Annotated in this window: 36 protein-coding genes; 25 read left to right on the forward strand and 11 right to left on the reverse strand. The window is 45.7% G+C overall.

Features of this window, described 5'->3' with window-relative positions:
- Nucleotides 1-649: 649 nt before the first annotated feature.
- From QT979_RS20020 to QT979_RS20035, 4 genes are read left to right on the forward strand one after another with little or no spacing between them, the layout of a single operon-like run.
- Nucleotides 650-919, forward strand: coding sequence for a hypothetical protein (locus tag QT979_RS20020; RefSeq protein WP_190663726.1), 270 nt, complete (start codon nucleotides 650-652; stop codon nucleotides 917-919).
- Between the two features lie 23 nt (nucleotides 920-942).
- Nucleotides 943-1,614 carry an ABC transporter ATP-binding protein gene (locus QT979_RS20025; RefSeq protein ID WP_333171476.1) on the forward strand — a complete coding sequence of 224 codons (672 nt, stop codon included), beginning with the start codon at nucleotides 943-945 and terminating at the stop codon, nucleotides 1,612-1,614.
- A 59-nt stretch (nucleotides 1,615-1,673) separates the two neighbouring features.
- A complete protein-coding gene (locus QT979_RS20030; RefSeq protein ID WP_333125018.1) occupies nucleotides 1,674-1,928 on the forward strand; it encodes a hypothetical protein in 255 nt (84 codons plus the stop codon).
- On the forward strand, nucleotides 1,925-2,236 hold the full coding sequence (locus tag QT979_RS20035) for a type II toxin-antitoxin system RelE/ParE family toxin (RefSeq protein WP_333311490.1): 312 nt from the start codon (nucleotides 1,925-1,927) through the stop codon (nucleotides 2,234-2,236). Before QT979_RS20030 ends, QT979_RS20035 begins: the two co-directional genes overlap by 4 nt.
- Nucleotides 2,237-2,316: 80 nt before the next feature.
- On the opposite strand, the gene QT979_RS20040 is transcribed toward QT979_RS20035, so the two are convergent.
- On the reverse strand, nucleotides 2,317-3,105 hold the full coding sequence (locus QT979_RS20040) for a DUF4058 family protein (RefSeq protein ID WP_333311504.1): 789 nt from the start codon (nucleotides 3,103-3,105) through the stop codon (nucleotides 2,317-2,319).
- A gap of 157 nt (nucleotides 3,106-3,262) precedes the next feature.
- A complete protein-coding gene (locus QT979_RS20045) occupies nucleotides 3,263-3,505 on the reverse strand; it encodes a hypothetical protein (RefSeq protein ID WP_333213321.1) in 243 nt (80 codons plus the stop codon).
- Between the two features lie 133 nt (nucleotides 3,506-3,638).
- Between QT979_RS20045 and QT979_RS20050 the strand changes: the two genes are divergently transcribed.
- From QT979_RS20050 to QT979_RS20060, 3 genes are read left to right on the forward strand one after another with little or no spacing between them, the layout of a single operon-like run.
- Complete coding sequence (locus QT979_RS20050; protein ID WP_333174585.1) at nucleotides 3,639-3,851, forward strand: helix-turn-helix transcriptional regulator; 213 nt, start codon at nucleotides 3,639-3,641, stop codon at nucleotides 3,849-3,851.
- Between the two features lie 20 nt (nucleotides 3,852-3,871).
- The gene (locus tag QT979_RS20055) at nucleotides 3,872-4,084 is read left to right on the forward strand and encodes a helix-turn-helix transcriptional regulator (RefSeq protein ID WP_333213320.1); all 213 of its coding nucleotides are present in this window, start codon (nucleotides 3,872-3,874) and stop codon (nucleotides 4,082-4,084) included.
- Nucleotides 4,085-4,104: 20 nt separating this feature from the next.
- The gene (locus QT979_RS20060) at nucleotides 4,105-4,317 is read left to right on the forward strand and encodes a helix-turn-helix transcriptional regulator (RefSeq protein ID WP_333213319.1); all 213 of its coding nucleotides are present in this window, start codon (nucleotides 4,105-4,107) and stop codon (nucleotides 4,315-4,317) included.
- 184 nt (nucleotides 4,318-4,501) lie between these two features.
- On the opposite strand, the gene QT979_RS20065 is transcribed toward QT979_RS20060, so the two are convergent.
- Nucleotides 4,502-6,010, reverse strand: a complete 1,509-nt coding sequence (locus tag QT979_RS20065) for a UbiD family decarboxylase (protein ID WP_333213318.1) — start codon at nucleotides 6,008-6,010, stop codon at nucleotides 4,502-4,504.
- A gap of 334 nt (nucleotides 6,011-6,344) precedes the next feature.
- On the opposite strand from QT979_RS20065, the gene pstS reads away from it, so the two are divergent.
- The 8 genes from pstS (at nucleotide 6,345) to hppD (ending at nucleotide 15,803) form a co-directional block, all read left to right on the forward strand.
- Nucleotides 6,345-7,373 carry a phosphate ABC transporter substrate-binding protein PstS gene (gene pstS, locus QT979_RS20070; RefSeq protein WP_333213317.1) on the forward strand — a complete coding sequence of 343 codons (1,029 nt, stop codon included), beginning with the start codon at nucleotides 6,345-6,347 and terminating at the stop codon, nucleotides 7,371-7,373.
- A gap of 202 nt (nucleotides 7,374-7,575) precedes the next feature.
- Nucleotides 7,576-8,577 carry a phosphate ABC transporter permease subunit PstC gene (gene pstC / locus QT979_RS20075; protein WP_333311491.1) on the forward strand — a complete coding sequence of 334 codons (1,002 nt, stop codon included), beginning with the start codon at nucleotides 7,576-7,578 and terminating at the stop codon, nucleotides 8,575-8,577.
- Between the two features lie 82 nt (nucleotides 8,578-8,659).
- Nucleotides 8,660-9,640, forward strand: a complete 981-nt coding sequence (pstA, locus tag QT979_RS20080) for a phosphate ABC transporter permease PstA (RefSeq protein WP_333311492.1) — start codon at nucleotides 8,660-8,662, stop codon at nucleotides 9,638-9,640.
- A 56-nt stretch (nucleotides 9,641-9,696) separates the two neighbouring features.
- Nucleotides 9,697-10,548, forward strand: coding sequence for a phosphate ABC transporter ATP-binding protein PstB (gene pstB, locus QT979_RS20085; RefSeq protein WP_333213314.1), 852 nt, complete (start codon nucleotides 9,697-9,699; stop codon nucleotides 10,546-10,548).
- Between the two features lie 170 nt (nucleotides 10,549-10,718).
- The gene (locus QT979_RS20090) at nucleotides 10,719-11,990 is read left to right on the forward strand and encodes an APC family permease (RefSeq protein ID WP_333311493.1); all 1,272 of its coding nucleotides are present in this window, start codon (nucleotides 10,719-10,721) and stop codon (nucleotides 11,988-11,990) included.
- 42 nt (nucleotides 11,991-12,032) lie between these two features.
- Nucleotides 12,033-13,442: an NYN domain-containing protein gene (locus QT979_RS20095; protein WP_333213312.1), complete on the forward strand. Its 1,410-nt coding sequence runs from the start codon at nucleotides 12,033-12,035 to the stop codon at nucleotides 13,440-13,442.
- A 184-nt stretch (nucleotides 13,443-13,626) separates the two neighbouring features.
- Nucleotides 13,627-14,334 carry an SDR family oxidoreductase gene (locus QT979_RS20100; RefSeq protein ID WP_333213311.1) on the forward strand — a complete coding sequence of 236 codons (708 nt, stop codon included), beginning with the start codon at nucleotides 13,627-13,629 and terminating at the stop codon, nucleotides 14,332-14,334.
- Between the two features lie 407 nt (nucleotides 14,335-14,741).
- Entirely contained in the window at nucleotides 14,742-15,803 is a 1,062-nt protein-coding gene (gene hppD, locus QT979_RS20105; RefSeq protein ID WP_333311494.1) for a 4-hydroxyphenylpyruvate dioxygenase, read from the forward strand.
- Nucleotides 15,804-15,824: 21 nt separating this feature from the next.
- Here hppD and QT979_RS20110 read toward each other — a convergent pair whose 3' ends face one another.
- Together QT979_RS20110 and QT979_RS20115 are read right to left on the reverse strand one after the other, a co-directional pair.
- Complete coding sequence (locus QT979_RS20110; protein ID WP_333213309.1) at nucleotides 15,825-16,358, reverse strand: GNAT family N-acetyltransferase; 534 nt, start codon at nucleotides 16,356-16,358, stop codon at nucleotides 15,825-15,827.
- Entirely contained in the window at nucleotides 16,339-18,486 is a 2,148-nt protein-coding gene (locus QT979_RS20115; protein ID WP_333311495.1) for a diguanylate cyclase domain-containing protein, read from the reverse strand. Before QT979_RS20115 ends, QT979_RS20110 begins: the two co-directional genes overlap by 20 nt.
- A 478-nt stretch (nucleotides 18,487-18,964) precedes the next feature.
- Here QT979_RS20115 and QT979_RS20120 point away from each other — a divergent pair, with 478 nt between their 5' ends.
- The gene (locus QT979_RS20120; RefSeq protein WP_333311496.1) at nucleotides 18,965-19,648 is read left to right on the forward strand and encodes an HAD family hydrolase; all 684 of its coding nucleotides are present in this window, start codon (nucleotides 18,965-18,967) and stop codon (nucleotides 19,646-19,648) included.
- A gap of 213 nt (nucleotides 19,649-19,861) precedes the next feature.
- Here the strand turns inward: QT979_RS20120 and QT979_RS20125 are convergent, their stop codons facing one another.
- Entirely contained in the window at nucleotides 19,862-20,473 is a 612-nt protein-coding gene (locus QT979_RS20125; RefSeq protein WP_333085136.1) for a CPP1-like family protein, read from the reverse strand.
- Between the two features lie 243 nt (nucleotides 20,474-20,716).
- On the reverse strand, nucleotides 20,717-21,595 hold the full coding sequence (gene pgeF / locus QT979_RS20130; protein WP_333311497.1) for a peptidoglycan editing factor PgeF: 879 nt from the start codon (nucleotides 21,593-21,595) through the stop codon (nucleotides 20,717-20,719).
- 570 nt (nucleotides 21,596-22,165) lie between these two features.
- Between pgeF and QT979_RS20135 the strand changes: the two genes are divergently transcribed.
- The 3 genes from QT979_RS20135 to QT979_RS20145 all read left to right on the forward strand — a co-directional run bounded on the left by QT979_RS20135 (nucleotide 22,166) and on the right by QT979_RS20145 (nucleotide 27,421).
- The gene (locus QT979_RS20135) at nucleotides 22,166-23,926 is read left to right on the forward strand and encodes a peptidoglycan DD-metalloendopeptidase family protein (RefSeq protein WP_333311498.1); all 1,761 of its coding nucleotides are present in this window, start codon (nucleotides 22,166-22,168) and stop codon (nucleotides 23,924-23,926) included.
- Nucleotides 23,927-24,000: 74 nt separating this feature from the next.
- On the forward strand, nucleotides 24,001-26,373 hold the full coding sequence (locus QT979_RS20140) for a hypothetical protein (protein ID WP_333213304.1): 2,373 nt from the start codon (nucleotides 24,001-24,003) through the stop codon (nucleotides 26,371-26,373).
- Between the two features lie 157 nt (nucleotides 26,374-26,530).
- Entirely contained in the window at nucleotides 26,531-27,421 is an 891-nt protein-coding gene (locus tag QT979_RS20145) for a glycosyltransferase (protein WP_333311499.1), read from the forward strand.
- Nucleotides 27,422-27,726: 305 nt separating this feature from the next.
- On the opposite strand, the gene QT979_RS20150 is transcribed toward QT979_RS20145, so the two are convergent.
- Both QT979_RS20150 and QT979_RS20155 read right to left on the reverse strand, forming a co-directional pair.
- Nucleotides 27,727-28,755, reverse strand: a complete 1,029-nt coding sequence (locus tag QT979_RS20150; protein WP_333231997.1) for a PleD family two-component system response regulator — start codon at nucleotides 28,753-28,755, stop codon at nucleotides 27,727-27,729.
- On the reverse strand, nucleotides 28,748-37,861 hold the full coding sequence (locus QT979_RS20155; RefSeq protein WP_333311500.1) for a PAS domain S-box protein: 9,114 nt from the start codon (nucleotides 37,859-37,861) through the stop codon (nucleotides 28,748-28,750). Before QT979_RS20155 ends, QT979_RS20150 begins: the two co-directional genes overlap by 8 nt.
- A gap of 682 nt (nucleotides 37,862-38,543) precedes the next feature.
- Here QT979_RS20155 and QT979_RS20160 point away from each other — a divergent pair.
- The gene (locus QT979_RS20160; RefSeq protein WP_333213300.1) at nucleotides 38,544-38,717 is read left to right on the forward strand and encodes a hypothetical protein; all 174 of its coding nucleotides are present in this window, start codon (nucleotides 38,544-38,546) and stop codon (nucleotides 38,715-38,717) included.
- A gap of 512 nt (nucleotides 38,718-39,229) precedes the next feature.
- Here the strand turns inward: QT979_RS20160 and ribE are convergent.
- A complete protein-coding gene (gene ribE, locus QT979_RS20165) occupies nucleotides 39,230-39,943 on the reverse strand; it encodes a riboflavin synthase (protein WP_333150934.1) in 714 nt (237 codons plus the stop codon).
- 368 nt (nucleotides 39,944-40,311) lie between these two features.
- Between ribE and QT979_RS20170 the strand changes: the two genes are divergently transcribed.
- The 4 genes from QT979_RS20170 (at nucleotide 40,312) to QT979_RS20185 (ending at nucleotide 46,517) form a co-directional block, all read left to right on the forward strand.
- Nucleotides 40,312-40,818, forward strand: coding sequence for a bifunctional nuclease family protein (locus QT979_RS20170; protein WP_006635481.1), 507 nt, complete (start codon nucleotides 40,312-40,314; stop codon nucleotides 40,816-40,818).
- A gap of 5 nt (nucleotides 40,819-40,823) precedes the next feature.
- Nucleotides 40,824-41,954, forward strand: a complete 1,131-nt coding sequence (locus tag QT979_RS20175) for an aldo/keto reductase (RefSeq protein WP_333311501.1) — start codon at nucleotides 40,824-40,826, stop codon at nucleotides 41,952-41,954.
- A gap of 668 nt (nucleotides 41,955-42,622) precedes the next feature.
- The gene (locus QT979_RS20180; protein WP_333311502.1) at nucleotides 42,623-45,847 is read left to right on the forward strand and encodes a PAS domain-containing protein; all 3,225 of its coding nucleotides are present in this window, start codon (nucleotides 42,623-42,625) and stop codon (nucleotides 45,845-45,847) included.
- A gap of 142 nt (nucleotides 45,848-45,989) precedes the next feature.
- Nucleotides 45,990-46,517 (forward strand): hypothetical protein, encoded by a 528-nt coding sequence (locus tag QT979_RS20185; RefSeq protein WP_333213297.1) that lies wholly within the window; start codon nucleotides 45,990-45,992, stop codon nucleotides 46,515-46,517.
- A gap of 38 nt (nucleotides 46,518-46,555) precedes the next feature.
- On the opposite strand, the gene QT979_RS20190 is transcribed toward QT979_RS20185, so the two are convergent.
- Entirely contained in the window at nucleotides 46,556-47,665 is a 1,110-nt protein-coding gene (locus tag QT979_RS20190) for an extracellular solute-binding protein (protein WP_333311503.1), read from the reverse strand.
- A gap of 782 nt (nucleotides 47,666-48,447) precedes the next feature.
- Between QT979_RS20190 and QT979_RS20195 the strand changes: the two genes are divergently transcribed.
- Complete coding sequence (locus QT979_RS20195; protein WP_333213295.1) at nucleotides 48,448-48,846, forward strand: hypothetical protein; 399 nt, start codon at nucleotides 48,448-48,450, stop codon at nucleotides 48,844-48,846.
- Nucleotides 48,847-49,241 lie beyond the last annotated feature (395 nt).

A 49,241-nucleotide genomic window follows, 5' to 3' on the forward strand; every position in this document is an offset into this window, starting at 1 on the left:
GATCGCGTTTGAGCCAGTCGTCGAGGACATCAAATATGCCTCTTTCGGTCTGGGCGCGTCCGACTGCGATTGTCATTTACGCAAATCTCCAAATGGATATAATTACAACGGATCTGTCTCTAGTCATGAGTCTTCCACCGTTGCCTCTGCTTAGCAGAAAACAAGTTGGATTATGAACAGACTTTACTTTTCTTTACCGTATTGACGATTATAGAGGTAATTCTTTACAAGAGCAAGTTTTTCTTAAAAAACTTTTGGGTCTTGACTTGTGACCGAAAGCATCCAGGATACAAGCCCCCGGATTCATTCCGAAAGCAGACTCAGGACCCAGAAAGAAAAAACCTGTATCGGATAAAGGAGCCCCCGAATTTATCCGTGGGGTCAATGGTTCAAATCTAAAATCTAAAATCTAAAATCTAAAATCGATTGACTTGTGCGAAGTCCCCGAATCCCTCGAAGTCTCCAAAGTCTTTGCCCTGCATTTGGGAAATTCTACTATATAGGAGCCTCTGCGCTTTGCGTCAGAAGCCCGGTGGCTTGGTAGATGTATCGCCCTCAACCTCTGATTTTTCTAAGAAACTGGGTTTCCGTGGGTAAGTCCTATATATATACTGAGGATAGAGCTCCAAACTTAGGTTTTTAAGACTATATGTTCAGCATTGACATCATTGTGAAAAATACGCCCGTCTCGCTGTCGGTGCAGCGGAAGTTGGAGGAAGACGCTGAGACTGTTTACCAGCAGGTACTGGCGGCGATTCGCAACTCCCAACCGCAAATTTTGGAACTCACCTGCGAGAAAAACCCTGAGAAAAAGGTGGCTGTACTCAGCAGCGAGATTTCTGGGGTGGTGGTTTCTCAGAAATCGGGGGCGTCATCTACAGGCAGATCCCCTGGCTTTGTCTCGATGACAGCAGAATGAGGGCTGGGGGTGTTGGTGCCGATATGAGCCAATCAGCCGTTGCTGTGCGGGATTTGGGTTTTTGCTGGCCGTCGGGCGATCGAGTGTTGCAAGGTTGCTCTCTGGATGTACCCAAGGGCGAGTTTTGGATGCTTTTGGGCACTAACGGCAGCGGCAAGTCTACGCTGTTGAGGCTGATGGCTGGGCTGCTGCACCCCCAGTCGGGGGAAATTGACCTGAGTGGGCGGGTGGGGTTTGTGTTCCAAAACCCCGATCACCAATTGGTTATGCCGACGGTGGGTGCGGATGTGGCTTTTGGTTTGGTGGAGGAAAAGCTTTCTAACGTTCAGGTGCGGGAGAGGGTGGCGGAGGCTTTGGAGGCTGTGAATTTGCTGGATTTGCAGCGGCGGCCGATTTATGCTTTGAGTGGGGGCCAGAAGCAGCGAATTGCTCTTGCTGGGGCGATCGCCCGTCACTGCGAAATTCTGCTGTTGGATGAACCGACGGCTTTGTTAGATCCGGATTCTCAGTTGGATTTGGTGGCGGCGGTGCAGCGGTTGGTGAAAAATCGCGGGATTACGGCTTTGTGGGTGACTCACCGTTTGGATGAGTTGAATTATTGTGATGGGGCTTTTTTGTTGGAAAAGGGCCAAGTTGTCGATCGGGGAGATCCGGCACGTTTGAAGCAGCGGTTGATGCAAAGCCAAGATGTTTAGCTGTTAAGTGGCGGACGTAAAATAGCTGTAGAAGTCAAAGAGTCGCTAGGAGCAAAAAAATGACCGTTGAAGAAGCCATCATCGATAAGGTGCGGGTGCTGCCACCTGAAAAGCAACAAGAGGTATTAGCGTTCATCGAGTTTTTGGATTCGGATGAGTGGGAGCATATCTATAAAGGGCGGTTTAAGGAACTCCAGCAAGAAGTTCAGATCGGAATTGATGCGGCGGATCGAGGAGATGTCATTGATGCTGACGTGATGTTTCAAAGGTTGCGGGACAAACTACGGCAGCAGCAAGCTCAGGTAGGTCAATGAGCCATGTTTGCAGGTTTACAGTTCCCGCCAGTCGAGATATCGAAGCGATCATTGACTATGTGGCTGATAACAGCAGCTTTGATGCTGCGGAACGGTTGCTCAATAGAATTAACGATCGGTGCAAGAGGTTGGCAAGCTTTCCCAGTATGGGACGGAAGCGGGATGAGCTGGCTCCCAAGGTGCGAAGTTTCCCGATCGATGATTACCTAATTTTCTATCGTGCTATTGAGGAAGGTATTGAAGTTTTGCGAGTCGTCAGCGGTTATCGGGATTTACGGGTTTTATTCTCACAATCTGATGAGGATTGACCGTGTAAGTGAGTAGCCATGAAGCATTGGAAGGTGAAGAGCTTCAAGATCAGGTAGCAGCGTGCCAGCTTGATACCAAATTAATCTCGCAATCCTCGATCGCGCAACCAAGCATCTGCCCAAAGTGTATCGGCTTCTGACAGCGGTGGTATGACTTCCCAGTTGCGATAATCTATCTTCAGGTCGTAACTTGCTATGTCGTAAATTTGAGTGAATAATTCCTGCAAATTGATGACAGGTTCAGTATCACCCGATCGCAGCGGCAGAGGAAAGGCAGGCAGCGGGTTCTGCACGTTAAAAGCGTACAAATCTGCTCTGGGACGGCGATTTCCCCGACACACGAGAACGCTATAGTGGCTTTCAATGTCATTGCCAATAACTGGCATTTTTTGACCGCGCCGCAATAAATCTATTTCAATTAAATGAGTGCGACTGGATAAAATTTCTTCTCGCTTTTCTTCGTACATTTGTCGTCCTTTTCCTGGGCGCTTATTGCTAGGCGAGAGGATTTCAATCAGGGTGATTAATTCTTGGTTTCCTCTTTCTCTAATTTCTAAATAGCCTTCCCGAACCTGGTAGGGCATGGGAATATTTACTGTCAAGGGTTGTGTGGGTGGCGCTGCAACGGCTACGTTTGATGTGATTAATTCGGTTGTAGTTCTGGGCTGAATTACGTTTACATCAGGAATGCCAATTGATAAATTGTCGTCAGCGGTTTCATAGATTCTCACTTCCAACGAGACTAAATACTTAGGACGCAGTTGGGGAGACAAAAATCTAAAAATTTCACTAATTAACAAGTGATGTAGGGCAGGCCAGAGTTCAGGATGCTCTAAATACGGGTCCATACCGGGAAAGGGAGATGGCATTGATGTGACTCCTTGACTCAAATCTATTTCTAGTTTAGTTGAATATTTGTGGAACAGGCATCTTGCCTGTTTCTTGGGCGGGCAATATGCCCACCCCACAACATATTTTAATGTTTGTGGAACCGGCATCTTATCTGTTGTTCGCACTGTTCAACGCTTAAACTTCGATCGACAATTGCATCGGAATTGACACGCTGTTTTCATCCAACACAGACACCGCATTTACGAACACAATTGTATGCGGGACTGCGGGCATTAAGTGGCGCAGTGCATTTAGGTAAGATTCGGCATCGGGGCGGCGGGCGAAACGGGCGACTGTTAACCGCTGACAGTTGGGGAGGTGGCGAATTAGATGCCAAGGTTGAAGTCGATCGCGATAAGTCGATTGTTTTGGTATCATAGGAAAATCCTTCCCACTTTTGTGGGTGGTTGAAGAAAGGCGATCGCTCTAGATTTCTCAGGTCACGGGGCGATCGCTGTTAACTGTATAAATAATCATTGAATTACGAGTAGTCGTAATTGTCAAGGGCGGAATGGGACGAATTAGACTGCGAGTTCGAGAACTCGCTCAAGAGAAGGGTTGGACTCTCAGGGAAGTCTCCAACAGAACGGGTATTCCATACACTACGATCGCCACCTATGCCAGTTCTCCAGGTATGGCAACTGTTGACTACACGGCTTTGGACAAGATGGCTCGTGCTTTTGAGATTGCGATCGAGGATTTAGTGGAAATTCTGGAACAGTAAACTGATTTATCAGCGGCAAGATGGGGCTAATTCGTTTGCGGGTTCGAGAACTAGCTGAGGAGAAGGGTTGGACGCTGAAAGAAGTCTCTGACAGAACGGGAATTCCCTACAGCACGGTTAAAAAATACGCCCAAGCTCCCAAAATGGCAACGGTAGACTATACGGCTTTGCAAAAACTTGCTGCTGTCTTCGATTTGATGATCGAAGATTTGGTTGAGGTTTTGGAACGGTAAACTGATTTGTCAGCGGGAAGATGGGTCTAATTCGATTGCGGGTTCGAGAACTAGCCGAAGAGAAGGGTTGGACATTAAAAGAAGTTTCTGAGCGATCGGGCATTCCTGACAGTACGGTTAGAAGCTATGCCCATTCTCCCAAGCTGGCAACTGTAGATTATACGGATTTGAACAAAATGGCTCGCGTGTTTGATATTGTGATCGAAGATTTAGTTGAGATTTTGGAACAGTAAAGAAAAAATAATGCTCGTGAAGACTCAAAGAGAGTTGATGGTCTAAGGACATAATAATGTTGTGTTTCTAGTATTTTACTCAAAAAAACCAGGACACAACATTGTTGTGTCCCTACTGTATTGTCAGCAATTGAGAAATTGTATTTTACTCAAAAAAGCCAGGAGACAACATTGTTTCGCTTCCCTACCTCATCTCATATCCAAACAAATTCGGATCGACTTCTCCCAAATTCAAATCTGCCAAACCATACTCAGCCCAACGCCTTTCGACCATCGCCGCCACATCCGGATCGGACTCCAAAACTTCCCCCCATTCGTGATCGGTTTCCGGCGGCATCTTCGTAGTAGCATCAATCCCCATTCTGCCTCCCAAACCAATCTTTTCACTGGCAAAATCTAACGTATCAAAGGGCGTATTCGGCAGAATAAATACATCCCGAACCGGATCGACTTTAGAACTAATTGCCCAAACTACTTGACGCGGGTCGCGAATGTTGATACTTTTATCGACAACAATCACAAACTTAGTGTAAGTAAACTGCGGTAATGCACTCCAAAATGCTAAAGCAGCCCTGCGCGCTTGACCGGGATATGCTTTATCAATCGAGATAATTGCGGCTTTATAACTCAGCGCTTCCATCGGTAAGAAGAAATCGACAATTTCCGATACTTGCTGCCGCAAAATAGGGGTATAAATACGGTTAAGCGCGATCGCCATCATTGCTTCTTCTTTCGGTGGCCGCCCGCTAAATGTCGTCAGATAAATCGGGTCTTTGCGGTGCGTCATGCAGTGGAACCGCACCAACGGCGAATCTTCCACACCGCCGTAATAACCCATGTGATCCCCGAAGGGCCCGTCGGGCAGAACTTCCCCCGGCGTAATCGTTCCTTCTAACACGATTTCCGAGTCCGCCGGTACTTCCAAATCTACGGTTTTGCACTTCGCCAATTGCACGCCGGAACCGCCGTAAAGTCCGGCAAATAACCATTCCGATAAATCTACAGGAATTGGCGTTGCTGCAGCGAGAATAATCAGGGGATCGACTCCAAGGGCGATCGCAACTTCCAACTTTTTACCAGCCTGCGCCGCTTTCCGCAAGTGTCGCGCCCCGCCCCGCACCGATAACCAGTGTACAGTCATCGTGTTTTTTGACTGCAACTGCAACCGATAAACCCCCACATTCGGCGTACCCGTTTCGCAATCTTTGGTAATTACCAAACCCAGGGTGATAATTTTGCCCGCATCTCCGGGATAAGGGCGAATCATCGGGATTTTGTTCAAATCCAGCCCTTCTCCCTCAAATACCACTTGCTGACAAGCTGGGAAAAAGTCGCGGCCGGGTTTGGCTTTCACTACGTCGAACAGGACTTTGCCGAATTCTATCGCTTGGGAAATCTTTTTCGGCGGTTTTGGCTGTTGCAGCATTCCCAGTTTTTTGCCGAGCTCTTCTAGTTCGATCGGCTTTTCCATGTTCATCGCCCAGCAAACGCGCTCTTCCGTGCCCAACAGGTTAATGGCGACGGGGAATTCGGCCCCTTTGACGTTTTCAAACAGCAATCCAGGGCCGCCTTTTTGCAGCATTTGGTTGGAAATTTCGGCAATTTCGAGGTCGGAATCGACTAAGGCGCTAATCCGGCGCAGTTGTCCCCGTTCTTCGAGTAGTTTTAGGAATCCCCGCAAGTCTCTAGCCATTGTTGTTAAAGAAATATTAAGTGCCCCTACTATTATGCGGCTATCGGGGGATGGAGTGCGGGGTGGGGGCGATCGGGCGATCGCTCAATAAATTTCTATTGTTATCGTTACTGTATGACTTGGTATTTCTCTGATTCATCAAAAATTGACTTTAGCTAATTTTTCTTTGCAATACTCTTAACCATAATTTAAACAAAGCTTATTCTATTGTTAGTTAATCTACTATTAACCAAAATTTAAAACAAGCTTATTCTATTAAAGCTCTTTCCTTGGGGGTTTCAGTCTATCCTATGGAGGAGATTTGCAAAGTCGGCTATTAAGGGAGAGGAGGAATATGAATTTTTTCACAGGACGTTGGCGACGTAGTTTTATAGTGACACTAGCAGCAGCAGCATTTTCGCTAAGTTTGATTAGTTCCGCTGTAGCTGCTGTTACCCTAAACGGTTCGGGAGCAACTTTCCCCAAACCTCTTTACGATCGCTACTTCTCTCAGATGAGAAGTGCAAATCAAATTACTGTAAACTACGAAGGAACTGGCAGCGGTGCTGGTATCAAAGCATTAATTGCAGGCACTGTTGATTTCGCAGGCAGTGATGCGCTGATGACTGCTGCACAAATCGCTGAGGTAAAGCGGGGTGTAATAGCTGTTCCCACGGCTGGCGGCGCTGTTGCAGTTGTTTACAACTTGCCCGGAGTGACGAATCTGAGGCTAAGTAATGATGCCATGAAAGGCATATTTGAAGGGAAGATTACTCGCTGGAATGATCCTAAAATAGCCGGAATTTCTGGACAAGCTAAAGGCTTGCCAAATACTGCGATTCGAGTAGCTGTACGGGCAGATAGCAGCGGTACTAGCTTTATTTTTGCTAATCACTTGCAGGCAACTGGTAGCACCATCAAAGCTGCCGCGCAACCGAAGTGGCCAGAAAACGCTGTCAGGGGTCAAGGGAACCCCGGCGTAGCTGCTTTGGTGAAAAATACAGCGGGTGCGATCGGCTACGTTCAAGATACTTTTGCTCGGCAAAACAATCTCCAAACAGCATTTATTCAAAATAAAGCTGGTCGGTTTGTAGATCCTAGCTTGGCCGAAGCAGAGAAAGCTTTCGCAGGGGAAACATTCCCCGCAGACTTCCGCTTAGTAGAAGGCAATCCTAACGACGGTTATCCCATTGTTGGTTTGACTTGGCTGTTAATCTACAAACAGTATCCTGCTGCGAAAGCAGAGGCTATTAAAAAGATGGTTAATTGGGTGATGACTACAGGTCAAGGTATCAACAAACAGCTAGAGTTTACTACAATTCCTTCAGCTACAGCTCAAAAGGTGGTTCAAGCAGTTAATCAGACTGTGATTGCCAGAGGTTAATTCCGGCGATCGCACGGGGTTATGAGTTGACGAGTTAAATGTATGACTCAAAATTCATAAATTATCAGGTTAATGTGCGCTAAATTTACTGTGTAAGGTACGCCCTGCGTACCTTACAAACCAGGTTCGCAGGGCGCACCCAGCCCATTATAATTCTTCGTCCTTTAAACAAATATTTCACTGTGTACGCACTAATTTCGGTATGACAAATATTTCAAAAAAACGGAATAAGTTGACTCGCAAACCGACAGTAATAAACACAGAAGTAGATTTGACAGATACTGCTGGTGAAGGTCTATGGATGGAGTCAGTATTTACACTATTTGTATGGGTTTTTGCCCTAGCGACAGCCGGCACGTTATTTTGGATGAGTGCGGTAATTTTTAAAGATGCTTTGCCTGCTATTAGCGAATTTGGACTCTCATTCTTGTGGAATCCCAAGTGGGATATCGGCGAGTTGCAGTTTGGGGCTTTGCCGTTTATTTACGGTACTGTAATTAGTTCTGCGATCGGCATAATCATCGCACTTCCTTTAGGGCTGTCAGTAGCTATAGTTACTAGCGAGAACTTCTTACCCGTTTGGGTGCGATCGCCCTTGGGATTCATGGTTGAATTAATCGCGGCTATTCCCAGCGTGATAGTTGGCCTGTGGGGAATCTTTGTTTTGATTCCCTTTTTGTTGCCATTGCAGCAGTCATTGTTCGATAATTTCAGTTGGTTTCCCCTGTTCAGCAGCGAACCTTTAGGCCCCGGAATGCTCCCGGCGGGAATACTGTTATCAATTATGATTTTGCCCACAGTAGCCGCCATCAGCCGCGATGTCTTGCTGTCGGTTCCAGTAGATTTGCGAAGTGCTTCCATGTCCCTCGGTGCCACCCGCTGGGAAACGATATTCAAGCTGTTATTACCAGCAGCTAGTTCGGGGATTATCGGCGCCACCATATTAGCCTTGGGACGCGCTTTAGGCGAAACAATGGCAGTCACAATGGTAATTGGCAACTCGATTCAAATTAACCCATCCCTGCTCGCTCCCAGCTACTCGATTCCTGCTGTTTTGGCAAGTCAATTTCGGGAAGCTGTCGAACCGCTGCACAGCGGCGCTTTGATGTATTTAGCCTTAATTTTATTTGTCATCACTCTGTTGGTAAATGCGATCGCAGTATTGTTGGTTCAGCTAATCGGCGCCAAAAAAGCTAAAACTTAACATCATCGAAAGCAATTTGATCGCAACCCGCGCCGCCAGATTGCCCCGCTGGTTCAATCTAAAATCTCAAATCTCAAATCGCATGACTAAAGCACAAAATTCCAACAGTATTCTGGATGCAGAAATCAACAACCCCCTGTCGCTAAGTCGAACTTTTTTCAGTTGGGGAATGACAGTTATCGCTTTCGCTCTGACAGCTCTCGCCCTGCTCCCATTGTTTGCTATTTTATACAAAATATTGGGGGAAGGACTGACACATTTGAGCTGGGAAGTGCTAGTGTCTCTACCAGCACCCGTCGGAGTTGAAGACCAGCCCAACGGCTTTGCAAATGCGATTCTCGGCACTGCTTTAATGGTAGGAATTGCGACATTGATCAGCGTAGCCATAGGCGTAATGACGGGAATATTTTTGTCGGAGTTTGGTATAGAAAACAAAGCGATAGCCAATAGTATTCGGTTTATCACCGTCATTCTCAGCAGCGTTCCCTCGATCGTAGTTGGCGTCTTTTCCTACGCCCTAATTGTCGTTACCACCAAAGCATTTTCATCCTTAGCAGGCGGTTTTGCCCTCGGCATCATCATGCTTCCAGTTGTTGCCCTGACAACAGAACAAGCATTAAAATTAGTGCCTACTTCTTACCGCCTCGCTTCTGCTGGTTTGGGAGGCGGACGCTTTCAAACTATGTTTCGCATTATCATACCCTCAGCACTTCCAACTATTACCACAGGTATTTTACTCGCTGCTTCCCGGGCCGCCGGCGAAACCGCACCGTTGATTGTAACGGCGTTGTCGAGTCAATTTTGGCCTCCTTTAGTTGATAAATTGGGCGAGATAATGCAGTCTCCCATAGGTGCAGAAACTATCTCAAAACTCAAAGAAATTCCCGAAACACTCCTGACTCCGACTCCTTCTATGTCAGTATTAATATATAGCTACGCCAGCTCTCCCTACAAAGAGCAGAACGAATTGGCGTGGACTGCTGCCTCTGTGCTTTTGGGCATGGTTTTGATTGCTAGCGTCGCATCCCGTACAGTAACTCGGAAACGCTTGCAAAACCGATAATTAAATAACTCAAGTGCATCTTTAAGTCCAATATTAACAATATAACGAGGCAAATAATGAAACCTAAAGCTAACTTGAAATCCGAAGACTATACACATCACTTCTTAGACGAGGCTACGCCGGAAATAGATCCCAATGCAATGCCAGCCCTGCGGGTTCAGGACTTAAGTTTTTATTACGGAACTCACAAAGTCTTAGAAAATTTATCGATGAATATCCCTCATCCGCAAATTACGGCTATTATTGGACCTTCAGGTTGCGGCAAATCTACCTTTCTCAAAGCTCTCAACCGGATTGGTGAATTGGAGGGAAAGGTTAAAATTAAAGGAAGAGTAGAGTTTTTTGGACAGGATATTTACAGCCCCAAAGTAAATATTAATAGTTTGCGACGCCAAATTGGGATGGTGTTTCAAAGACCGAATCCTTTTCCGCTGAGCATCTACGATAATATTGCTTACGGTGTGAGGATTTTTGGTCGCAAAAGCAAAGCAGAATTAGATGAAATTGTGGAATCTGCACTCAAAAGTGCGGCGCTTTGGAATGAAGTCAAAGACGATTTGAAGAAATGTGCTCAAGGGATTTCGGGGGGACAGCAGCAGCGACTTTGTATTGCTCGCGCTTTGGCTGTGAAGCCGAAAATTTTGCTGATGGATGAACCTTGTTCTGCTCTAGATCCGATTTCAACGATGAAGATTGAGGAGTTATTTCAGACTCTGCGGCAGCAGTTAACTGTTGTGATTGTGACGCACAATATGCAGCAGGCTGCTCGTGTTTCTGATTACACGGCATTTTTTAATACTGATGAAAGTCGCATCGGCCGCATGGTTGAATTTGGGCCGACAAGTAAGATTTTTACTTCTGCGGGCAATTCGAGTACGAGAGATTACATTCAAGGCCGTTTCGGTTAATACTTACATCTTGAACCTCTTTCAGAACAGGCAAGATGCCTGTTCCACAACAGACAAATATTTTTGTGGAGCAGGCATCTTGCCTGCTATAGTTATATCTTCAGAACAGGCAAGATGCCTGTTCCACAACAAACAAATATTTTTGTGCAGGCATCTTGCCTGCTATATTTATGTCTTCACCACTTCTGAAGCGAGAGTTGGGTATTTTCGGCGCAACTCTCATGGGCCTGGGATCAATCCTCGGTACCGGAGTATTTGTGAGTATCGGCATGGCTGCGGAAGTTGCTGGGCCAGGAGTGATTTTGGCTGTAGGTATTGCAGCTTTTGTTGCTGTTTGCAATGGCCTTAACAGCGCTCAATTAGCGGCAAATCATCCTGTTAGCGGCGGTACTTATGAATATGGCTACAAATATCTCAATCCTTGGCTGGGTTTCACTGCCGGCTGGATGTTTCTGGTGGCGAAAACGGCTTCTGCGGCTACTGCTGCTTTAGGTTTTGCGGGGTATTTTTTAAATGCAGTTGGTGTAGCCGATCGCACTTACCTGATCCTAACAGCTTTAGTCGCCCTCGCCGCCATCACTTTAATTGTATTGACAGGAATTAGGCGATCGAATATTGCAAATACTGCCATAGTCTCAGTTACACTCCTATCCTTAGCGGTGTTTGTTGCTGTCGGTTTGCCAGAGGTAAGGTGGGAAATGGCCACCGTACAGAATGATAGCTCGATCGGCTCCATCTTCCAGGCTACCGCCCTGATGTTTGTCGCTTATAGCGGTTACGCCCGCATCACCACAATGAGCGAGGAAGTGCGGGAACCGAGAGTAACTATTCCCAAAGCCATAATTTTTACTTTGGTGCTGACAATGCTGCTTTACGTGGGAGTAGCAGTAGTTGTCGCGGGCGCGGGGGGAGCCGATAAATTGTCTTTACAACCAGGGGGCACGACTGCACCCTTGGAAGTCATCGCCCGCAGTTTCCGAATGCCGGGAGTTTCTCAACTGCTAGCCGTCGGCGCAATTACCGCTATGTTGGGAGTTTTGCTGAACTTAATTTTAGGGCTGTCGCGCATCTGGCTGGCGATGGGGCGGCGCTTGGATATGCCGAGAGTCTTGGCGCGGCTGAATCCTTCGGGGACAACTCCCTACGTGGCTGTGGTGGTTGTCGAAGTTACGATCGCACTTTTAATCCTCGTCGGCGATGTCAAAACCACTTGGTCATTTAGCGCTTTTAGTGTTTTGATATACTACGCTATCACCAACCTCGCCGCGCTGCAACTTTCCCCCGCCGAAAGGCTTTATCCGCAGTGGTTGGCTTGGGTGGGTTTGGGGAATTGTCTGTTTCTGGCTTTCTGGGTGGAGAGGGAAATTTGGCTGACAGGATTGGCACTGATTGCCGTCGGTTTAATTTGGCGGGCGATCGTCCGACTCCCGGCGAGAAACTAGAAGTGTGATAAATTGAAACAGCATCCCGCATTGTAGAGGGCCATGCCCGATCGAACTTCCGAGCTTGCGACTCAAGAATCTCCCGCATTCAGCGTCATCAGTCGCTATATAGCTCAAACCCTAATTACCATTCAGGAACAGCATCCCGAATGGATAACTGAAAAATACAGGAAAACCCCCTGGGCCAAACCTGATTTTCAGTCAGTTTTGATTGGAAAATTGGCAAAAAGTTTCAGCGTAGCCAGCGATACTGATTCCCTGCTGCTGACTGCAAAAAAATACCTACAAATTCTGCTGATTCCAGAATTCGTTAATTCACCTCAATTCAGCAAATTATGTGCCAAAATTCAGCAGCTAGCCCAATCTCAAACAGCACCACCTAAATCACAAAACTCGGTTTCGTCAAAGCCTCCCACTCCCACCACAAATCAAACAAATTCGCTTCCTATCGGCATTGCTATCTTGCTTCTAGATGTCGAAAACTTGCAACTCACCATCGAAACCGAAAAATTCCTAGAGGGAATTTGCCACTATCCCATCCAAATCAAAGTTGCCTTTGCCAACTGGCGCAGCATGGGCAAAAAAGATGCCGAATTTCACCAGCGCGGCTATCAACTAATTCACGTTCCCCCCGGCAAAGACAGCGCCGACTTAAAAATGGCTACAGTCGGCGCATCGATTTTCGTACATTATCCCACAGCCAAAGAGATTTTTGTCTGTTCGTCCGATCGCGCCCTCACTCACCTCAGCAATACACTGCAAGCCCACGGACTAACCGTATTTCAAGTCCGCAAACAAATAGATAAAATCATAGTTTTAAACAGCAAAACCGGACAAGTTGAAACTCATTCCCTTGTAACCATACCGGAAATTACACCTCTCGAAGAATTAGTTATTCAGCTCAAAGAATTAATCAAAAAAGAGCAGAAACGCACCTCAACTCAGTGGATAAAACTTTCCACTGTTTCAGCTTTATTTAGAGAAAATTACGGCTTAGTCCTCAATCAAGTTGTTGCCCATCATTTGCTCGGTACTAAGACCAGGGATATCTTTCTGAAATATCCCACCGATTTTGTCCTCCACAAACCCTCAGAAGCTTCTCAAACTTATGTCACTCTTTTTGAAGTGAGATTATCGCCCCCACCGCCAATACTTAACCAAGAAAATCTGAATAACCACCAGCCAGCACCTGCGACTTTGACCGATATTAATTCTCTGGAAGACTTGGAAAGAGCTCTGGTCAAAATAGTTGGCGACTTAACCGACAACTCTCCTGAAAATTCTGTATTTCTCTCCAATGTAGGCAGCGAATTTCACCGACAATACGGCAAACAAATTACCCAAATAATTAAAGATTTTAATCTGGGTAGGAAATTTACTAAATTTTTGCAATCCTGCGCTTCTCTCCAGCTAAAAAAAGCCGAAAAAGGCTGGCAAGTTTCCCTCAATTAATTAAAAATTAAAATATATAGCCATCCTAAATAATTTGTGAATTTCTTACTCCCTCCCCTTGATAAGAGGAGGGTTGGGGTGGGATCAAAAATTTACGACTCCTGCAAGGATTGCTATATCAACATCCCCATTACTAGCAACTTGAGTTATCATACAATCTGGACGTAAAGAAATGTAAAGGGATATGCACGACAAAGTTGTGGTTGTGGTGGGTGCGACTGGCGGCATCGGTTCAGCAGTGGCCCGGAAACTTGCTGATGCGGGTGCGCGGCTAGTGCTCGCCGCCAGAGACAGCAGTAAATTAGACGCTTTAGCTAGCGAAATTTCGGCAACAGAGGTACTGTGCGTGCCCACAGATATCACCGATTTGCCACAAGTCGAGACTTTGATGCAGACAACTCTGGAACATTTCGGACAAATTGATGCCCTCATAAACGCCGCTGGTGCCGGAATTCTCAAGCAGTGGAACAAGTTAGAACCCGCTGATTTAGATGCAATGCTTGACTTAAACTTAAAAGGCAGTTTTTACACGTCTCAAGCAGCGGCGAATTTGATGAAAGAGCGCAAATCCGGCCACATTTGCAATGTCATCGGAATTTTGGGCAAGCATTCGATGGCGATGGGAACGGCTTACTGCGCTTCAAAGTTTGGGGTAGTTGGTTTCAGCAAGTGCATGGCAGATGAGCTGCGACGCTACGGCATTAAGTTTACGCTATTCTATTTTGGCGGGGTGGATTCTCCGTTTTGGGATAATGTGAGTTTGAAGGTAGACAGGTCAAAAATGCTGAGTACCGAAACTGCTGCCAATGCGATTATGTTTGCTCTTTCGGCTGACCCGCAAGCTGTGCCTATGGAGATTAATATTCAGCCGGAAAGTCATTTGTTCTTTTAGCTATTGAGGAATGATTTGAAGGCAGAACGCAGCGGAAGCTGAAGGCAAGAAAAATTATGATATTTTTAGGTTTGAGAACTTGTACAGCACTTAATTATGTAGGTGCACGGGCTGGCGCACCTTACCCCTATAATTCGCGCGTCAAACTATTTGTTTTTTGCGTAAGTCCTTTTGGCGAAGGCGTCGTGGCAAACCCAAGTTATCCCAGACACCGGGTGTCTTTTCTTTTAAGTGCTGACTTATTTCTGCCTTCAGAGGGAGCTAAGATATTCACTCTTTAGGTTATTATTAAGTGGGCGCTCAATAAAAAGTATGAAAAATATCCATTACTCAGTCTCTACCTTGCAATTTTGCCTTGAAAATCAGCAGATTTTCCATTTTTCAGTTTCCATTTTCAATTATTGATTATGGAGTTTGATCGCATTCAATTTTACGTTGAAAACGCTAAAGTATCCCGCGACTGGTTTGTCGGCAAGTTAGGCTTTCAATCAATAGCAGGTTATGTTAACAGCCACACTCACACTGAAGCTGTCAGCAGTGACAATGTATGTTTTGTTTTATCTTCGCCTCTGACACCCGCTAGTCCCGCTGCTAGTTGGTTGAAGTTTCATCCTCCAGGGATTGCCGATGTAGGTTTTCGGGTAAAAAATATTGAATTAGCGGTAGCTAGAGCGGCTGCTGAAGGCGCTAAAATCCTGGAACCGATTCAAGAAGACCTAAACGCAGGAGGCTATTTTAAGCGGGCAAAAATCGCAGGCTGGGGCGATTTAAGTCATACGCTCGTGGAGCGAATTGGCAGCCATTCACTGCTATCGGCTGCGGATAAGCTGCCGTTGTTTACCCGGATTGACCACGTAGTGTTAAATGTTGAATCTGGGGATTTGTCAAGTGCTGTTAGTTGGTATCAAAAAATATTAGGTTTTCAACCGCAGCAAAATTTTGATATTCAGACTGAGAAATCGGCTTTGCGGAGCCAAGTTATGGTGCACGCTGAAGGTGGGGTGCAATTCCCGATTAATGAACCGGCATCAGCTAATTCTCAAATTCAAGAGTTTTTGAGCGCAAATCGAGGGCCGGGAATTCAGCACATGGCTTTGCAAACTAATAATATTGTGGGTGTTGTTGCCGATTTGCGATCGTGCGGTTTGCCTTTTCTGCCAGTTCCTCCAACATACTACTCCGAATTACAGCAGCGGCAAGACTATTTGCCCGCAGATTGGCAAGCAATTGCAGCTTGTCAAGTTTTGGCAGATTGGCAAGATGATACTCCAGCAGCAATGCTGCTGCAAATATTTACCCAGCCAATTTTTGCAGAGCCGACTTTCTTTTTCGAGATTATTGAGCGCCGAGTTAGTTTAGTTAACGGCAAACAGGTGCAAGCTGGAGGTTTTGGTGCGGGGAATTTTAGAGCTTTATTTGAGGCAATTGAACGCGAACAAATGAAGAGGGGAAGTTTAATAGATGATTGACAAAAGCTTCCACTTTTTAGGTCATAAAGGCGTGTTAATCAGCACTGCGATATCTTTCCAACCATAGGCAATTTCTTTGAGTGCAACTCCTGCTCTAGTTGTTTCCTGTTCGTCTACTTTTTCACCTCCTAATAATTCATAAAACCTATAGGCTGAATTGTCTCCTAGTACCCAAACTAGCATGGAGTTCAAACTTAATTCTGCCAATTTTGTGGCAACTGTTCTCACGAGTTGCCGTCCAATTCCTTGACGCTGATATTCCTCCAAAATATAGATGGCAAATAATTCTCCTTTATATACATATTTGCCGGTGCGCTCGCAACCACCCGCAGCAAAACCCACAATTTCTCCTGATTCATTCTCAGCAACGCAGACAAAAACCCCAGTATTTTTGACGTTTGTCAGGGTTTCTTGCCAACGGCTTTCTGCTTTTTCATAGGACAGTTGCGCGAGGTAATCTGCTGGTACAATTTTTCGGTAAGCTGTTCGCCAAGTATCTAGATTCACCCGTGCGATTGCAGGTGCGTCAGCGATTTTAGCTTTTCTTACAATCATCAGAACATACTCCTTTCTGGCCCTGAAATTCTATTTTCAAGTCTAGGGCAACTATACGATCGCGTCCTTCTAGTTTAGCTCGATACAGCGCTCGATCGGCCTGTCCAATTAACTCCTCCACCGATAGACCAGCAGCAGGTACAGTAGTAGCGATCCCCATACTGAGAGTTATAAACTTACTTATCTTGGAAGCAGCATGAAAAATTTCCGCTGCTTTCAAATCGCTGCGAATTGCTTCAGCTACCCGCTTTGCTCCTTGCACATCAGTTCGCGACAAAATTACCGCAAATTCTTCGCCGCCGTAGCGGGCGGCTAAATCTCCTGCCCGCTGAGCGTTGCTAGCTAAAATCTCGGCTACTTGTTTTAAACATTCGTCGCCTCCTTGATGCCCGTAACGATCGTTGTAAAGTTTGAAAAAATCGATATCGCACAAAATTAAAGACAGCGACTCTTTTTCTCGCTCCATCAACTGCCATTCTAACTCCAATTTTTTGTCAAAACAGCGGCGGTTGGGAATTTGAGTCAATCCATCCACCGCAGCGAGGCGCTGCAATTCCATGTTAGCTGCTTGTAATTCTAATTTGGCTTGTTCTAAAGCTAAATTTTGTCGAGCTAATTCTTCACTTTGGCGTTTTTCTTGTTCGTACAAAAATCGGATTGAAGCTTCAGCTTCTTGCAATTCTTGCTCTGCATATTTGCGCTTGACAAATTCTCCTAATTGAGAACTTACCACAGCTATGATCTGAAGTAAATCTTGATCCGGTGGCAGTTCTTCCCGGCAAAAAAAAGTCATTACTCCTACAACTTGGCTCCTAGCGTGAATGGGGAAACCGAATCCCGATCGCAGTCCCGCTTCCTCTGCCAAGCGCGATCGCACGAAACTGGGATCGCCCACAAGATCAGTAATCCACTGCGTAGAACCGCTTCTGGAAACCGCTCCCGGCAAACCCTCACCCGCAGCCAAAGTAATCTGCTGATCATTTTCGGCAAACTCCCTAACTTCCTCCGCAGCCTGCCAAACTGCCACCCGCTGCCAACAAGGAGTTTCCTCGATCGGACAACAAAGTGGCAGGCACCAAAGCGGATCTGTTTCAGATTTTATTTCCTCACCCAATCTAGTTTCTTTCTCCGCCTCTGCCGGCATCCAAAGTTCGCCAAAATCCCACCCAAAACTTTGGCAAATAGCTTGCAAAATTTTCGGACTTGCGCTATCTAGAGAAGTTGATTCTGACAGGATATGAGTAACAGCATACTGTGCTTCTTGACACTTTTTTATGCGTTGTTGTTTGGTAATGTCTTTGCCGATATAAACAAAATCTTGTATAACCTCGCTATCTCCATCCTTGCTTCCTGTGCTTGTCTCAAAATTAGAGCATGAAAACGCAACAATCAGCTTTAAACCTATTTTCGTTTGGCAAGCTACTTTTACTTGAGGCCAATATTGGCTTTTAAGTGCAGGAGGTAGCTGGCTGACTTTGCGTAACAATTCCTCCTCTGCTGTAATCAGGGATATGGATTGGCCGATTAATTCCGATTCGGTATACCCAAATAATTGCTGTGCAGCTTGATTCACTTTTTTGATTTGGCCCGATGTTCCTGTTACGAACAAAACATCCCCTAGGGAATTAATAATTTTGTCAATATAATCGCCAGCCGCAGCTAACTTATCGCCTTTAATACTTGTTTTATTGGCAGCCTGAAAGATAGTTGGCTGACCTCCAAGGCTATCTGTCACATCTTCACATAAAATAATCAATCTGTCAGCATTGGCTTGTCCCTTATAACCAAAAATGTACAAATCTAGATACAAATAAGATCCGTCTTTGAGAACTCGGCTAATTGATTTTAACTGACAATCTTGCTGTCGTTCTTCAATAATATCTTCAAGGATTCCTTCAATGCCGATTAGTTCAGGAAAACTATCGCGCACGTCTTTTCCTTCGCCTACTTCCTCATGAATGTAGGCAAAATCTTGCACTTTCAAAGATATTTCTTTAATCTTAAGTTCCCGATCGACTGTGAGGTACTCAATCCTGCGTAAGGATAACAGCTTATAAAGAAGAATATTAATACTTCTGGGGCTGCTCTCTACAGTTAATGTGGGAAGCATCTCGTTATTGTAGAGCATGTCTCTCAAAGGTTAGCCGGTAAAGTTAGTTGTTGTTTGGCTGCGATTTCTCATAGGAATTTTTATCCTGGCAAATGTCATCACCTGTTACCGCTGGCTAATTTATGCAAACAGTACACTTTGGATTCTCCAAGCAGTTTTTTGCTTATTTTAAAAATGGGGCCAAATATTAATTGAACCAATTTTTTTTGAGAAAACGAAGTCAAAATCAGCCTCGATTGAGGTTGAGATTTATGAACAATATGTAGCGGTTTACACTATTTGTGCGGCACATTTTAATTTTAAATTCCCCGATATGGCTGACAACCGCTCAAGTTGAGGAACAGCACAGTTTAATTCAAATGTTTGCTTTAATTAGCACCATTCCTATAGACCTTACCTCCCCTGGGTATTTGTGTCAATTTTTGTAAAGAAAGTGTTACCTTTAAATGATATAGTATCGAAGGATTTGTATAAAAGCTTAAAAATACTCTGCTAAATGCTGAGACTTATTACCGACTTTGACGGCCCGATCATGGACGTGTCCGATCGATACTACCGAGTTTACCAGTATTGTCTCGCCGAGACTCAACGTGAGGGGCAACCAGTGCGGGAACTCCCCAAGGCAGAGTTTTGGGACATGAAGCGCGCGCGGGTTCCCGAAACCGAAATCGCCCTCCTCTCAGGATTAGACGCAGCCCAATCCCGCGATTTTGCCCAGAAACGCCGTCAAACCGTCCACACCCTACCCTACATGATTTACGATCGACCAGTTCCCACCGCTCTGGAGACTCTCGAAAAGGTGCAGCGCGCTGGAGTAGACTTAGCGGTGATGACCATGCGCCGCGTTAGGGAACTAGATGAAGCCTTCAACCGCTGCAATTTAGGGCAATTTTTCCCTGAAAACCGCTGCTATTGCCTCCCCAACGATTACGTCAAAACCGGGGATGTCAAAGATAAGCCCCTGTTAATGGCAAAAGCTCTCGCCGAACTGCCGCCGGCTTCTGACACTTGGATGGTTGGGGATACGGAGGCAGATGTTATAGCAGCAAAAACGCACGGTGTCAAGGTAATTGGTGTTTTGTGCGGAATTCGCGATCGCACCCAACTAGAAATGCACCAACCGGATTTAATTGCTAACAATTTGAGCGAAGCAGTTGAGATTATTTTAGATAGTCAGTAGTCAGTAGTCAGTAGTCAGTAGTCAGTAGTCAGTAGTCAGTAGTCAACAGTCATCAATCATTAGTCAACAGTCATTAGTTATTGGTAATTGTTAATTGGTAATTAGTAATTGGTAACAATCAACTAACTACTAACACCTAAAAACTACGAACCAACCAATAACAATTAACCAATAACAGTAATTAACTACTGCCAACTGTCAACTGACAACTGACTATCGCAGAAAACTGCTGACCAGCCACAGAATTAAAAACGTAAACAAAGCGATAAATTTCTCTGTTGTTATAAATGCCGGACTGACCAAAGAACCCAAAAATCCTCCCAGCAACAAGCCTATAACCAAGCCAGCCACAGTCAGCAGCACGGCGCGACCAAATTTTTGTTCCTTGCGATTAATAAAATAAAGACAAGAGCCGACCCCAAGAGCCAGAGTCAACTGTAGTAAACCATCATTAGCCGCAGGATAAATACTCAGTCCGCCTAACCCCACATACACCCCAGCCGGCCACAAAATATCCGATCGACTAGGAGTATCGATTAGCCGCTGCAACCAAGCTGGGCTGCCACTAGGAGGAGAGGGAGTAAAGCTTGGGGGTGGGGGAGTCAGCCGTTCGGGAAAGCGGATGCGTTCAGGTACTTTAATTTTCCCTTCCTGTCGCTGCCGCAGGCGATCCATGAGGATCGCGTCGTAAGCTGCTTCGAGCAATTCCAAACGTTTCTTGTCACCGCTGTACTGCTCAGCTAGGCGCGTGCGGGCCTCTTGCACTTCATCAAAGGAAGCATCTTCATCGACTTCAAGAAGTTGATAGGGAGTTGGCTCACTCATGGTAATAACCCGCTGAAGACTCTCGTTATAGACCAATCTTAACAAGAGAGGAAAGCGGGGCGGGAGCTCTGCCGCTTTCCCAAAAGTTTTGCTGCTAGTTTTTGGTGCTTTAAAACAGGAACCAGCAAACCTTACGAAAATAGAAACTAGAAGGCATTTGGCATTCGTAAATAAAAAATAATGAATCCAAAGATTGTTATTTTTATCTTGGCCGTCTAAAATTTTACCTTCTGCCAAATGCCATCAGAAGGGACTTGTCCTGCTGGAACTCACAATTCCCGACCACTGGACTTTTTTAAGTCGATCGCGGCGGTAGGAAAAAAAGCGAGCCGAGTCAGAATAAGTACAGAAAGGAGCGATCGCCACTTGAGAAAGATCGATTCCCAACTGCTGCAATTGCAGAGCATTGCAGAGGCGAACATCCAAGCGTACTTTTCCCGGTTCTGGATCGGCTAAGACAGGCGTTTCCGGCAGTTGATGCAAAAACTCGCAGATGCCGTCTGCTGTCGCACTAACGGCACTCTTAGGAGCAATGGTGGCTCCCAGTTCCGCTGCTACTTCCACAGATACCTGGTAAACCTCTCCAGCGATCGCCGGCCCCATAGCAATCTTCAGATTTTCTAGTTGACTGCCTTGTGCCACAAGTTGAGCGATCGCCTCTGGTAATATCTTAGCAGCAGTCCCGCGCCAACCCGCGTGAACTGCCGCAACCAGTCCCGTGCGATCGTCAGCAATCAGCACCGGCACACAGTCAGCCGAGCAAACCCACAGCGCCTCCAATTCTCGATGGGCAACCAAGCCATCAGCCTCAGCATAGCTTGGGGCAGCGGTTTCCGGTTTTTGAGCCACAACCGGTGACAACTCAGTGGTTTTGACTACCGCATTGCCGTGTACCTGTTGAAGTCGGTAAACCTTAGCTCCAGGTTCGAGAACTTCCGTCAGCTCGATCGGCCCCTGGGGCGAGAAATCGCGAGTAAAAAAGCCGTGAGACCAGCGAGAAAGCAAGCTACAAGTCAGATAGGGCAAGCCTTCAGAACTCTGCCAGTCCCAACTGATACCGTCAGGCTGTCCGAAGCACTCAGAGTTTGGAACATTTGTCAAGCGATCGCCAGCTACAGTCATGAAACCTATCCTTACCCAAGCGAATCATTTAGCTTGTATTCTAAACAATCAAAAATTTTGTCCGCGAATTTTAAAAGCAGGGCCAGCTTTCAGGAAAAAATCGCAATGAGTAGGCGGTTTTAGAACAACTCACATTTTGCAGCCTTCTCGCTTACCAGGCTTTCCGGCTTGTTCCACAAAGAGTAGATTTTCCTGTGGGGAGTAGGGGGTTGGGCAGGAGAGTCCGCCCTGAAAAGATTATTGAGAATGGTGCAATATTTCAGGACGACCGACAGCGCAGAAATTTTGCAGAATCTGACAAATATAGGCAACTAATTAACATAGACGAACGCCAAAGCGCTATCATCAGTGTGGCCCTAAGACACTTTTACGCAAGTGCCATCAGGATCAAAAAAACCGGATATCGATCGCAAGTGAATGCGTAAGGCATTTGAGCTTGTTCTATGTGCAAAAAAAATTGCCTCAAGCCCGGTAAAATCAGTTAGGCCTGTATATAAAGACAAGGATTGCCATACATTCGATCCTGACTTCGAGATCCTTGTGCCCCCTGTTGAGTTGGGAAAAAAAATCGTGAAACCAGTTCCAGACAAGCAAATAACAGCCCCTTTGAACACCAAACAGCAAAAAAAGAACCCTACAGGCGCCCGGACTCGATCGCGCCTTTTGTCCGATCGCTCACTGCTGGTGGGACTGGGTTGCCTTGCCAGTCTGGGACTGCTCAGCAAAGGTTTAGTTTGGGCCCAAGCCGAAACTCCGCCAGCAGAACAAGCCGTCCCCGGCGCAGCAGAACTCCAGCCATTATTTGAAGCTCCTCTCCCGCCCCCGGAACCCGAATACAGCCAAGGGTCGCCAGAACCCTACCCTGAACCGCAGGCAGAAGTTCCACCGTCGGAGCCTTTCGATGCCGCACCGGCCTGGGAGCCGGAGTACGCCAGCGAACCACCTCCCACCCAATATTATCTGCCGGAGCCCGCGCTGATTCCCCTGCCAGAAGCGACGGCCCAGGAGCCGCCTTTTGAAGCGCCAGTTAACCCAGCCCACGCTGAAATCGATCAAACAGACTACAGCGTTGGCGCTACCAGCGAGTACGAAGCTCCAACCAGAATAGAGTTTGCAGAACGATCGACTGGGTGCGAAGGAGAAGGCGGTTTGTGCGCGCCTCCTCCTGTTTCCGAGCCGGTGACGGCAGATGCAGGAGAACCCAACTACAGACAGGAACCTCCGATCGCAGACGACGGCTATATTGCAGCCCCTCCTCCTCGAAATCTGCCAGAAAGCCTTCCGGGCGAGGTTCGGGGAACTGTTGCCGGAAATAGTAGCGGAAATCCTGTGAGTAAACTCGGTCAAGCCGTTCAACAAATAGGCAGCCAGGTTTGGGGGGGTTCAAACCCGCCGGAATCAGCTTACGCACCCCCGCGCTACTCGGCTAACGCTGGATACTCCGCAGACACCGGCTACTCGGCTAACATAGGCTACTCCGCAGACACTGGGTACTCAGCAGACGCTGCGTATTATGCCGGATCTGCATCTTACGGCGGCGGTCCTCCAGCGCCCAGCATGGGACTCGGGCCGGTTCAAGTCGGTGCCGTTAGTGTCAGCAGCGGCAGCAATACCGGTTTTGCTTACTACAATCTCACGCCACGTCCCGCAGGCTTGCCCGGAAATGGCAACACCAGCTTGCTGTTTCCGCTATCTATTGCTTCGGCCATTACTTCGCCCTTTGGGTGGCGGACTCATCCAGTTATGGGCTACGGCAGGTTTCACACCGGAACTGACTTGGGAGCCCCAATGGGAACGCCTGTACTGGCAGCCTATGCCGGTCAAGTGGCGATCGCCGATTGGTTGGGCGGCTACGGTTTGACGGTAGTTCTCAACCACAACAAAAACTCTCAGGAAACTCTCTACGCCCACCTTTCGGAACTGTTTGTGAAACCGGGAGAGTTCGTGAAACAGGGAGAGACGATCGGCCGCGTCGGGAGTACGGGAATGTCTACAGGGCCTCACCTCCACTTCGAGGTGCGGCAAATGACTGACCAGGGTTGGGTGGCGATCGATCCGGGTTCTCAGCTAGAATTCGCTCTGGCAAAAATGATCGGTAGTTTGGAAACCGCCAAAGTACCGCAAATGCCGAAAATGGTGGAAATACAAACCGCCAGCGGACTCAAGGATTTGGAAAACGATCTGCCCCAGCTTCCACCTCTGCCGCTGGGCATGGACATCGAAGTTCACAACCTCCAGCCGCCATTCCCGGAACTGTTAAAAGCTGACACTTCTAAGCCCAAAGATACTGAAGCAGTCAAACCCAAACCTCAGAAGCAAGCTAACAGGTAAAAATTGGGGATTGCCTAGATTAATTTTCTTGTGGAACGGTCGAAAAGCCCACCCCACAAGAAAATTTATGTTTTGTGCAACGAGCTCGCGTGTTCGTTACTTTTCCTCGTTACCAGGCTCTTTCGGGTAACGAGGAAAAACTGATAAAAAATGGTAACTTGCAGCTTATGCTAATAGCGCAGCATTTGTGGGAATTAATTTTATTTCTGATTATTCTAGTCTGCCCGATTCCCTTAAGCTTGTCTCTTGTCTTCGAGAATCAGAAAGAAAACAATAACTATTCATTTCCCCATTTTCTCCTCGTACTCGTGACGGGATGGAGCATTGCACAAGTTTGTATCGGCTTGATTTTAGGAAGTGCCGATCGACTAAATATTACTGCGGTGATTATAGCAGAAATTCTGATTTGTGCGATCGGCTTAATTCTGATTTATGCCAAAAACCACAAAACTTTTACCTTCTCGCAGTGGCAGATTCCCCAACTCAAGCAACCTTTGGGCTACTCAGAATCCCTAATTATTGTTGCCACCGCTGTTGTAGGAGTTGTGCTGTTGGAAACTCTAGCAAGCAAACCCACAACCAATTATGACTCATTGTGGTTTCACCTACCTGCGATCGCCCGATGGTATCAAACCAATTCATTGACATTATTAGATGCTGCTGGAAATTGGATTTTTGAGCAAGAACAAGCTAGAGTATATCCCTACAATTGGCACGTTTTATCTGCTTTGTGTGTGCTTCCCTTCGGAGAAGATTTTCTAGCAGCTTTTCCTATGCTAATTGCGTGGCTACTTGAGGGAATTGCCGTCTATCTATTAAGCGTAAAATTTGGAGCAACCCGACTTCACGGTATGGCAGCAGCATCTTTAGTATTGACAGTACCGATGATGCTCAACCAAGTTAACACCCTTCAGCCAGACTTACCGCTAGCTGCAATATTTACAGTGGGTTTATATTTTGGTTTATCCTATCATAGCAGCAGAGCGCAATCTGAACTATCCCTATTTTTGGCAGCCGTAGGAATGCTAGCCGGAATAAAAATCACTGGCATAGTCTATGCAGCCTCACTTTTAGGAGGATTAGCAATATTAGAAATTAAAAGATTCGCGGTTAATAAAAAATCTACATCAGCTAAATTTAAAATTAGCCACTTTCTCAAACCAGTCTTGCTGTGGGGCGTAGCTTGTTGCTTACTTTTAGGAGGTTTTTGGTATGCGAGAAACTTGCTGCAAATCAATTATCCTGTCAGCGAAGTCGGCGATATTAAAGTTCCCTTAGAGCCTGTTCCCTTACCGTCTCCCTTACCTGCACCAACACCTCCGGTACAGCAGCCACCCGCTTCGCCACTTCTAAAGATTTGGCAAAGCACTTTAGCAGCTCAATTTAATCCCAGCAATATTTCCCACTGGCAAACTGTCGGCTTACAAATTATCATTAGATTGCAACTGCCCTTTCTGGCGATCGCGCTTCAGATATTGGCAGCGCCTCTGGCTTTTATCCAGGGTAAAACCAGAATAATTAATCAAAATAATATTATTTTAATTATACTTCTCGCCAGCACAGGAATTCTGTATATAATTACACCTTACACCTCCGGTACTGCCGGAGAGTCGATCGGTCAACTCAGCCCTATACTCGGTTTTAACCTCAGATACGGATTTCCCTTTTTAAGCGTACTCGCCATCGCCGCAGCAGCTACAGCAACTTTCTTGAAAACTCCAAATCTAGTTGTTCTGGTAGTGGTTTTCTTTAGTGGTTTGTTCGGAATTATTAGCAACACAATTTTTGATTATATTAAAAATGCTTCTTTCACCGGAGATAGTATTGTTTGGGGGAGTTTGTTGATTGACAATTTTAAGTCTAACCCCATAGAAGCTATTAATAATATCGGAAAAATATTACGCCCCAGTTGGCAATATATATTACCATATCCAATATTTTATATTTTGTCACTGACTCTGGCTGCGATATGGTTAAAAATCAATCCGGCATTAGGATGGCTAAATCATCTATTTCCTACCCGCAAAAAATCGATTTACCTAGTAATAATTGGTGTCTGTATAGGATTGATAGTAATTGGTCATTGGAGGGAAAAGCGAGATATTGCACGTACCGAACTGTATCGTGGTATTTACGAATATATTGATAAAAATACAGTACCCGATGAAAGAATAGGCTTCTTTTTAAGTTCGCGCAGCTACCTGTTTTACGGGAGAAATTTGGACAGACAAGTTTTATATGTACCATTTAGAGCCGATCGACTTTCGGCATGGATTGACAACCTGCGGCAAAATAAAATTAGGACTGTGGGATTCGGGCCCCTGACTGAGACAAACGCAGCTACCAGAAAAGCTTTATCTTGGCTGACAAGTGCCCAAGGCCCGCTGCAACCCGTTTTCGGTAAAGATTTTAATACTGAGTCGGTGCTATATCGCTTGAAAAATTAAAAGTTATTAGTTACCAAAAAGAATTGGTTTAAAGCCCCAAGCATAAGCGGGGGAAATTAAAAGAAGGCTATTTATTACTCCAATCCTTGGACTTCCACGTAGAAGTCGCTATAAAGCGGTCAACTGTCAACTGTCAACTGTCAACTGTCAACTGAACATGAACCAAGCTAAAACTCTATTTTCGATTATTGTTCCGACCTACAATCGCCCCGATAAATTAGCGGCGTGTCTTCAGTCTTTTGTTGAAATTGAATATCCGCGCGAGAAATTTCAAGTTATTGTCGTCAACGATAGCACCGAAATCTCTGTCGAAAATACAATTTCGCCTTTTCACAATCAGCTAAATATCACTCTTCTGACACAACCCAACTCCGGCCCGGCAACGGCGCGCAATACTGGATCTTTTGCCGCAGAAGGCAAATTTTTAGTGTTTACAGACGATGACTGTACTGTGGGGGTAGATTGGCTGCAAAATCTGGAAAAGCGATTTGTGGAAACACCAGATTGCTTAATCGGAGGTCGAACTGTAAACGCGCTGCCGGATAACATTTATTCTACTGCCAGCCAGCAACTGATCGATTACCTTTACACTTACTATAATGCTATTGGCGATCGCGCGCAATTTTTCACTTCTAACAACTTTGCCCTTCCCGCTGAGGCTTTCCAAAAAATCGGCGGCTTTGACACGACTTTTTCTCTCGCGGCTGGAGAAGACCGGGAATTTTGCGATCGGTGGTTGCATTCGGGCAATGCCGCAATTTACGCTCCCGAAGTTATAGTTTATCACTCACACGCACTAACTCTTCGCAAATTTTGGAAACAGCAATTCAATTATGGTAGAGGTGCTTTTTTGTTTCAGCAAATGATCTCGAAACGCGGGGCTAATGGGAAACTACAACATCCGTCATTTTATTGGAACTTGCTAACTTATCCCTTTTTCCACGCACCGGGCTTTCAAAAGCTATTAATTGCTGCATTGTTTTTAGTTTCTCAGGCGGGAATTGCTGCGGGATTGTTTTGGGAGAAAAACAAATTTGTTGAGGAATAGAGTTTGATTATTGAACCGCAGAGAACGCAGAGAACGCAGAGAGAGAATTACAACTGTTCCCGCTGTTATGAGGTACAATAACAACAATGAGCCAACCAAGTTTTTAAATGTTGAGAATTTTTAAGTTGAGGGTACTTGCAATTATTCTATCAATCATAAAGGTGGTAGTTAGAGCGAACCTATGTAAAAAACATTTGAGTTGTAACCACCACAGTTCAATGGAGTCAAAATCTGGGGAGTATGGGGATAAACACCTAAATCAATTTATCTGGGAAGCAAGTTGAGTTGAACTCAAAGCCTAATGATTAAAAAGTTTTCACAATTGAGCGGTTTCTCCCCTGCTCTTTAGCTTCATATAATACTTTATCAGCCGCAGCAATCAAGATTGAGGGGTCAGAGGTGTTCTGGGGAACTATACTGAAAACGCCCAGACTCAAGGTGACGTATTTATTAACAGCAGATTGAGCGTGGGCAATTTTAAGATTTAGCACTTCATTCCGCATCGCCTCAGCGACTTTTAGCGCTCCTTCAGCTTTTGTATTAGGTAGAATTACAGCGAATTCTTCACCTCCGTAACGAGCCAATATATCTGCCGGACGAATAGCACGGCTAATAGCTTGAGCGACTTGCTGTAGACAGAAATCCCCGGCTAAATGACCATAAGTATCATTATATTTTTTGAAATAATCAATGTCACCTAAAATCAAAGATAAGGGTAATTGATCTCGTGCCATCCGTTCCCACTCTTTATTGAAAGATTCATTAAACTGACGACGATTAGCGACTCCTGTTAAGCTATCTAAAGAGGCGAGACGCTGTAGCTTAATATTAGCTTCGACCAAAGCAGATTCAGCTTGTTTACGATCTTTAATTTCCTGTTGTAGCAATGTATTTTGCTCGGCGATTTTCTGTGCTTGCTTCTGAAGTTGGAGATAAAGATTGCGGATAATTAGTTGGTTTTTAATGCGAGCTAAAACTTCGGCTGACTGAAAGGGTTTGCTAATGTAATCTACCCCTCCAGCATCAAAGGCTTTTACTTTATCAAATACATCATCGAGAGCGCTGATAAAAATTACTGGAATCTCCGCTGTTTGTGGATGAGTTTTGAGCAACGAGGAAACCTCATAGCCATCCATTTCTGGCATCAAGATGTCAAGTAAAATCAGAGCGGGGGGAGAATTTTGGGCAACTTTTACAGCTAGCTGACCGTTAATTGCCTTCCGGACTTGATATCCAGACTCAGTAAGGATAGCGGACAAAACTCGGAGGTTGTCTGGATGATCGTCAACGATGAGGATATCCCCAATGGAAGCGGGTACTTGATGACTATTCATTAATAGATGCTCGGATTAGATCAAAAAGTATATCTAAGCGAAAGTTATTAACCAAATCTGTGAGGGTGTGTGCTAAACTTGCCTCGCTTTCGGGAATTTGGTCAATTAACTGCAATATTAACAGGTCGTTACCACAAAGCACCTCTTGTCGGAACTGTGCTATCCACTCAGAAGACATGATATTTAGATCCTCTGGTGTTAAGTTTCTCGGTGTTGCTGGCTGAGGTGAGCTATGCGACAAATCCTCTTGATAAAGATAACGGACTCCTAAGTGTTGAGCCATCTTGTCAAATAGTATCGACTCTCGGAAAGGCTTATGTATAAAGTCATCGCAGCCTGCTGTCATAATCTTGGCTCGATCTTCGTCAAAAGCACTAGCAGTTAAAGCAATAATTTTTGTTGCGTTGGTAGGTGATAAGTTGGCAGGTAAGTTGTGATTCTCTCCAGCTACTCCACTTTGCTGTTCCAAAGCTTTTATTTCTCTAGTTGCTTCGTAGCCGTCCATGACGGGCATTCGCATATCCATCCAGATTAGGTCCGGTTTCCAAGTTGACCACAAAGCGATCGCTTCTTGACCGTTAACCGCTTCTCGCAGTTCAAATCCTAACGGTTTAAGTATTTTTAAGAGCAACTGACGGTTCTCTTCGACATCCTCAACAACTAGAATGCGGTACACAGGTTGATTTGGCTCTAATCCAATAACCTGCTGGGTAATCGATAAACTCTTCTCATCAGGTTCAGCAACCTCGCTCGCGAGGATATCAAATGTGAAAATTGTGCCCTGACCGAGTTGACTGCTGACAGCAATTTCTCCTCCCATCATCTCTATAAATTGTTGGCTGATGGGTAAGCCTAACCCCGTTCCTTGCATCGATTTGCGACCTGCTTCTGTTTGGACAAAAGGGTCAAATAAATTATCCAGTTCATCGGGGGCAATGCCGGGGCCAGTGTCTTCAATTTCAAACAACAAATAGGTTTTGGATCTGAAGTTGTGGAGGTCAGATTTTTCGGATATCCGACCCTTTTTCACTCGCAATGCAATGTGACCGGAAGCAGTAAATTTTATGGCATTTCCCAAAAGATTAATTAAAACTTGACGCAATTTATTTTCGTCAGCTTGCACGTATTGGGGACTATTTGATGCTGGTAGTTCAAAAGTTAGCTGCAAGCCTTTGGAAATCGCTTTGAGTTTGAGCATCTGTTCTAAATCGTTCAGTAGCTGATACAGGTCAAAGCGATTTTCATTGAGCGTAGTTTGACCTGCTTCAATTTTAGCCATTGACAAAATATCGTTGATTAAATTGAGCAAATGTTCGCCACTACGATTGATGATTCTTAGCTGTTCTTTTTGCTCAGAGGCAACGGAACTACTGCGAACCATCACCTGGCTAAAACCGAGAATGGCGTTGAGAGGAGTACGCAGTTCGTGGCTCATGTTGGATAGGAAGCGGCTTTTAGCGATGGATGCAGCTTGGGCGGCTTGGAGCGCTTTTTGCAAGGCTGCTTCTGCCTTTGTGCGTTCGCGAAGCGCAGCTTGCTGTTCGCTGACATCTATGGCATGACCTACGGCACGAATTGCTTGTCCGTTGGCATCTCGCGCGATCGTACCATAATCGGACAGGTAAACGTAGTGACCATCTCGATGGCGAAGTCGGTATTCCAACACGTAATAACTTTGAGTTTCGTTCGCAAAGGCTTCAGATAGTTGCTGAGAAATTTTGGGGAAATCTTCTGGGTGAACGTGTTCGTTCCACCACTCGAACTTAGCTTCAGCTTCTTCAGGAAGGTATCCAACGAGTTCAAACAATCCCCGCGTTCGTAAAATGATATTCTGCTTGAGATCCCAGTCGTAAATAAATCCTTTTACTGCCGATGCTGCTAGTTGAAAACGCTCGTTGCTTTGTTGCAGCGCTTGCTCCATTTGCTTGCGATCGCTAATATCGAAAGCTAAACCTTGAAGCACTTGAGTCTTTCCGTCAGCGCAAAAAACGAGATTGGCTCGATCTCTGAGCCAGAGCGTTTTGCCATTGCAAGTTATCATGCGATACTCGACGCTCAATGGTTCTCCCGTAGAAATCGTGGTGCTGACAGCTTGCCAAACGCGATTGCGATCGTCTGGATGGACGTAGTTCGCCCAACTATTAAAAAAGCCAGCAGACCACTCTTCTGGAGGAACTTCCAGCAATTGTTGCAGTTGCGGGCTGATGTAAGCTTCTTCGGTTGTTGCCTCAAGCGGAGAGATATAAACGACTCCGGGAATTTGTTCGATTAAGGTGCGATATTTATACTCTGCCTGTTTGAGCTTTTCTTCTGCAAGTTTGCGATCGGTAATATCTAATATCACCCCATGCCAAACTTTAGAACCATCTTCGCGGCATTCGGGTTGAGCTTGGGCGCGCAGCCATCTTTGTTTTCCAGAAGGAGTTATATTGCGCCATTCAGAAGTGAGAGGTTGCACGTTTTGAACGGCGCGAACAACTGCTTCTTTATGCTGAGGTTCGTCTTCAGAAGAAAATTGCTTCAAAAGGGTACTTTGCTCTTCTAGTGCCTGCTCCGGCTCAATTTCAAACATATCTCGGCAACCGAGACTGATATATTCAAACTTGGCCGAACCATCGGGATAGTATCCATAGGAGTAAAGGGTTCCCGGAATGGTAGCCGTTAGGTGTTTGAGCCGACCTTCGCTAAGGCGCAGTGCTTCTTCTGCTCGTTTGCGATCGCTCACATCTTCGACAATGTACGACAATCTCGGACGGCCCTCAGAGCCAATGGTAATCGGGCAAACGCTGGCAGATAGCCACTTTTGCTCTGTAGGAGTTTCGTGAGCGTATTCAAATCGTACTGGAGCTTGAGTTTTTACAGCTTCCCAGTAATGGCTGAGCCAAAGTTGCAGGAGCGATCGCGGCATTCCCGATTTGCCAACTAAGTGATTCTGCATCGCCTCTGGGGTGCTGCCGAAGAACTGCGCGGTTGCTGGGTTCGCAGATAGATGCAAAAAGTCATCTTCATACAGCTCTACAATGCCCATCATCATGACGCTACTGTTGAAGAAAGCTCGCAAGGTAGACTCGCTCTGCCGCAACGCTGCTTCCATTTGTTTCAGTTCGGTGAGGTTACGCAGACTAACCACCACACTTGAAATAGTGCCATCTGCTTCAAAATAAGGAGCGTAGGTAGTGCTGACAAATTTCTCTTCGCCGTTGGGATATTTAACCCACAGTTCGTATTGGACAATTTCCCCAGTTAAACATCGATCTAGATTTGGTTTTAGTTGAGTTTCAAACAGGTCTGTACCCAAAACTTGACTAATAGCATTTCCGACTATCTCTTGCTCACGGCGCTGATGCCAAGTTAAGTATGCTTGATTAACAATTTGATAGGTATAATTGCGATTGATCAAACAAATTGCATCAGTAGTAGCAGCAACAATCTTTTCGTATCGTCGCAGGTTTTCTTCAGCAAGTTTGCGATCGGTGATATCTCTCCCTACTGCTTGCAATTCTACGAGCTGACCATTGTCATCAAATATGCCTCGGTTAATCCATTGCGTCCAACGTATTTTCCCGCAAACAATGACTCGATTTTCAACAGTAACAACTGAATTTTGCCAACTGATTTTATTGACGGATTGAGTGACATATTCTCGATCTTCCTCAAGCACAACGGGTTCGTAGTTACATCCCACAATTTCTTCCCGCTTTATGCCAAAAAATTGACAGTAAGCTTCGTTGACATAAGTAAAAGTGCCATTAGGTAATAACCGAGCAATGAGTTCTGTCTGATCTTCAAGAATGGCACGATAACGCGCTTCGCTTTGTCGCAGTGCCTCTTCTGCCTGTTTGCGAGCAGTTATATCAGCAAACGAGCAAACAACTCCCTTAGGAAGAGATTTATCAGATCGAAATATAGGTCGAGTATTAATGGAAATCCAGGTAAAACTACCATCTGGTTTGTGGACTCCCATCACCACGTTAGAGAAAGCTTTATTCGTTCGCAGCGTCACCATTGCCGGGTGTTCTTCTCCTGGGAATGGGGAACCGTCTTCGCGAACGGTTCGCCAAGCGGGATCGAGGGAAGTGCGCCCCATCATTTGCTTGCGAGACAAGCCCAAAATGCGTTTGGCACTGGCATTACAAGTACGAATCGCACCGTTGGCATCTTGCAAGACAATACCCTCGGCCATTGCTGCTATTACAGTACGGTACTGTTCTTCACTTTCTTGAAGCGCAGCTTGCGTTCGCTTGCGTTCGGTGATGTCGCGCACAAGACACACGACCTCATCGGCACCGCTGTTTACAATGCGCGTTTCGTAGCTGTAGATGCCATCCGGTTTTTGCAGGTCGTGTTCATAAATTTGTAGCGTTCCGGTTGCCGCTGCTGCCTGGAAACGTTCGAGCAAGTCGGTTTTAATTTGTTCGGGAATGGGGGTGTCCTGTAACTTTTTGCCAATTAGCGCTTCGCGCGGCATCAGTAAGGCACTCTCATTTCCCGCCACATCTAAATACGTGCCATCTACCCGATGCCGCACCATCAAATCGGGTATCGCACTCAAAAGCGCCTGCATTCGTTCTTCGCTTTGCCGCAGTGCGGCTTCCGTCCTCTTGAGTTCGGTAATATCTGTAGAAATACCGCACAAGCCATAAACATCGCCGTCAGAATTTTTTAGAGGAACTTTGGTCGATAAAACGTGATGCAACTCTCCATTACTATCGATTCCAATTTCCTCAAAGCGATGGACGACACCGCTGTTTGTCACGCGATCGCAAGTTTCTTTGTAAGCTAGAACAAATTCTTCAGCAAAAAATTTGCAATCGTTCGCTCCGATAATTTCAGATGCGCTATACCCAAAAAATTCCTCAGTTAAGCGATTGACATAGACGTAGGTGCCATTCAAATCTTTGATATAAATACAAGCACCTGCATTATCTAGGACGACTGATAGTTTAGCTTCGCTGCGCCGTAATTGGTCTTCTATTTGCTTGCGTTCCTCAATTTCCTGCTCTAATTGAGCATTTGTTTGAGTCAGTGCAGCCGTGCGTTCTTGTACCTGAGTTTCTAGAAGTTGATTGTAATCTTTTAAAAGTTGTTCTGATTGTTTGCGCTCGGTAATGTCAGTAAGAGTGCCGATGTAACCGATGATGTTATCATCAACATCTTTTTCCGCGATCGCTTGTGCCAATACCCAGATAATGGTGCCATCACGTCGCTGTAAGCGGAGTTCGCAGTAATAGGGAATGCCTTGTTGTACGAAGCTATACCAAGCAATAGTAACGCGATCGCGATCGTCTGGATATAGCCTTGTTGCCCAACCCTCACCGATTAATTCTCCTAAAGAAAGTCCAACCATCTCTAAACAGCGTTCGTTGCCGTACACGCAATAGCCTTGAGTATCGTTACGGAATATGCCGACAGGGGCAGTTTTCGCTAAAGTAGCAAAGCGTTGTTCGCTTTCCTGCAATGCTTTTTCTGCTTGTTTGCGTTCTGTAATGTTGGTAACAATTCCAGTGGCAAACCAGTAATCTTCAGACTTATGCTTTTTAGCGAGCAAAGTGTTAGATAACCAAAGCAAATTGCCATTTTTATGGCAGAATCGATACTCTATAGTTATTTGCCGTCCGGCATACAAATCTTGCATTGCTGGCAGAACGATTGCCTCAATATCTTCGGCAGGAACTCTAGAAAGCCACAAATTCGGATCGGCAGCAAATTCTCCTCCTTTGTAGCCAAGAATCTCCTCTCCATTGGGAGAATAGTAGTCGTATTCCCAGACTTTATCGGGATGGATGCGGGCAGAGGAAATAAAAGCGGCTGTATTGTCAAGCACTTCTTTGAGTCTGGTTTCCGATGCTTTCAGGGCAACTTGTGCTTGTTTGAGTTCGCGCAGCGCGGCTTGCCTTTCGGCAATTCCCTGCCGCAATTCCTTATTTGCTGTTGCGAGTAGGGCACTACGTTGTTTGACTCTGACTTCTAACTCGTCGCGAGCCTTTTCTAGAGCTGCTTCTGCAACTTTGCGGTCGCTGATATCGCGAGCGATCGCTAAAACCGATTGCACCGAGCCATCACTGCCAAACTCAGGCACCACACGAGAAGCATAATAAGTTAGCCCTGCAACAGATGGAATTTCGTATTCAATGTTTTGCTCGCAACCTGTTTTAAATACTTGTTCAATGGCTGTTCGCCAAAGATTAACTAACGAGTTGGGCGTACCCAACTCGTTAATAGTTTTACCGAGAAACGCGGCAGGAGGAATCCCGGATAGTCGTTCAACTATGGGATTGATATAGAGATAGCGACATTCCCGATCCAATCGCATGATAATGTCAGGCGCATTTTCTACTAAAGCGCGGAACTCTTGTTCTCGCTGTTGTAGAGCTGCCTCTGCTCTTTTGCGAGCAGTAATATCGATTGCTACCCCACCCACCAAAACTTCCCCCGATGAACTGGGCAGTGGAAACTTGTAAACCAAAAATTCGCCGATACTACCGTCTTCAAGGGGAGCAAGCTCAATCGCTTCGAGCGTTTGATTGGTTTCTACAACTTTGCAAATATTTTTTAAATATTCTTGAGTAAACTCTAGTGGATATATAGAGTCAAGAGCTATTTTGCTAACTAAATCTTTGGGCAAGTTGAATATACGGGAATAGGTTTGGTTGAAGTAGAGAAGTAGCCCATCTCTATCTGTAATCCAAGCAGCAGCGGGGCTGGCATTCATAAATGCTTGGAAGCGGGCTTCACTTTCTTTTAAGGCTGCTTCTGCCTGTTTGCGTTCGCTAATGTCGCGCAGAAAAACGGTAAAAACTTTTTCCTCTGACAATTCCAATTGAGAAATTGAGGCTTCAGCCGGAAATTCCGTACCATCTTTACGACGACCAATAATCTCGCCGCGCTTGCCCATCTTTCTTGCTGTTTGGGTAGATTGGGCAAATTGCCTTACCTGCTGCTGATGGTTTGCCGCAAAGCGTTCTGGCAAAAGTCGATCGAGTGTCTGACCGAGCATTTCCTCGGAAGTATAACCAAAAATCCGTTCCGCGCCCTGGTTGTATAAGGTAATTTGTTGGCTGGAGTCTACTGAGATAATGGCTTCGTCGGCAATGTCTAGAACCCCAGAGAGGCGTGCTTGAGAGGCTCGCAGTGCTTCCTCTGCGCGATAGCGATCGCTGATATCGCGAGCGCAGGCAAAATTGTATTCTTTCCCGTTAAATTCCAGGTAATTCAGCGTTATTTCAACGGGAATAACACTGCCATCTTTTCTGAAATGTTGAGAAGTAAATGAAAGTGTTTTCTGCTCTTTTAGTTCTTGCCAATGGTGCGGCCATACCTCAATGGGAAAATTGGGATCGGCATCCCAGACACGCATCGACAGCAACTCTTCGCGAGAATATCCTCTTTGCTCGCAGGCTGTTTGGTTCACCCGCAAAATTCTGGCATCGCGATCGACCCAGGCAAGGCCGAGAGAGGAGTGTTCGAGCGAAAAATCAGCCAGTTGCAGTTGTTCTTCTATTTGCTTGCGTTCGGTAATATCTTCAAAGAGATAAAGCCGTCCGAAATAGCGATCGCTATCGTCGCGAATTTGTGTCGAAAAACGACGAATCGTGCGCCCATCGCTAAAAGGAATTTCATCTTCAACAACGGCTCGATTCTCTTCACTTTGCAACGGTTTACAGGATTCGGCAAAAGCCGGAACATCTGCAAGTACGGGCAGGCAGTGAGGAACGATATCGTTGTTTTTTAGTTGACCCCGCTGCATCTGTTCTTCTAAGTGTTCGATACCCCAGATTTTGCAGAAGCGGTGATTGAAGTAGAGAATGGCATCGCTACGGTTATCTACAACAAAAAAAGCGAGTGGCGAAGCGTGAGTCATCGAACGCAGCAAAGTTTCTTTCCAGCGCAGCTCTGCTTCAGCCTTTTTGCTTTCTGTAATATCGGTAGAAGAACCGACCATTCTAATCGCATTGCCATCGTCATCCCACAATGCCTGACCGCGATCGAGAATCCATTTATAAGTCCCGTCTTTACATAAAATGCGGTGTTCGGTTTGGTAAAAAGGTGTTTTTTTAGTAAAGTGATTTTCGATTGTTTCCATTACCCAGGTAAAATCGTCTGGATGGACTCGTTTAGCCCATTCATCTAGATAGTGGGAAATTTCGCAGTCTTCATAACCCAGTATTTTCTTCCATCGCGCTGAGAAAAAGACTTCATTCGTTCTGACATTCCAATCCCAAATTCCATCTTTGTTACCCCGCAATGCTAACTGCCAGCGTTCTTCACTTTCTTTCAAAGCATTTTCAGCCTGCTTGCGCTCCGTGATATCCATGCTGACGCCAAGTAAGCGAGTGCGCGAATCGGGATCTACTAAAGGCGTTAAAGTGGTGAGAAAGCAACAACTCTGTTCTCCAAAAGGCAGATTCTCCTCGTAAGAGATTGTTTTGCCTTGCTGCAAACAGTCATGGTAGTGCGCTCGAATCGTAGTACCTGTATCGATGTCCCACAGTTCGTCCAGCCGTTTACCAATCCAATGCTCAGCCAAAGTTCCACTTGAGGTTTCAATGGCTCGATTCATGCTGACAACTTGAAACTCGCCATCCTCAAGCTGTTCCACCACCCAAATGGTGTCTGTCACGGAGTTATAAATGTTGCTTAAGAACTGCTCTCGCTCTTGAAGGGTTGCTTCTACCTTGATCCGCTCTCTAATTTCCTGCTCTAGTTCTCGATTAGCTGCCTCTAACTGTGCGGGACTGGGAAGCGCTAATACTTTTGGGATTAACGGCACCAGCACTATAGCTGTCACCACTGAAACCAATGCGGTGATGGCTTTGAGGCAGCCACTCAGCCAATAGGTAGGATGCCAAAGCGTCCAAATCTCCATCAGGTGAGTGGTGCCACAAGCGATGATAAAGGTGCTAAATAGCAGAAATATCCAAGGGTAGGGCAAATCTTGTCGCTTACGAACAAAATAGAGCAGCGTAATGGGAATTGAATAATAAGCCAGGGCAATCAGCGAGTCGGAAGCGATATGAAGACTCACCAATCCTGGCTTCCAGAGATAGCAATGCCCGTGAGGGATAAACGGTGCTATAGCAAAAAGGTTTTTCCAAAGTTCCAGCATTTTTTTCTAACTGCCATAACAACTTTTGCGATCGCCCTGGGAGGGTGACAACCCGCCTGAAATCTTTATGGAGTAAAGATTTTGCCCACTTATGCTACAAAAAGATAGGCAGCCGAATTGTTACAAGCTAGCTTAACGCAAAAATAATGTTACCCCATTGGTAACAAGTTAGAAGCGAGTAGATTTTGTCAATACCCCTTTGTGTAAGAAGAATATAATTAAATAATAATGATAGCAATACTCCGGATAGTTTTAAATCATCCTAATCTTCCTTCAGTCTTGTCTTATGGTACTCTGGCTGCTTAAAAACTGTCCGGAGTATTGCTAAACTCCTGTTATCAGGAATTAAAACTTGACACACGTTGATTCCCGTTTTTGCGCGATTTGCACGGCAACTGCACTGTCAAGAATCTAAGATCTGAATCTAAAACCTGAAATTACAGCACTTCCGGGTGTTATGAGGTACAATAAGAATAGATTAGAAAAACACACCACTGAAAGCATATTCAGTAGATTTGCTTTCCAAAAATAGTAGCAGCACATCAAGATCAGAAGCTGTCCATGAGAAAAACAGCAGCGATATTTTCCGTCAGTAAAAGCTCTTTTCAGAAACTGGTCAAGCAACAAAAAATTGAGGGGAATTTACAGCCCAAACGAGAGTGGTAAACCGAGATACAGTCATTTGAATAATTCCACAGCTTCTTTGAGAGAAATAGTGGCAGCACATCCCGATGCAACCTTACTAGAATTGTGTGAGTTATTTGCCCAGAAAACGGGAAATTGGGTGGGTAAAACAGCCATGTGTAACGCCTTACAAAAGTTGGGATTAAATCGTAAAAAAAACAGTGAGAAGTAGCCAATTCGGCACTGAAACAGTCATGGAATTAAAGTTATAGTATTGGGAAAAAGTCAAGCATATGGACCAAAAAAATCTAGTATTTTTAGATTAGACTGGAGTATTACGCTTGTTTAACCAGAACTCATGGACGTTCCCAAAGAGGAACGACAGCCTATGCGGTCAAACCTTTTTATCGTGGCAAGAAAGTCACAGTAATTGGTGCAATTAGTTTCCAGCGAGTAGTGGCATTAATCATGACCATAGACAACTCGATTGATAGCCAAGCATTTGAGGTGTTTATCGCTCAATGTGCTGTAAGATTTAGTAGGGTGGGTCTGCTTTGACCAGTAAATTATTAATATAATAATTCGCTCCTGATACCTTCTACAACTCAAAAACAGGTTCACCTGCCTGTTCCACAAACAGTGAGTTTTTTTGTGGGGTTGGCAGGATAACCCGCCCGTAAAAGGCTTATTGAGGATGGTGTAATATCTCAGATATTAGCAAGGTGCGCGATGCGTACCCACAGATTAGATAAATCCGTGTTCTGCTAAGAATTCTGGTGTAATTGTTCCCAAACTGTTGATTGTGGGGGTTTCTTCCCACGGTTCGGGATGAGATTTTGAGCCGCTGCGGAGAAATTTGGCGACATATTTGCCTAGAATATCTGCTTCTAAGTTTACTAAACTTCCTGGTTGCAAATAGCTGAGGTTTGTCTCACCAAAACTGTGGGGAATGACAGCAACTTCAAACCAATTGCCGTCAGCATCGCAATCGGCCACGGTTAAGCTGATGCCGTTGACGGCGATACTGCCCTTGGAAACGATGTAAGGTGCGATTTGACGTTGCCATCCCGAATTTGCTGTTGGTGGGGCAGTAAACCGCATCTCCCAAGCGTTCGCGGTTTGGGTTGATGTTGCTAAAGTGCCGATCGCATCTACGTGCCCCGTCACGAAATGTCCCCCCAATTTGCTACCGGCGCGCAGGGAGGTTTCTAGGTTCACCAAAGCATCGGGGAATGATCCCAGAGTTGTGCGCCGGAGAGTTTCTGGCGAAGCGACGGCGACAAAACCTTGCGGCAGAACTTCCACTACCGTCAAACAAACTCCATCCACGGCTACGCTGTCCCCAATGGCTAAATCTTGTAAAATCTGGTAGGAGTTGTTTGATGTGCAGGAAATTTGGAAATAATCGTTGCCTAGCGACTTCAGCTTTCCGAGAGATTGAATTAGTCCTGTAAACATAAGTATTTTTCCGTAGTCGATCGCTTATTTACATGAAACCATAGAGACAAACCATAGACAGGAGGTTTTGCCGTCCCCTCTCCCCCCGAGTCAATCTAAAATCTAAAATCTAAAATTGGAAATCGACAGTCCCCGATCCGTAGTTGATCGCTTATTTACATGAAACCACAGCCATAAACCAGACACAGCAGCTTTTGCCGTCCCCTCTCCCCCCGAGTCAATCGAAAATCTAAAATCTAAAATCTAAAATCGATAGTCCCAGATCTGTTGCAGATTCCGGCGAAGATCAAGTCATACTGGATTTAGGTGATCTTTATGTCCAAGTTCTCTACTGCCTTACAGTTTCTTAATTCTATGAGGCCGATCGAATGATTGAAATGAAAGTCGCTGGAATTGCCTTAGATGCAGCCACGCGCAGTCCTATTGTCCTATTGAGAGACGCTACGGAGCGACGGGCTTTGCCTATTTATATCGGTCAGGAGCAAGCAAAGGCTATTATTAGCGCGATCGAAGGCCACAAGCCTCCTCGGCCCTTAACTCACGATCTGATGGTCAATTTTTTAGAGGCATGGAGTCTTACCTTGGAGCGCATAGTTATTCACTCGCTGCAAGATAACACGTTCTATGCCGTCCTGATCGTCCGTCAGGGAGAAGTTAAAAAAGAGATCGATGCCCGACCTAGCGACGCGATCGCCCTGGCCCTGCGTACGAACTGCCCCATCTGGGTGATGGAAGAAGTCGTCGCTGATGCTTCGATACCGGTTGATCGAGATGCTGATGAGGCCGAACGCCGGGCCTTCCGGGAATTTATCTCAAACCTCCGTCCAGAGGATTTGATTAAGAGAAGCGGCTTCAGCCCAGGCGAAACTTCCTAAACTTTATGCGCTATCGACGGTTTGGCAAAACGGAGTTGCACCTGTCTGTATTTTCCTTGGGAACCATGCGCTATTTGGCTTCTGAGGAAACTGCCTGTCAGACTGTACAACAGGCGGTGTCTCAGGGAATCAATCACCTGGAAACGGCGGCAGGTTACGGTTTCAGCGAGGAATATCTTGGCGCGGCCCTTTCGGCTGGTTTGTCTGTCGATCGATCGCGCCTCCACGTCACTACAAAAATTTCCCCAACCGAGGATGCAGCAGCAATGGAACGCTGTATCGACGCATCCCTCAAACGTCTGAATTTAGACTATATCGATTGTCTGGCAATTCACGGTTTGAATACTTGGGAACATTTGGCGATTGTGCGATCGCCCACAGGCTGCATGGAATCTGTACGGAAAGCCCTGGCTGATGGTCGCATTCGGCACGTCGGCTTTTCGACTCACGGGCCTCTGGATCTGATTTTGGCTGCAATAAATACAGATTTGTTTGAATTTGTCAACCTGCATTATTACTATTTTTTTCAGCGCAACGCCCCGGCAATTGAACTCGCCCAAGACAAAGATATGGGCGTTTTCATCATTTCCCCAGCCGATAAAGGAGGGCAACTCTACACGCCCCCGGAAACACTCGCACAATTGTGCTCGCCTTTCTCGCCCTTAGAGTTAAACTATCGGTTTTTACTCAGCGATACTAGGATTGGGACTTTGAGTGTGGGGGCTGCAAATGCGACAGAATTAGAGCAACCTCTGAAATATTGCGATCGCGACTTTCCCCTCACCAACGCCGAAATCGCTGCGTTCGATCGGCTAGAATCGGCTATTGCAGACACTTTGAAAACCGACAAATGCAGCCAGTGCTATGCCTGTTTGCCTTGCCCGGAAAACATCAACATTCCCGAAGTATTGCGACTCCGCAATCTCGCTGTCGGGTTCGACATGACTGACTTTGGCAAATACCGCTACGCCATGTTTGAAAATGCTGGACACTGGTTTCCCGGCAGCAAAGGCAACCGCTGCACCGATTGCGGCGAATGTTTGCCCCGGTGTCCCGAAGAGTTAGACATCCCAACGTTGGTCAAAGATACTCACCAGCGACTCGGTGGCAAAGCAGGCAGGCGGTTGTGGGATTGAAAAAAATGTGAAGCAGGGAAAAGGCGATCGAGCGTATCTAAGTTTTGCAATAATTACGCTAAACTTGGGTTTAACCTTACATCTTGCACTATTCTCAAGAACAGGCTTTCCGGCCTGTTCCACAAAGAATTAATTTCTTGTGGGGAGTAGGGGTTGGGCAGGAGAGCCAGCCCATAAAAACCTTATTGAGAATGGTGCAACATCTCAGTTTAACTGAATTTACGATACAGTCGATCGAGAAACTACTTCGTTTTACGACTGTATGCGAGAGCATCCCGATTTTGCAAAAAGCGTTTTTGAGGAGTGCGAGTATCTTGCACAGCAAAGCTTACCTCTAACCGCGAACACTCCTGTGAAAGCACTCATTTGGATGTTCCGAACACACTTTAAATAGGAGCCGATACTATATGTAAAAGCAACTAAATAACACAATCTGATTAACACATAGAAACTGATTTCTTTGAGAATACCAGTCATTTTATTGTTTGCTTAGTTGGCGGTGGCGAGAGCGAACAATTTTATGATAAGTGATTAACCGAACTCGATATAAAATATAAAATCGTTCAACGGCTCGCTCACGCCGAAGTCTAAAATCTAAAATCTAAAATTAATTCCCTGTCCGATTAATTGATGGCCTGTCATCTACAACCGATCTCGCATCTACTACTATGGCTCATACTCAGTTAAACGACAGCCAGCAACATTGTCTGCAGCAAACTAAAGTTGCGACTTCCGAAAGAAGATTGAAAGCAGCTTTCAATCCGTCCACTTACAACTTGTCCGTCACCAGAAAACAGCTAATTGGACTGGTGGCTTTACAAACAATTTTGCCAGTTGGGCTAACGGGAGCAGCACTTTTGCTAACATCGGCCGTTGCAAACAATCAACTGCAAAATCAAGCAAAGTCAGAACTGAGCCTTAGTGAAATTAACTACAATCTCCAACTCGATCGCGCCACCGACCGTTTGCAAAACTCCTCTGACCGCAAAACGATCGCCCAAACAGCCTTAGCTTACAACAGTGGCAAAAAAGTATCAGATTTGCAAAAATCTGTCAAGCAAATTCTAGAAAATCAAGTCAAAACAGGGGAAATAGACAGCGCGGCATTAGTGGGAAAAAACAGGCAGATAGTGGTTAGCGTCAACTCCAACCAGAAGGGAAAAAGTTTTAACCTGCAAAAAATAGTCGATCGAGCATTTGGTGCAAAAAACCCAATTACAGCTACGGAAATCATTGCAAAATCGGAAGTTCAAGAACAATTTGGATCTTTGCCACGCGGAAAGGGATCTCGCCCTGTTCTCGTCCACTACGCAGCAATTCCCGTAAAAGATCCAAAAACTCAGACAGTGATTGCTGCCTTAGTGTTAGGAAAAATTATCAGCCAAACGTCGGCAGTTGCTAGCAGCGAAATGCTCAAGTTACAGGGTGGCGGATATCAGGCTATCTACGCACCGCTGGCTGACGGCAAATTTGTCTTGGCAAATTCGCAAGCAGTTACAAAAAAACAACAGTTACCAGACTTGCTGGCAGAAAAATCGCTGCTGAAATCTGCACTCGCCGCCGGCAAACCAGTCGCCGGAAACGTACAAATAGGCACTCAAACTTATACAGTAGCTGCCAAATCCCTTGGCAATTTAGCGGGAAAACCCGCAGCAATTTTAGTTCGGGGCATCCCGAAAACCTCGATCGCAACTTGGTGGGGCAACAACTGGTTGCTGGCAATGTCTGCGGCTGCCGTTGTCCCCTTCGCCTTGGGAGTTGCCGTCACTCGCCGGATTGCTAAACCCGCTAACTCAGATTTATCAACAGCAGACGGGAATTGGGCATTTAACTCCAGCGCCGAACCGCCGCAGCGATCGCGGACATTTGATATAATTTATGACAATTTAAATTTCGGCGAATTCCCCGATTTATTCCCTAAAAAATCGAGTTTAAACGGTAAATTAGCGGTCGATTTTCGATATAAAAAAAATCAGGGCGCTCTCCCGATCGCAAATCCCCACATCCCGCTCGCTTTCCAACCCCTAGAATTGCCCGAAAACTCCGTCTCAAACCAGTCGCGACAGGTAAATACAGAAAATACAGAATTAGAAAAAAGCGCGATCGCCTTAAATCTAGTCCAGGAAGCTTGGCAAGACTTAAATCGCCTCAACAGGGAATTGCAGCCAGAAATACTCGATCGCCAAAATACTCAAAAAGCCCTGCGAAAGAGCGAAGCACTGCTGCAAGCGATTTTAGACAACTCAACAGCAGTAATTTACATCAAAGATGTTGACGGAAAATACCTGCTCACCAACCGCCATTTTGACAATTTGTTCGACATCGCAAAAGAGCAAATAACAGGGAAAACCGATGGCGATATTTTTCCCCAAGACAAAGCAGCAGCCTTGCGAGAAAACGACCTGAAAGTTCTCGAATCCTGCTCGCCCCTAACCATCGAAGAACTCATCCCTCAAGACGACGGCCCGCACACTTATATTTCTCTGAAATTTCCCCTCTGCAACTCCGAAGGTAAAGTTTATGCAGTCGGTACAATTTCTACAGATGTGAGCGCTCGCAAACTTGCCGAACTCACCCTAGAAAAAGCCAAAGCAGAACTAGAAATAGAAGTCGAACAGCGCACCCTATTCCTCAAACAAGCCAACGAACTCTTGCGGTTTGAACTCGCAGCCAGAGTCCGCGGCGCCATCACCGTTAGACAAATGACGGCTCAGGTAGCCCGACACGCCCGAACAGTTGACGGGATTCTCGGCGCTTCTCTTGACCTAATTTTTCTAGTAGATCGATCGGGAAAATACACCTATGTCAGCCGCACCGCCGCTCAAGCTGCCGGCATGAACCCCAGAGAAATGATTGGCAAAACCTGGCAGGAATTAGGCTGGTCGCCAACAATTATGCAGCGGGTTCACCAAGAATGCCAGGGCATATTTGCCACAGCCGAACCCAAGAAAGGCGAAGTAATTGTCCCCACGGCAAACTGGGGAACCCGCGACTACGAGTACATTCTCAGCCCGGTTTGTGCGACAGACGGCAGCGTCGAAGCGGTGGTGGCGACGCTGCGAGATATCACCGAACGCAAAGACGCTGAGGAAGCGTGGCAGTTGGCCAAAGAAGCCGCAGAACTCGCCAACCGCGCCAAGAGTGCTTTTCTGGCAAACATGAGCCACGAGTTACGCACTCCCCTCAACGCGATTATCGGCTACAGCGATATGCTAGCGGAAGATGCCGAAGAGTTAGGCAACTTACAGGTTGTCTCGGATTTAGACAAAATTCGCACTGCTGGCAAACACTTGCTGCGGCTAATTGACGACATTCTCGACATTTCCAAAATTGAAGCTGACAAGATGGAGATTTACCTCGAAAGCTTCGATGTTGGAGGCTTAATCGAGGAGGTGATAACAACTATCAAACCGCTCATGGATAAAAACGGCAATACTTTGGAAGTATTGAGTTCTGCCAATGTCGGCGCGATGCACGGCGATTTGATGAAAGTGCGGCAGGTAATGCTGAATTTGCTCAGCAATGCTGCTAAATTTTCTGCTAATGGGGCGATCGTACTTACTGTCGAAAGAATTAGCAGTGAAGAATTAAAAAATAAATATCAACCGAGAGTTGCTCAAATGTTAATTTTGGATGCAGATTTTTTAATTTTCCGCGTGACGGATACGGGTATCGGCATGACACCAGAGCAGCAAGAGCGCCTGTTCCAACCTTTCACTCAAGCGGACAATTCAACTACTCGCAAGTACGGCGGTACGGGTTTGGGACTGACTATCAGTCAGCGTTTTTGTCAGATGATGGGCGGCGATATTGAAGTTTCTAGCGAGTTAGATTGCGGTTCTACTTTTACTGCTTGTCTGCCTGCTTCATTGTTTAAGCGATCGGAATTTTAACAACAATTATTGTCCCAGTTCACAGTAAGAACTTCAGCAATCAAAATTTATTTTGTGAATACTAAATTACTCACTACAAACCTATTTTACCGGGTTCGATATTAACAGATAACTTTTGTGAAAAATCGGCACTTACAAATTTATGAATTACCAAAACTTTCGCCACAATAATCAAGTTTTCCGCCGCAGGCACGGCATTTTGACAAAAAGTTTATTTTTGTTCCTGATAACGGGTTCTGCGTGCCTCGGAACCTTGCTGGGTGAGCAATCTGCGGCTTTTTCCCAGGAGCCTGTCTGCCCTACTGGCAGCGCTGCTAATTTCCCGTCGCCCCCGCTTTCGCAAACCGAAAAAAGCGTGCCGAGTCTGTGGTTAGCTCAAAAACTCTTTGGCGGCAAATTGCTCGATCGCTGGTTTGTCGATCCCGGTAATGCTTGGGTAATTATCATAGTCAACCGCCAACTTTGGAGTTTGCTCGATTATATGGAACGCTATCAGTTTGTTAACCGCTTTGGCACTGTCGCCAACGATTATGGTTACAATGTGCGAGTTTGCAACCGTCAAGGCACTGCTTTGGCAGTTTATTCGTGCAAGGGCGATCGGCTTAACTGTCGGATTGATTTAGAATCTCTCTCAAATCCAGGTCTTCGAGGAAGGGTGAAAGGCTTTTAGATTAGTGTCCTTATAAGAGCTATGTACCTCACTGTAATTTAACTTCTCACTACTTGCCTAGTTTCTTGCCAGAGCGATCGATACAGCGAGATCCCCGCATCCCCAAAAGGCAGCAGAAAGTCGCTAGCAGCAAGAATCTTAGCATCCGGCAACAACACAGAATTAGTGCGAACAGCTTCCGGCAAATCTTCGGATTTCATGCCGACAATTATCGGCGAACTAGCCTTAGCCAGCAAAGATAATTGAGGAGCAACCCGAGGCTGCAAGCAAAAATCAATCCATTTTTCCACTAAAGAAACTGGATTCCCTGATGCTGGTTGTACCCACAAATCCGTCCAAAGTGCAGTTCCCGAAACCGGAACTACTAAAGCAATATCCTTTTGAGTTTGCAGCAGCGGCAGCAAGTCCCCAGATGAACCTACAGCTAACCAAGTATCGCCTAAAATTAATGGTTGCAGGTAAGCGTCAGAACTATAAAATTTAACTTGTTGGTGCAGATTTGCTAGTTCTTTTTTAAGATTTGGGACTTGATCTAATTGCTGGGTATTGTAAGATTTGCCGAGTTTTTTTAATGTTAAACCGATAACTTCTCTGGGACTGTCCGGCAGAGAAATTCGATCGCGCAATTCGACTCGCCACAAGTCTTTCCAATCTGTCGGAGTCCACCCCAAAGCCTTAAATTTGTCGGTTCGATAGGCAATTACCGTACTTCCCCAGCGGTAAGGTGCAGCCCACACTTTACCTTGAGGATCTAATTTACCCTCATCGTTGCGCCTGACGAGTTTTTGCCATCTTTCGGGCAATTGTGGCCAATTAGCAAATTTAGCAGGATCGATCGGCTTAATCAATTTTTGCCTAATTGCTAAAGTCAGCCAGTAATCTCCCAACATCACCAAGTTAGCTTGATTTTTTGATTCGGGAACCCGTTTCCACTCCTGCAACAGGGCGAATAATTCTTTTAATTGTGCTTCTTGCGTTACCTGCAAAAGCGGAGACGGTTGTACATCCCGGCTAAATTTGCTTACCAGTTGGGCCGGAATACCGTTTTTGAGCGATCGAATTTTGAGAATGGGCTTCGAGTCGCACCCTGCCGCCAATTGACTTAAAGTTAGGGTGGCGGCCCCCAATAGCAAAGACCTTCGTTTCACCTGTGAATCCGCTTTTCTAAATATTGACCCATCGTTTTGTGTTCTACAGCCCGGGAAATAATTGTTTTTCGAGTCCGGTAGTGGGCGCCGATTTTGTCTTATTTCTTCCTCAAACACAGAGCCATTGTACTCGGTTCTGCTGCTAAGAGAGTCTGTTTGGCTCTTGCCCTGATTTTACATTCTAACTTGTCGATCGAGCTTTCCGATGCCAAAAACTCCTCAACTTAACGCCTAATTTCTCTGCTGCAAGTTCCTTTGAGCCTGTTGTGCTCGCCAGCCGGGTCGATCGACCGCATCTGTGTTACATTTTTTAATATAACGAAACAACAAGAGCGCTGCCATCTGCAGTTGGATGAGGCTTTTCACACAACCGAAGTAAAAAAATATTTTTAAATCGGCGACAGCTTAATAACTAAAAAAACTAAAAATTCATTCATCTGAATCCTGAAAGCACTGGCGAGAGCGCAGTCAATCTAATAGGACGCTCTGCGATCCGACTCTCAGAAACCCGACGTTTTAGCTCTGATTGAAGGTTTGAACGAAGTATGGGGGTTAACCCACCCGGTTCCTGTGTCCAAGACTATCTAAAATCTAAAATCTACAATCTACAATCGACTCACGAATGGCGAGCGATTATCTTCAAGCTGCCTCCCTAAATCTACCGTCAGGATTGGGAACACAACAATTACGTCAAAAATTAAATAATTTAGTGATAAATCCAAGTTATGTAAAGATTTACATAAAATGTAAAGATATTAAGTTACGAGCCAAAGGATGATTGTATGGAAGCGCTCCGCCAGCAAGTTACAGTATTGAGCCAACAAGTCGAGGCCCTCTACAAACTCATAGAAAACCTCAATGAAAAGCTCTTGGAGTCTGCCAAGGAGACGAAGCTGACCCAGCAACAGAGAAACGATCGCTCTGGAACGGTAGGAAATAACCAAACCTCGCCCTATCAAAGCTACAGCAGTCTCGACGGCCTCCTCGAACACAAGGACATACTGTTAGATGACAGCTACTTCGACAAGAATTCTCAAAGCTTGGAAAAAGAGCTGAGCGCAGAGATTCAAATCCAGCGTTTAACAGCTCAGCTAACAGCAGCTTACAATCGAATTGCCGCCTTGGAAGAACAGTTGCTCTCCAAAAGAATGCACTCGCAACATCTAGGCGGGCCTAATTAAATATTGCTAGCCGGGATTGGGTACTAATCAAAAAAAAATACAAGTTGCGTTGATTTATGCTCGTCTACTTATAGAGTTATTACAGAGAGTTTTTCCCGTCGGGAATTAACAGGAAGAATACTGCATGAAAGCGAGATATTGTGTAGAAATAGGAAGGCTATTTCTTTGGTGAACAAGATTTTTTTGACAAACCGCAGAGGGCGCAGAGGACGCAGAGAGATAGAAGAAAGAGCAGAAAGAGAAGAAAGAGAGAAGTTCACAAATCCGGCATCGATTCTTATAACTCAATACGCTTGGGTTAGTGCTAAAAACAGATCCTGCGTAGGTTGGGCCCGTGGAACGAACCCTCCGTTTCACTCCGCCCAACATTTTCGCTACAATTTTCCTTAACCCAA

The sequence above is a fragment of the Microcoleus sp. w2-18bC1 genome, assembly GCF_036700365.1.
In the GTDB taxonomy this organism is placed as follows: domain Bacteria; phylum Cyanobacteriota; class Cyanobacteriia; order Cyanobacteriales; family Microcoleaceae; genus Microcoleus.

Excerpts from the sequence above, each read along its gene's own strand:
- QT979_RS20020 (WP_190663726.1), top strand. The coding sequence starts at position 650 with ATGTTCAGCATTGACATCATTGTGAAAAATACGCCCGTCTCGCTGTCG.
- QT979_RS20035 (WP_333311490.1), top strand. The coding sequence starts at position 1,925 with ATGAGCCATGTTTGCAGGTTTACAGTTCCCGCCAGTCGAGATATCGAA.
- QT979_RS20145 (WP_333311499.1), top strand. The coding sequence starts at position 26,531 with ATGAACCAAGCTAAAACTCTATTTTCGATTATTGTTCCGACCTACAAT.
- QT979_RS20195 (WP_333213295.1), top strand. The coding sequence starts at position 48,448 with ATGGAAGCGCTCCGCCAGCAAGTTACAGTATTGAGCCAACAAGTCGAG.
- QT979_RS20180 (WP_333311502.1), top strand. The coding sequence starts at position 42,623 with ATGGCTCATACTCAGTTAAACGACAGCCAGCAACATTGTCTGCAGCAA.
- QT979_RS20055 (WP_333213320.1), top strand. The coding sequence starts at position 3,872 with ATGGGGCTAATTCGTTTGCGGGTTCGAGAACTAGCTGAGGAGAAGGGT.
- pstB (WP_333213314.1), top strand. The coding sequence starts at position 9,697 with ATGAAACCTAAAGCTAACTTGAAATCCGAAGACTATACACATCACTTC.
- QT979_RS20045 (WP_333213321.1), bottom strand. The coding sequence starts at position 3,505 with ATGATACCAAAACAATCGACTTATCGCGATCGACTTCAACCTTGGCAT.
- QT979_RS20125 (WP_333085136.1), bottom strand. The coding sequence starts at position 20,473 with ATGAGTGAGCCAACTCCCTATCAACTTCTTGAAGTCGATGAAGATGCT.
- QT979_RS20170 (WP_006635481.1), top strand. The coding sequence starts at position 40,312 with ATGATTGAAATGAAAGTCGCTGGAATTGCCTTAGATGCAGCCACGCGC.
- QT979_RS20095 (WP_333213312.1), top strand. The coding sequence starts at position 12,033 with ATGCCCGATCGAACTTCCGAGCTTGCGACTCAAGAATCTCCCGCATTC.
- QT979_RS20065 (WP_333213318.1), bottom strand. The coding sequence starts at position 6,010 with ATGGCTAGAGACTTGCGGGGATTCCTAAAACTACTCGAAGAACGGGGA.
- QT979_RS20040 (WP_333311504.1), bottom strand. The coding sequence starts at position 3,105 with ATGCCATCTCCCTTTCCCGGTATGGACCCGTATTTAGAGCATCCTGAA.
- pgeF (WP_333311497.1), bottom strand. The coding sequence starts at position 21,595 with ATGACTGTAGCTGGCGATCGCTTGACAAATGTTCCAAACTCTGAGTGC.
- QT979_RS20175 (WP_333311501.1), top strand. The coding sequence starts at position 40,824 with ATGCGCTATCGACGGTTTGGCAAAACGGAGTTGCACCTGTCTGTATTT.
- QT979_RS20090 (WP_333311493.1), top strand. The coding sequence starts at position 10,719 with ATGTCTTCACCACTTCTGAAGCGAGAGTTGGGTATTTTCGGCGCAACT.
- QT979_RS20060 (WP_333213319.1), top strand. The coding sequence starts at position 4,105 with ATGGGTCTAATTCGATTGCGGGTTCGAGAACTAGCCGAAGAGAAGGGT.
- QT979_RS20050 (WP_333174585.1), top strand. The coding sequence starts at position 3,639 with ATGGGACGAATTAGACTGCGAGTTCGAGAACTCGCTCAAGAGAAGGGT.
- pstA (WP_333311492.1), top strand. The coding sequence starts at position 8,660 with ATGACTAAAGCACAAAATTCCAACAGTATTCTGGATGCAGAAATCAAC.
- QT979_RS20110 (WP_333213309.1), bottom strand. The coding sequence starts at position 16,358 with ATGATTGTAAGAAAAGCTAAAATCGCTGACGCACCTGCAATCGCACGG.
- QT979_RS20120 (WP_333311496.1), top strand. The coding sequence starts at position 18,965 with ATGCTGAGACTTATTACCGACTTTGACGGCCCGATCATGGACGTGTCC.
- QT979_RS20150 (WP_333231997.1), bottom strand. The coding sequence starts at position 28,755 with ATGAATAGTCATCAAGTACCCGCTTCCATTGGGGATATCCTCATCGTT.
- QT979_RS20155 (WP_333311500.1), bottom strand. The coding sequence starts at position 37,861 with ATGCTGGAACTTTGGAAAAACCTTTTTGCTATAGCACCGTTTATCCCT.
- pstC (WP_333311491.1), top strand. The coding sequence starts at position 7,576 with ATGACAAATATTTCAAAAAAACGGAATAAGTTGACTCGCAAACCGACA.
- pstS (WP_333213317.1), top strand. The coding sequence starts at position 6,345 with ATGAATTTTTTCACAGGACGTTGGCGACGTAGTTTTATAGTGACACTA.
- QT979_RS20115 (WP_333311495.1), bottom strand. The coding sequence starts at position 18,486 with ATGCTCTACAATAACGAGATGCTTCCCACATTAACTGTAGAGAGCAGC.
- QT979_RS20185 (WP_333213297.1), top strand. The coding sequence starts at position 45,990 with ATGAATTACCAAAACTTTCGCCACAATAATCAAGTTTTCCGCCGCAGG.
- ribE (WP_333150934.1), bottom strand. The coding sequence starts at position 39,943 with ATGTTTACAGGACTAATTCAATCTCTCGGAAAGCTGAAGTCGCTAGGC.
- QT979_RS20100 (WP_333213311.1), top strand. The coding sequence starts at position 13,627 with ATGCACGACAAAGTTGTGGTTGTGGTGGGTGCGACTGGCGGCATCGGT.
- QT979_RS20030 (WP_333125018.1), top strand. The coding sequence starts at position 1,674 with ATGACCGTTGAAGAAGCCATCATCGATAAGGTGCGGGTGCTGCCACCT.
- QT979_RS20025 (WP_333171476.1), top strand. The coding sequence starts at position 943 with ATGAGCCAATCAGCCGTTGCTGTGCGGGATTTGGGTTTTTGCTGGCCG.
- hppD (WP_333311494.1), top strand. The coding sequence starts at position 14,742 with ATGGAGTTTGATCGCATTCAATTTTACGTTGAAAACGCTAAAGTATCC.